Consider the following 57,671-nt stretch of genomic DNA (forward strand, 5'->3'; position numbering starts at 1 on the left):
TGAAGGCCGCAGGTTCAAATCCTGCCCCCGCAACCAATCTTCCAATATCTGATCAAAGCCCGCCGCACAGCGGGCTTTTTGCGTTCTTGAACGCTGAATCGGCCTTTGGATCAGGACGTAGTCTTGAGCGGGTTCAACACCTCAATCCAATCCATTCCGGGCGAGGAATTCCGTCACCTTGATGGTATCCAGGGCGCTCGCTGTCTCCCTGAAGTAAGGCAGGGCCTCCCAAAGGCTGCGGTCGCCGACGACATAAAAGCGGCGCTCGGCGCGCGTCAGCGCAACGTTCAGCAGGTTCGGCTTCGAAGCGGCCCAGCTGGCCGCTCCCCGGTGGTCGGCGTCGGCGCCGAGCACCATGAAGACGATGTCTTCTTCCTTGCCCTGGAAGGTATGCACCGTGCCTATGCGCTCCTGCAGCCACTTCGACAGTTTCGATGGCGAGCGGTTGTTGCCGTCCGGATCGATCCACGCCGCACGGGCCAGGGCCTGCTTCAGGCCGTTTTTGATCTCCTTGAACGGCGAGATGATATAGAGATCCGGAAGCGCGCCGTCGCGGCGATAGGTGGCCGTGAGGACATCGACGATGAGGTCCGTCTGTTCCTGAACGTTTTGTTTGCCTGATACCCTGCCCTTGACGTCGATCCAGGCGCTGTCGCCGTAAAATGGCGATGTATCGCCGGCCGGCCGGCGCTCTTTGAGCGCGAAGACCATTTTGTTCTGATAGGCGATCCGATTGGCAAGGCTGAACATCGGATCGATGCAGCGCCGATGCACCCTGAGAGGGCTGCCGATCCAGAGCCCGTCCGCTTCTTCGCCAGGAATGATCGTTCCATAGCGGTTGGCGGCATCGGCCAGCATCTGCACCGACGCCCTGTTCGGCGAATACTCCCCCGCCGCCGTATGGGGTGAAAGCGCCGCGGCGGTGGAGATGAGCGCGCTCGGAAGCGTGAAGACCGGTTCGATCTGCTGGGGATCGCCGATCACCACGGCGCGGCGTGCCCGCGACAAGGCCCCGACCGCTGCCTGCGGCACCGCCTGACCGGCTTCGTCGATGAAGACCCAGCCGATCGAAGCAGCGCCGAGACCGCGGAACTGCCGGGCAAAGGATGCGAAGGTGGTCGAGACGATCGGAACGATCATGAAGAGGCTCTGCCAGATCGGCGCAATATGCTCGCCATCCGCAGGGCTGTTGTTGGACAGCAGCTTGCTGATGGCGACGATGTTTCCGCCAAAACCGCCACCCTTCCTGCCGACCTCCGCAAGCCATGCCTCATGCAGCGCCAGGGCCGCTTCGAACAATGCCGAACGCAGGTCGGCCAGCTTGTCCTGATGCCACAGGCCGTCGATCTGAAAACGGTCGGTCTCGAGATCGGCGAGACGCCGCGGCAAGGCGGGATGGCCGAGAGCTTCTCCCAGGCGATCGAGCTCTTCTCTTTTCCTGGACCAGATCTCGCGTTGCGATCGCAGCGTCTGCTCGGCCTGTTCTTGCTTCCGCAACGCCTTTTCCAACGCAAGCCGATGATGTCCGGCAAACTGACTTTCGCATGCGGCAAGGGCCTTGCGCAGTTCCAACTGCGCGCGGGCATTGGCGACAACGTTCTGCCGATGCAGCCGGGCAGGTCCGGTCGACAGCAATCTCTCCCACCACGCCGGGACACTGCGGTCGAGCAGCTGTTCCTCCTCCTTCAGCTGGGACAATCCTTCCCTGAGCTTGCGCATTTCGGCTGCGAGCGCATCGCATCGCTTCTGTGCCGGTCGAATTTCGGCTGCGGCGGCTTCGACCGCCATACGCGCCTCGCGGCAGAATGCATCCTGCGAAACGAATGCGATTTCACCATAAAGAGCGGCGTAGCGTTCGAATTGGCCGATCTTGTCGCGCACTGCAGTATCAGCGGTACGAAACGCCGCCGATGCCTCGGTGAATGCCGGTCCGTCATAGCTCTTCAGCCATTCCCAGATGGTTTGCGGCTTCTCGGCGCCGGACCAGCCGGGCCTTGGCCCGTCGGCGATTTCCATGAAGGCGAAACGTTCCTTGAAAGCCCTGCGATTCCGCGAGTTGCCGAGCGCGCAGGCGATCAGCCCCCATGGGCGGTCATCCTCGGAAAGTTTGAGGGCGGAGCCATTGTCCTTCTGGCAGGCGATTTTGTGCGCGACCGTCTGCAGGTATCGGAACGAAGAACTCCTCGCGATCGAGCTTCGCTTGGGAAGATCGCGCGAGATATTTTCGACGGCGGCGTTGTTGGACGAGGCGACGACCATTTCGAATCCCGCAAGGGCCGGGATCGGCATCGATATTGAAGCGGTACTCCGGTCTGTGAAGATGACGCGGCGCGGCGGTCCGTCGAAGGCGTTGCGCGCCGTCTTCAAGGAGGCGAGGACACGGGCGCGCCGAACGATATTATCCGCAAACACATCACGCAGCAGCGTCGTCTTCCCGGTGCCCGGCGGACCGTTGACCGAGAAGAGGCCGGTTTCCGATAGCTCGCCGATCGCCGAATTGATCGCGAACTGCTGCATCAGGCTCATCGCATGATGAGGCTCGCTCAGCCATCTTCCGCGGTTGAGATTGCCGGGATGCAGGGCGCGGAGAATGGCGCGGCGCCCGTCCTCCGAATAGAGGTCGATCCGCTTCTCCTGCGCAAGCGCCGTGAGATAACGCCGGAGCGGTTCGGGGATATCGCCCTGTTTGACGCTCGCCATCGCTTGCTCGATGTCCTCGATGAAGAAGCTGTTCAGGATACCGATTTCTTCTTCAGCGCTTGCAATCTCCTCCTCCTCGGCATCCAGCGCATTGCTGTCCTGCGGCGCCGGCAAGGCGATGACTTCGGGTTTTTCCCGCTTGTCCCGGTAGCGTATTTCGACGGCGGCGATGGGCTTTTCCTGCCGCGAGGCAAAGCCGGCCCAGTCGCAGAGCATCTGATGGAGCGTCAGGATCTCGTTGGCCTCGATCGGTTGATCGGCCATATCCTCGGAAGAAGAACGCAGCTGGCGCTGCGCCCGAAAGTTTTGAAGCAGCTCCAGGAGCTGCCGCTTGCCGTCGGCAAAGGCTTCGGAGCTGAGCGAGGAAAGCCCGGATTTTCGGATCCGTCCCAAAGCCCAGGGAAGCGTGGAAATGCAGAATGTTTCGAAAATCGGCTGGCCGGCCGGGTTGAGCTGCAGGCTGGCGAAGCAGGTGTCCCCATCGAGATCGCTGCGTTCGGCGTCCTCATATTCGCTGATATCGTCTGCAACGCCGTCGAAGTATCTGCGCGCTTCGGCAATCTCGGATTTGCTGAAAACGCCGAGGAACAGGGTAAAGCCCGCAATCTGCTTTTCCTCTGGGATCACGGGACGCCTGAGCGCTACGCCGTCATCCTCGAGCGTCGCGGCATGCAGCCAGAAAACACTCTTGCCTTCGCCGGAGACGATGCGACTGGAGAGATCGTAGGGAATGAAGAACTCGATCTTGTGCCAGAAATCGAGAATGGCCAGAAGCCGTTCCTTTTCGGCGCCATCAGTATTCACCGGCATCGCTTCTCGCTGAGCAGTTGCAAAAATAGGCTCACGCCTCTTTTAACAACGATCGCAGCGCAAAATCAAAGACCATGCAAACTGCGTCCGGAACTGCCCGAGCGCAGTGCGCAACAGGCGAAACTTCGTCAATGCAGGCGCGGCCGGCGCTTTTCGCTGAAATGGCGGCCCCGGTTCCAGCGCCCGATGGTCTGCGGCAGGATATCGGTGTTGTGCGGAGCCGGCTCGGCGGCCGCGCGGATGCGTTCGAGTGCAGCGCTCGCCTTGGCGGCATAGTCGAGGGCGGTCGGGTCGTCCGAATGCACCTCGCAGATCGCAGCCAAGACCGTTTTCGCTTCCTCCAGCCGCTTGCTGGCTGCCAGGGCGATTCCGCGCTTGTAATGCGCCTCGACGAGATGCGGTCCCGTCTCGACGATCTGACGGAATGTCTCTGCGGCCTGGTCGTATTGATGCAGGGCAAGCTGCGTGTCGCCAAGCCGCATCCGGATCGGCGTCGGATCGGACGCCTGCTCGACGAGCGCCTTATAGGCGCTCAGCGCCTCCGTCAGCCTGCCCCGGTCGAACAGCAGGTTGGCGATCCCGAATTCCGCCCCGGCATGGCCGGGAGAGGATTGCAGCACCTGGTGGAAGGCGATCTCCGCCTTGCCTCGAGCCCCGTTGCGATACATGTCGAGCGCCTGCCCGTAGACGAACCGGATGCTGCGCGGGTTGAGCACGCCGTGCAGGTTCAGGCCGCTGCGGGTGCGGAACAGGGTGCAGCTGATCCGCCTTTCCTCCGCGCCGAACATGTACTTATAAGGTTCGTTTCCGCGCAGGAAATCATAGGTCTTGAAGCCGCCTTCGATCGCCCGCCGGATGCAGTAGCCATGCAGGATGAGACCGGGGGACGGCGTCTTCCAGTTTTCGTCGCGTCCGGTGATGTAAAACAGGATGGCCTTCTTCTGTCGGTCGACGATGTTTGCCAGCGCGCCGAGCGGCTGGTCGCCATACCAGAGGACCGGCACGTCGAGATTGCCGCTGTTGAAGCAGTCCATCAGCATTTCGCGCGTGGTGATGATCAGCCGCTCGGTCCGCTCGGCGCCTTTGCGGGCGCTCCATTTGATCCGCCAGAGATTGAAGAGGATGTCGAGGTCGCGGTCGATGGTTTCGGCGGTCGCCATCGTGATCCGATAGACATCGTCTCCTTCGACCTTGCGCAGGAACCGCCGCAGCTTCTGGCGCGTCTGGCTGCTCATGCGCTGCTCTAGATAGTCGTCGAAGCTTGCCGGCAGGAAAACGACGGGGCAGATCGTATTGTCGATATTCTCGCTGTTCTTGGGCGAGCTGTCTCGGAACGTCACGTCCGGCCCCTGCAGCGCCTGGATCATCTTCTCGCACCGGCCGGCAGGACCGCTGAAATATTCAAGTTTCAGCTCGGTCCAGTTCTGATGTTTGAGGAACGAGGCAAAGCCGGCAATGGCATGATGCTCGTAGTCGGGCCGGGTGATGAAGCCGGTATAATCGGCCGTAAAATTCCCGGCCATCATGATCTCGTCGTAGAAGAGCCCCGTCTTCTCGTTCAGATGCGTGATGAGCCGTAGCGGAAAGAAAGCGACATAGGGTGCATCAGGCTCGCGCTCGCGGAGCGCAAGGATGAACCAGCGCCGCCGGCGCGAGAGATAATTCTTGAGCCAGGTCCAGGAAAGGAAATGCTGCGCATCGGGATCTTCCATGAAGACCTGATCCCAATTGTCGCGGATCGCATCGAACTCGGCGATGGTGTCGATGATATCTATGCGCATGCGGCCCCCTCCCAATACCCCATACGACACTCGGGAAGGTTTCATTCTAGTGGGAAACACCGATCTTCAAATAAACCCTCCGGGTGATTTGCATCGCTCAAATAGGGTTATTTCTTAGCCGGCGCATAAACCGGGAAGCCGCGAATCCTGTCGAGGAAGATCGCGTGCGGATTCAATGCGATAGCGCAGCGCGGACAACGCCTTCAAAGCTCTCCCGATAACCGCGTGCTCGCATGAATGAAGGCCCAGAGCGTCCGGCTGATGGCGACGATTTCGGCGATCGATTTTTCCAGAAGTTCGATCTCCCGCTCGTCCATCTGCTCGACCTTGCCATAGCGGATCTCATTGTCATCCTCGACGAGCCGCATTAGCTGCGTGCTCGATATTTCTCCCCGCTCGTCGAAGGAATAGATGCAGTGATTGTATTTGTTGCGCGTCTTGGATTCCTTCTTCAGCCGCGCCATGGCCGAAAGGATCGCTTTTCGGTCGGCAGGGGGGGTCGAAGCGAGCTTGGCAAGCCGCTCGACCAGATCTATCCGGGCGCGCGTCGTGTTGAGCGTCAGGAACACGACGATGGCGGCATCCTTCTCGACCTTGAGAAGATGGGCGATGATATAGATCAGCAGACTTTCGGTGTTCGTCCAGACATAGTTCAGGCGGCCGACCCGCAACAGGACATCGGACATCGCCGCCATGCTCGACCTTTCTCCCCGAAGGGGACGACCCATCCCTACGGGATGCTGCCGCCATTATATCAGAACCGCCGATGATCCGTGAGATTTACGGATCGCTCGGATGAGGCACGATCAGCGCTCCTTGAAGGCCCGGGACATGCTGTCGGTGATTGGCTTGCTCAGATATTCGAAGAAGGTGCGTTCCGAGGTCTGGATCAGCACTTCGGCCGGCATGCCGGGAACGGGATGGAAATTATGCACCCGCGCGATCTCGGAATCCGGTATTTCGACGCGCACGATATAGACGTCTTTGACCGACATTCCCGCATTCTCCTCGATCGAATCGGCCGAGACGTAGAAGACCTTGCCCTCCAGAACCGGCGTTGTGCGCCGGTTGAGCGCCGTCAGGCGGATCGAGGCGGTTTCGCCTTCGCGCAGCTGATCGATGGAAGTGCGCAGCACCTGTGCTTCCAGGATCAGCGGCACATGCGCCGGCAGGATTTCCATGATCGGCTTGCCTGTGGTGATGACGCCGCCGGCGGTGTGGAAATAGGAGCGCACCACCGTGCCGGATACCGGCGAGCGGATGACGGTGCGCTCGAGCACGCCGGCGGCCTCGCGCATCTGCTCGCGCACGCTGTCCAGATCGGATTCGGCGGTTTCGAGCGCATCGAGTGCGGCCTGCTTGTTGGAGTTGACGGCGATGACGGCTTCCTGGCGGAATTTGGCGATCTCAGCCTCGCTCTCGTTGATCTCGCCGTTCAGGCGCGAAATGTCGCCCATCGCATCGGCGATCGCCCGCTCGATCGCCAAAAGATCCGTCTTGCGCATATAGCCGACCTTGACCAGCCGGGCCTTGGCATCGCGTTCCTCGGTCAGCAGCGCCAGCTGCCTTTCGAAGGATTCCCGCTGGCCCTTATAGCCGTCGAAGCGATATTCCAGCGACTTGATGTTCTTCTCGATCAGGTTGAGCTGCTCTTCGAGCTTGATCTGCTTGCTGTGAAAGACGACGTTCTGGCTCTGGATGATCGCGTAGATATCGGGATCGCTCGCTTCCTTCATGACGATGTCGGGAACGTGGAATTGCTTGAGACCCTGCGCTTCGGCGCGCAGGCGCGCGACGACAGCCTCGAGGCGCAGGCGGCGAAGCTGCAGCATACGCTCGTTCGAGCGTGATGCGGTCGGATCGAGGGTCAGCAGGATATCGCCCTCCTTGACCGTGTCGCCTTCGCTGACGCGCATCTCCTTGATGATGCCGCCCTCCAGATGCTGGACGATCTTGTTGTTACCCGTCGCGACGAAGCTTCCCTGCGCGATGATCGCCGAGGCAAGCGGCGCGGTCGCCGCCCAGAAGCCGAAACCGCCGAACGAGGTGAAGAGAACCGTCAGGCCGACGATGCTGTGCAGGCGGATCGAGCGTGGCACGTCGCTATACCATTCGAGCTGCGACGAACCTGCCGTCTCCTGTTTTTTCCGTCCCATGTCGTTCATCCCTCGATGCGCGGCGCCGGCTGGCCGTTATTGCTGTTGTTCTTGGAAAGCGCCTGCAGCACCTCGATCCGTTCGCCGAACATGGCGACCGTCCCCTCCTTGAGCACGAGGATCTTGTCGACGCATTGGAGAAGAGCAGGGCGTTGAGTGATCGTCACGCTGGTGATGCCCTGTCTCTTGGCGTGGAGCAGCGCCTTGGCAAGCGCTGCCTCGCCCTGGGTATCGAGGTTCGAATTCGGCTCGTCGAGAACGACGAATTTCGGGTTGCCGAAAAAAGCCCGCGCCAGCGCGATGCGCTGCTTCTGGCCGCCGGAAAGCGGAGCACCGTCGGCCGCGACCACTGTCTCGTAGCCCTGCGGGAAGCTGGCGATAAGCTCGTGCACGTCGGCAAGCACGGCGGCCTCGTAGATCTGGTGGTCTTCGACGTCGTCGCGCATGCGGCAGATATTCGCCTTGATCGTTCCGGGGAAGAGCTGCACGTCCTGCGGCAGGTAGCCGATGCTTTCGCCGAACTGGCGCTGGTCCCAGTTGCGCAGATCCATCAGGTCCAGGCGCACATTCCCCGATGTCGGGACGATGGAGCCGACGAGCATCTTGCCGAGCGTCGTCTTGCCCGAGCCGGAATTGCCGATGATTGCCAGCGATTCCCCCTTCTTGAGCGAGAAGGAGATGCCGTTGAGAATGACCTTCTTCTGCGGCGGCGGCACGAAGAGAATGCGTTCGACATCGAGCCGGCCTTCGGGATTGGGAAGCCGCAGGCGCGGGAAGTTCAACGGCGAGTTCAGCAGCAAGCCTTTGATTCTGCCATAGGCGGCCGCCGATTTGTTGAACTGGTGCCAGCCTTCGATTGCGCCTTCGATCGGCGCCAGCGCCCGTCCCGAGATGATCGAGGCCGCGATGACCATGCCGCCGGTCAGTTCGCCGGAGAGCGACAGATGCGCACCCCAGCCCAGCAGCGTCACCTGCGTCACCATGCGGCAGGCCTTCGAAATGCCGGAAAAGATGATGTTGCGATCCTGCGCTTCGACCTGCGATTTCAGCGATCCCGCCGTCTCCCGGCCCCACATCTTCACCGCCTCGGGGATCATCGCCATGGCATTGATGATCTGTGAGTTGCGCGACATGGAATCGAGATGGAAATTCGCGCGGCTGAGATAGCCGTTGGATTCGGCGAATTGCCGGGCGGTGAACTTCTGGTTCAGATAGGCGATGAGGAAAAGCACCGCGCAGCAGGTCAAGATGATGATGCCGAGATGCGGGTGGACGAAATAGACGACGATCACGAAGAACGGCATCAGCGGCGCGTCGAGAAAGGCGATCAGCGTGCCCGAGGTCAGGAAACCGCGCAGCAGCTGCAGATCCTGCAGCGTCTGGTAGTCCTTGCCGCTGCCATGGAGCGATGCCCTTGCCGCGGCGCTGAGGATCGGTGCGCCGAGCTGCACTTCGAGCTCCACCGCGGTGCGCATCAGGATGAAGCGCCGCACGGAATCCATGAAGGCCTGCAGCAGCACGGCGCCGAGCACGGCGACCGAGAGCATGACGAGAGTATCGATGGATCGGCTGGTCAGTACCCGGTCGGATATCTGGAACAGATAGAGCGGAATTGCCAGAAGAAGCACGTTGATTGCGATCGTGAACGTCATCACGATCACCATGTTCTTTCGCACTGCCGCGATGCCGCGCGCGAGGCTGGCGGCGAAATTCACAGGCTCGCTGCGCTTGTGAAATCCGCCGCCACTGCCTCCTCCCCCGCCGCCGCCGCCGAGATCGGTATCCTTGCCGCTGCCGCCGCCCCCCGCCCGGACGCGCCGGTCGTTTTTGCCGACAGGGCCGCTCTCGCCTTCGATGGTCTTGCCGAATGGCATCGCCGGGCTCGATTTGAGCTCGGTCTTCTCTCTCGGCAGTTCGGGTACCGCTCTCGCTTCATTCTGTGGCTGGGCGCGTGCTTCCAGCGTTTCAGCCGCCTGCCTCTCTGCTGCCGGGGCGGGGCGCGCCGTTTCCGCATCCGATGCTGCCGGCGCTGCCGTCTTTTGCGGGATCTGCGCCTGTATCGTGCCTGCCTGTTCGCTATCGGCAGTCTCGCCTGCCGCAATTTCTGCCGTCTCTTTGCGGCGATGGGCGGGCGGAGAGCCGGCGCCGCTCAGCCTGCGGAGATTCTCGACAGCCTCGTTGATCGCGGAGAGACACAGATCGCTCGTCGCCTCGTCCGATCGGGCAGCCGAGGGAATATTGCCGGACCTCAGATCCAACGCGCTGCCTGTCGCAAAGACTTGTTTCGAAATCTGATTCATCATCATTCCTTCGCAATACTCTTAAGGTCAGGCGACCATGGCCTGCATGACGTCGGCCGGGTGCGCCGCCGACCATGAGAGGTCATTCCCTGCATTGATCACTGCATCGTCGGAACTCGACGGATCGTTGTCGTCGAGGAAGGCGATGACTTCGTTGGCGAGCCTGTCGCCGATCGATTGCGGCTGTGTCGTGTCATGCTCCACCAGCCCGCCTTGAATGAGGATGGCGTCCGAATAGAGCTGCCCTGCCAGGTAGGTCGTCTGGCCGAAACTGTCGTAGTCGACGATCTCGGCGATGTTGACGATCGCATTGCTGCCGGTGTCGATCGTAATCGTTGCATCGGGATTGTTGTGGAGAAGTGTCGACGCCGCCTGAGTGACGTCGTCGGAATCGCCGAGGATGCTGACCTGCTTAACAATCGTCATGTCATAGAGATTGCCGGTGATGTAGAGCACGTTGAGCCCGGCATATCCCTGGAAGTTGGCATCGAACGGCAACCCTTCCGGCATATTGGGATCGCGGTCCTCCATCGCCTTCTGCGTCTCGTACATGTAGTCGGGCATGACCTCGAACGGCTCTCCCGTCCCGACATTGTGGATCGAGGCGAAATTCCAGATGAGGTTGTTGCCCGTCTGTATGTCGGCGCCGGGATCGAGGTCGTCCTCCGCCCGCACCCAGTCATTGTCGTAAAGCAGCGAGATCTGCGTGATGCTGTTGATGTCGAGCACATTGCCGCCGATGATCACCAGATCATATTGCAGGCCCATCTGGAAAAAGGAGGAGAAGTTGATCGCGGTATTGCCGCCGGTCAGAACCGTGGCTTCCGACCCGGAGGTGGTGACTGTCATCGTATCGTTGTCGGTGACGAACTGATATTGCTCGATCCACTGCACGAAGGAGACGTCGCCCTCGATGACGCTGACGCGCCAGCTGTTCGGGAAGGTCGGATCGGCAGGATCGGGCACGGCATGGATCGACGGTTCGAAGGTACTCTGTTCGAAGACGGCGATATTCTTGGCGATCGTTCCCGCTTCGTCGGCCGAATGGCCGGATGAGCGCAGCGCCGCGTCGATCTCGTCGTTGTCGGTGTAGACGAAGGCCTGGGAGACCGCGTCGATCTGGTGATAGTTGCCCATCACCGCAGATACTGAAGCAATGACGCCGGTATTGATGACCGAGGCGATGTTGACGACGACGTTCGCGCCGGCCGTCACCTCAAGGCTGTTGCCGGCAGGATCGTTCTGCTCGACGGACGAATTGCTGTCGTCGGGCTCCTCCTCGGGCTTGGCGAGACCGCGGTCGGGCAAGAAATCTTCGAGGACGGGTATTTCGGTCTCGATCTTGCCGTTGATGTAGACGGCGCCGTTGACCTCGGGATCGACGGTGACGAAATCATGCGTCGCGTCCGTATCGAGCGAGGTCACGTCGCTGTTCTTGGCATTCTGAATATAAGTTTGGAGATCCTCGGCGATCTTCAGAGCGCCCTCATAGGTATCGGTCCGGTGAAGACTCGCAAAAGGCGTGAAGATTTCGGCCTCGCTGCTGAAATCCGCAAGCCGCTCGATGACGAAACTGGTGTCTCGCGCAGCATGGACGCCGTCGGTCATGTCGAGATAGTCGTCATCGTAAAGCACGTTGACCTGCAGGACATGGCTGATCGACGAGCCAGGCCCGGCATGGACGGTCAGCTCCGGCTCTTCGGACAGCTCGATATCGTCGGGCGAGCCGAAATGCGGTAAGGGAATATCCTTCGCGGCAATCGCCGCCAGCTTCTCGAGGCTCTCTTCGAAGACGCGGCCCCCATGGCGCGAGGGGCTAAAATCGACATCGTAGCTGCCGCTCTTATAGGCGATGCCGGGATCGTAATCCTTGAGCTGAAAAACCGAAGAGAAGGCAGTCGTAAAAGCTTCCTGATCCGGCAGAGCCGGCCCATCCACGTCGGGACCCTGTCCCTCGGCATGTTTGATACGCGCCCTCATCTCATCGGTGGTCATCTCGAAGAGACCGATGAAATGCGCAATGATCTCCGAAATCTTCTCGATATGCATGGTTCGGCCCTCCCATTCGCGATGACGATCGGCCTTGGGGCGCCTCCTCGCGGGAGCCGCGGTGTGGTCGTCAAAACGTTCTCAAGCAGTCAAGCTGCACCGGCTGGAGCCGGTGCAGCTGGTCTTGGTCTTTGGAGGTCAATGTCAGGTGCCGGTATCTTCGCCGACGTCGGAGACATGAGAATTGCCGCCGATGACGCTGGAGTCGACCGTATTGCTGAGCAGGTTCGCACCCTGAACGAACTCGAGGTGGAAGCCGGAATTGGCAAGGATTGCCGAAGCATCGGCTGCGCTCGAGCCGCTGGCGTCGTCGCCGGCCTTGAGATCCCAGCCCCTGCCGTCCATCTCCATGCCTTCTGCGCTGTCGGCGGTGCCGCCATTGGAATTCAGATTGTTATTGGCTCCGGCGTTGTCCATCCTGACATTCCAGGCGTCGTCCTGGTCGGCCAGATGGTTGGCCTGTACGGCGCTGAAGCCGCTGTCGTTGCCTGCACCGCCGAGCGAGTTGTTGAGGATGCTGTCGACGTCCAGGGTGAAGGAGAAATCGTCGCCGAGGTTGAAGGTAAGATCGCCTCCGGCAATGCCGAGATTGTCGAAGTCCTTGACGTCTTCGAGAACGGCAAAGTCCGTGTCCGTCTTGTTGAAGCTGTCGGATGTGTTGTAGCTGTCGGTGACCGTCTTGGTGTCCGTATCCGTGATGGTCTTGGTATCGGTATCCGTGATTGTCTTGGTGTCGGTATCCGTTATCGTCTTGGTATCGGTGTCCGTGATCGTCTTCGTGTCGGTGTCCGTGATGGTCTTCGTGTCTGTGTCGGTGATCGTCTTGGTGTCGTCGTCGCTGTCGTAGCTCCAGTCGTAGTCGTTGTCGCGGTTGTCACCGTTGTTGGCGGAAATTTCGGCTTTCACATCGACGTCGACGCTGTTGTCCTGGCTGTTGTCCTGATTGTCGCGGTTGTCGCCATTGGCAACGCCGACATAGCCGGTCGCTCCGTCGTCGACTTCCGTGGAATTGACGGCGCTGTTGGCAAAGCCGTCGGCGAGCGCGCCGATCTTGTCATGCTTGTACACGTCAGACATTGCAGTTCTCCAGAAAAACCGGAGCAGCTTTTCGAAATCCCTCTCATCTCAAATGGGATTTTGCTCGCGCTCGCTCCGATACGGTTAAAATCGGCAGATGGAGTCGATACTAATCATCTGCGGTTTTCATCGCGGTTTGTTGATTAAATCGGCATTAGGAACATACGTACTCAGTACAATGCCGCACATATCCAGTCCCACATCCAAGAGCGGATATGGAATTTTCATGCTTACTTTTTGTTGACTTCCCTCAGAGAAGGCCGGGTACGAAAAAACACATGACGATACCTGGCTCTTCCATGTCGCCACTTGGAGACGGTCACAGATTGCTGGAAAAACTACGGTTTCGATAGATATCAATTCGGGCTAAGGCGGCCCTATAGTGCCTGATGATCCAGTCGTCCTTCAGCCGCCCGGAGGCCGTTCCTTGATGAGCCGGGAGTACTTTGAACCGAGAAGAACCCGGAGTTGTAGCGGTCGTGGCCCGGACGAAGAACGATCTCGAGCGCTTCTGTCTTGATTTGAATCTCGTCCGATATGACGGAATCATGACGAAATGTACTGAAATATTACATCCTGCCGATTACTCTTTAAGAGGGTTGTATGTAACCATAAAGTATTCGTTCTAGTAGAAATGCAACCGATGCATTGTATTTCGTCGTTTTCACTCCCAAAAACTAATTATTTTGGGCCATTTCCTTCCTTCTCAATCCGTATTAACATAATTAAGAAATGTCTAAAAAATAAGGCGGTGACGTCCGGGTCTGACATTTCATAATATTGAGTACCCGCCATCGCTGCACGTCTGAGTAAAGTGTAACGCTAGGGGAGGCGTATATGTTCATGACAGGCTCAGGAATCGAGAATGCGGACCAGGGGAGGAAGTTGGGTCCCTCAGGAGATACTATCGCAGTGGTCGCCAAAGCAGATCTGTTTTCAGAATGCATGGTAGAAGCACTGGCAAAGAAATTTCCGAACTGTGAAGTGGCAAGCATATCGAGTACAAAACCGGTGCTGGAAAAAGATACCAGTGATATGAAGCTGGTTTTATTCTACCATATACCCGGTCCCGAGCTGCACGAAGCGCTGCAGGCCGTCCGCGAAAACCACCCGGAAACCTCGATCGGTCTCGTCGTCGAAGCAATCGATATGCTCGAACCCTATGTCAGCCGGCTGGTTGAAGCAAGGATCATCGACGGCGTGCTGCCGCTCAATCTGCGGCTCGATGTCTTCATGGCCGCAGTGGATCTCTTGATGAAGGGCGGCGAGCATTTTCCGTCAGCGCTTCTCAATCGCCTGACCAACAAGAATGCTCAGCTGGAGCCTTCTCTGTATCAGACGAAATCGGTCGATGCGGCGCGCAGCAATGCGCTCAAGCTGCGGCGCGACAGCATCTCCGCTTTGACGACCCGGGAAGTTCAGATCCTGGATCTCATATGCAAGGGAACCCAGAACAAGATCATCGCCGACAAGCTGCACCTTTCGGAAAACACCGTGAAGGTTCACGTCCGCAACATCTATAAGAAGATGAACGTTCGCAACCGCACGGAGGCAGCTTCCCGCTTCTTCAACGAGCATCCCGTCGGCGAAGACGACATGTCGGCCCGCTGGCGCAATTGATGCAACGCCTGGCAGCGCCGCATGCTTTCCGGCGGCGCAAGAGATGCTGAGGCATCTCCAGCCGTTGCATGGACCGGTCCTTGGATCGAATCCGCTTTAAGGACCCTGCGGCAGGCTCAGATCGAAGGACGCGCAAAGCAGCGCGACTTCTGTCCGAAGCCGCTTGGAGAACAGATATAGGGCGCGGAGCCGTGATAGGTGACGGCCGTAGCCGGGCGTGCGGCCCGGTTGGCGGGATAGGCATAGGCCTTCGTCACGCGCGGCGCTTCGGCCACCACGATCGCCTTTTTCGCGACCACGGCGACATCGTCGTTGACGGCCGAGCATGACATCGGTCCGATCGCAAGAAGGGCCGTTCCCCACACGCACACCGCCAAGCGGAGGCGCCGGCTTTTCAGTCGCGCTTCATCCTGATTTTTCAACATGGCAAATCCCCTCGCACATGGCGCTTCCGGATGCAAGACCGGCCGCCCCCTCACGCTCCTTCGTATCTTAGCTTCATTGAGTGAAGCTGGAGATGAGGCTGGAAGACCTTATAGCAGAAGATGGTTCGGAATGATTAATCATTTGTTACTTTTAAGAATAGTTGCGTAATTATTTTGGATACTTGTAATTTTTAAAGTTGACCGCGGCGGCAAACGTCTTATCATTTTAATAGTAAATCAGTTATCCGAAGAATAACTCAAAAGTTATTCATTTTTGGATAGTCAGTAAAATGAATATCCAGGGCGGATAAGGGAGATATGAGTGCATAACAAATCAAAAGACTAAATACATGGGAAGGAGTTTGTAATGCGTAGTTTCGTTCCCAGCGAAGGCTATTCTGAAATATCGAAGGTATCGGCGCTGCAGGGGGTGCGTACGGTGCTTGTAAATGGCGGGGCCGGCTTCCTCGGTTCACACCTCTGCGAGAGACTTCTGCACCGCGGCCACCGCGTCATATGCCTCGACAATTTTTCCACCGGCCGTCGTTCGAACGTCGCTCATCTTCTGTCGAACGCCCGCTTCCACATCGTCGATCACGACGTTCGCCAGCCCTTCGATATCGAAGCGTCGCTCATCTTCAACTTCGCTTCTCCTGCCTCCCCGCCCGATTATCAGCGGGATCCGGTCGGCACGCTGCTCACCAATGTGCTCGGTGCCGTCAACACCCTGGATTGCGCGCGCAAGGCCGGCGCGACGGTCGTTCAATCGTCGACCTCCGAGGTCTATGGCGACCCGAACCAAAGCCCCCAGCGCGAATCCTATTGCGGCAACGTCAATCCGATCGGGCCGCGCGGCTGCTACGATGAAGGCAAGCGCAGCGCCGAAACCCTGTTTTTCGATTATCACAGGACCTACGGCGTCGACATCAAGGTCGGCCGCATCTTCAACACCTATGGGCCGCGCATGCGTCTGGATGACGGCCGGGTGGTCTCCAACTTCATCGTCCAGGCCCTGCGCAATGACGACCTGACGATCTATGGCGATGGCGAGCAGACCCGCTCCTTCTGCTATGTCGACGATCTCGTCGAAGGTTTCCTTCGGTTTTCGGCCGCCGGCAGCGCATGCATCGGCCCGATCAATCTCGGCAATCCGCTCGAGATCACCGTTCGCCGGCTGGCGGAAATCATCCTGGAGCTGACGAATTCGCGCTCGAGGATCGTTCACCTGCCGAGGGTCACCGACGATCCGCGCCAGCGGCGGCCGGATATTTCCAAGGCCATGACCGAACTGGACTGGCAGCCCCTGGTCGGTCTCGAAACCGGCCTGGCGCGCACCGTCGATTATTTCGACGGCGTGCTTGCCGGCGAGGAAAAGGCGGAGGCGATATGAGATGCCCCGCTACATTCTGGTTACCGGCGGCGCCGGTTTCATAGGCAGTCATATCTGCAAAGCATTGTCGCGCGCCGGCATGGTGCCGGTTACCTACGACAATCTCTCGACGGGGCATGCCGACAGCGTCCGCTGGGGCCCGCTCATTCGGGGTGAACTCGCCGATGCCGCCGCGCTGCGGCGGACGATGACGGAATTTTCCCCGGACTGCGTCATTCATTGCGGTGCCAATGCCTATGTCGGCGAATCCGTCGACATGCCGAGGAAATATTACCGCAACAATGTCGTCGGCAGCCTCACGCTGCTCGAGGCCTGCCTCGATCAGGATATCGACCGGATCGTCTTTTCGAGCAGCTGCGCCACCTACGGCGTTCCCGAGACGCTGCCGATATGCGAGGAAAGCCTTCAGCATCCGGTCAATCCCTATGGGCGCACCAAGCTGATCTTCGAGATGGCGCTCGAGGACTTCGCCGCCGCCTATGGCATCCGCTTTGCGGCGCTGCGTTATTTCAATGCGGCCGGAGCCGATCCCGACGGCGAGCTCGCCGAGCGTCATTTCCCGGAGACCCATCTCATTCCTCGCGCCCTTCTCGCTGCCGCCGGCAAGCTCGAAAGACTCGATATCTTCGGCACCGACTATGCGACCGAGGACGGAACCTGTGTCCGCGACTATGTCCATGTCAGCGATCTCGCGCAGGCGCATCTTGCCGCTGTCAATCATCTGATGGCGGGCGGCGGCTCGCTCAGCCTCAATCTCGGCTCCGGCCGCGGCACCTCGGTCCGTGAAATTCTCGAAGCGATCCACCGCACGACCGGCCGGGAAGTTCCCGTCCGTTATCGCTCGCGCCGCATCGGCGATCCGCCGATCCTCTTTGCCAATACCGCAAGGGCACAGATGGAACTCGGCTTCACCCCGGCCCTTTCGGATATCGATACGATCATCCGCACCGCCGGCCCCACCTTCGGACTGGAGGTGACGGCATGAGCGATGCGCTGCACACGGGCCATGGCATCAGGACGGCCAGGGCCGCTGCCGCCACGGATATGTTCGATCCTGTTTTTGCAGGTTGGAAACGCGCCGTTTATGGCTTCGGCATTGTCTGCTGGCTGGTCTCGCTCGGGTTTTTCTGGATCTGGTGGTGCCAGTCCGCCCATATCATTTCCTGGGCGGTCTTCGTGCTCATCACCGCCGTTCTGGCCTGGATCACGCTGGTGCCGGCCTATTTCATCCTGATCTTCCTCGACGCGAGGACCGTCAGTCCGCTGGCGCGGCTGCCGCAGGGGCGGGTGGCGATGGTCGTCACCAAGGCGCCGTCCGAGCCCTTCGCCGTCGTTCGAGCGACACTTCAGGCGATGCTCAATCAGGTCGGCGTCGATTTCGACGTCTGGCTGGCCGACGAGGACCCTTCGGAAGAAACCAGGCGCTGGTGCGCCGAGCACGGCGTGCGGATCTCCACCCGGAAAGGGGTGGCGGACTATCACCGCACGACCTGGCCGCGCCGGACGCGCTGCAAGGAAGGCAACCTTGCCTATTTCTACGATCATTTCGGCTATGAGGGCTACGATTTCGTCGCCCAGTTCGACGCCGATCACGTGCCGACGCCGACCTATCTGCGGGAAATCCTGCGGCCCTTCGCCGATCCCGGGATCGGCTATGTCTCGGCGCCCAGCATCTGCGACGCCAACGCCAGCGCAAGCTGGGCGGCGCGCGGCAGACTCTATGCCGAGGCCAGCCTGCACGGTTCGCTGCAGACCGGCTACAACAATGGCTGGGCGCCTCTCTGCATCGGCTCGCATTATGCGGTTCGCACCGCCGCCCTCCGTCAGATCGGCGGCCTCGGCCCCGAGCTTGCCGAAGATCATTCGACGACACTGATGATGAATGCCGGCGGCTGGCGCGGTGTGCATGCCGTCGATGCGATCGCCCATGGCGACGGCCCGGCGAATTTCGCCGATCTGGTCGTCCAGGAATTCCAATGGTCGCGCAGCCTCGTCACCATCCTGCTGCAATATTCCCGCCGCTACGTCGCTCCTCTGCCCTGGCGGCTGAAATTCCAGTTCGTCTTCTCGCAGCTCTGGTATCCGCTCTTCTCCGCCTTCATGGCCGTGATGTTCCTGCTGCCGGTGGCCGCCTTGCTGACGGGCCATATCTTCGTCGATGTGACCTATCCGGATTTCCTGCTCCATTTCGCGCCGATGTCGATCGTGCTGCTGCTGTTTGCCTTCTTCTGGCGCGCGACGGGAACCTTCAGGCCGTACAATGCGAAACTCTTCGGTTGGGAGGGGCTGGCCTTCATCTTCCTGCGCTGGCCCTGGTCACTTGCCGGCAGCCTCGCCGCCGTTCGCGATCATATCTCCGGCTCCTTCGTCGATTTCCGCATCACGCCGAAGGGAAAGCAGCAGCAGCACTCTTTGCCGCTGCGCGTCATCGCTCCCTATATCGGGCTCGCCGGCCTTTGCGCCACCGCCATGGTGCTCGCCACCGAGGCCGCTGCCGCTCAGGGTTTTTACATCTTTGCCGCGATGAACCTCTCGATCTACCTGGCGCTGACGGTGCTGATCGTCGTGCGCCACGCGATCGAAAACGATCTGTCGATGCTGCCGCAATCGCGCGGGCTGTGGTTCGCCACCGCCATGGGACTTGCGATCTGCGTCACCGGCGGCATGCAGGCCGGCAATCATGGCCTGCGCAGCCTCGAGGCCCTTTCCCATGGCCAGACGATCGTCAGCTTCAGCCAATCGCAATTTACCGTGGCCGGCGCCGGGCTTGGCGGCGGCAAGACCAGGATCGTGAAGTTCCGCTTCAGATGGAATGGGTTCGGAAACACGGGACGTGCCGAACAGGGTGTGTGAGCCGGCGGAACCGGCGAGTGTCGAGAAGGAGAATGTAATGAGTATCGGATCGAGACTATACGGAGCTGCTCTTGCGCTCGGCCTGTGCCTGCCGCTGGCGGCACAAGGCGCCGAGACAGCCGAAAAGAAGATTGCGCCGACGCCGCTCAGCGCCTTCGAGCTCTATCGGATCTATGGCGACAAGACCTGGGTCTGGAATACCGGCGGCGGCCGTTTCTTCGACAACGGCCGGCGTTTCGTCGCTTGGACCAACGACAAGGGCAAGCAGTCCTTCGCCGAAGGCAGATGGGTGGTCGATGATCTCGGCCAGCTCTGCATGCGCGCCACCTGGACCAATGCCGAAGGTGCGGCCCGCGCCAGCACCTGTTTCGGCCACCGCAAGATCGGCAACACGATCTATCAGCGGCGCCAGCCGGACGGCAACTGGTACATCTTCCGCCATGCATCGGTGCTGGAGGGCGATGAGTTCCGCAAGCTCGTTTCCACCGACACGGTCAGCGCGAAAGCGCGTGACCTGAAGCAGGACCTGCTGAACCAGGAAGTAGCCCGAAAAGGAGGGTGAGCCATGAAGAAGCTGATGAAAAAAAACCTCTCGACCGTTGCGATGGCGCTGCTGTTGCTGTCGGTCGCGGATCTGCCCGGCCGAAGCGAGGTGCAATATGCGGGCATTGCCCCGAATCCGGCGGCGAGCGTGCGCACGATCCTCGATAAGCGCCCCGTCCTTCATGCCGAGGGCATCAAGTTCGGCGCCTACGACCCGCACGGAGACTTCAGCGCACAGGCGAACGTCTCGACCGAAGCCCTGTTCCTGCCGTGGGAAGACGTCGACCTGGAGACGCTGCGCGTTGCCGATGCCTATGCGCTGGCGAGAGGCCGCAACCTGCTGATAACGGTGGAGCCTTGGTCCTGGGACGTGGATTGGCGGCTGACCTCCGCCCAGCTTCGCGCCAAGGTCCTGCGCGGCGACTACGATGTCAACATGCGGGCGATCGCGCAGATGATAACCCAGCTGAAAAGCCCGGTGATCGTCCGCTGGGGACAGGAGATGGAAGACAAGTCGGGCCGGTTTTCCTGGGCCGGCTGGAACCCGCAGGACTATATCACGGCCTATAGGCGGATGATGGACATCGTTCGCGAGGAAGCGCCCGGCACCGGGATCATGTGGTCGCCGAAGGGCGAGCCGGGCTTGCAGGACTACTACCCCGGCGACGATTATGTCGATCTCGTCGGGCTCTCGGTCTTCGGGCTGGAGCGCTATGACGAGCTTGCCCACAACGGGCACCGGACATTCTCCGAGGCGCTGAAGCAGGGCTACGATCTCGTCGCCGGCTACGGAAAGCCCATCTGGGTAGCCGAGCTCGGCTATGAGGGGAGCGACGGCTACATGAAGCCCTGGATGGAAATCGTCACGCTGAAGCAGAGCGCCTTCCCGAAGCTGGAGGAAGTGGTCTATTTCAACGATCGGGATGTGAATCCCTGGCCGTTCGATCTCGGCCGGCCGGATTGGCGCGTGGTCCAGAACGCCAGCAATTAGAGCAGTTCCGGCAAAGCGGCTCAGCAGACGGAAATGCTCCAACCAAAATAAGAGAGAGGCCCGCCGGGGTTTTGCGGGCCTCTCCTCTCATGTCAGGCAAGCGATCATCCCTTGATCGTTGCCTTACCCTCTTCGATGAGCCGGGTTGCCGCATCGGCGGGCGATGTCCGTTCGAAGGCGAGTTCGTCGCAGATCGGGCGCAGCACGCGCTGGTCGAACTGGGTTGCGCCCATCGGCACCGGCGGCGGATATTCACCGACCTGATCCTTGAGGAAATTGACGTATTTGACCGTTTCCTGCTCCGTCGGGTTGAGCTGGGGCAGGATGGCCTCACGCACGGTCGGCGACATCGGCACGCCGCGCTCGACGCCGAGGATCTTGCCGGCTTCGATGTCGTTGACGAAGAAGTCGATGAATTTCGCGGCCGCTTCGCCGTTCTTCGTCGTGGCGCCGACACTCCAGATCAGCGCGGGACGGTAATAGTGGCCCGAAGGCCCGCCCTTCTTTTCCCGCGGCAGCATGGTGATGCCGAGCTTGTTCTTGATGATCAGCTGATAGCCGACCATCTGATTGGAATAGGCCATGCCGATCACCGACTTGCCGATACCAAGCGCATTGGTGTCGATGGTGTTCTGATCGAGCGTCTGGACGTCGGCGGCAACGGTGCCGCCCGCCTTGCGCAGCTTCTCCCAATAGTCAAACCATTCTCTGGCATCGTCGGCCGTGAAGCCGAGCCCGACACTTTCCTTGGCAAAGAGGCTCTTGCCGCGCTGGCGCAGCCAGGCGTCGAACACATAGGCGTAGCGTGCCGCATAGGGGCCGCCGGCCTTGCCGGAGGCCTTGGTGAGTTCCACGGCGAGCTTGGCATACTCGTCCCAGGTAAGATCGGCCGTCGGCAGCGGGATGCCCGCCTTTTCGAATTCGACCGTGTCGAAGAACATGGAGAAAGAGTTGAGGCCGAGGCCGACGCCATAGAGCTTGCCGTCGATGGTGGTCAGTTTCAGCATGTCGGCGCCGAAGGACTGGACCTTCAGCGTCGAGGGGACGAATTCGTCGAGCGGCATGCAGGCGCCGCGCTTGGAATAGTCGGAGATCGTCCCCGGTTCGAGCTGGAAGATATCGGCGATCGAACGGCCGGCCATCTGCGTGGCGAGCTTCGTCCAGTAGCCGTCGCCCGAAAGCGATTCTCCGACGATCGTGACGCCTGATGTCTTCGACTGGTAGAGCTTGGCGACGTCGAGCGTCCGCTTGGCGCGGTCGTTGGATCCCCACCACATGGCGCGCAGCGACGCGTCCTCGGCAAAGGCCGGAATGGCGCTTCCCGCGCCGAAGGCGAGACCGGCGGCAGCACCCGCTGACCCCATCAGGAATGAACGGCGATTGACCTGCATGATATCCTCCTTGTTCCCAATATGCCCTCTGCCATCCTCCAACGGCGTGCCGGGGCATTTCGGCGGATAGAGTACGCAAAAATATTTCTATTGCAAGAAATAATGATTACCTTGCAAATTTGCATTATTTGCATAATGTTTGCCATATGAACGAGCAGAAAACCAGACGGCCGCGTCAGGCCGACATCGCCACGCTGGCCGGCGTCTCCGTCTCCACGGTGTCGCGCGTCCTTGCCAATGAACCCGGCATCAGCGAGACCGTCCGCCGCCATATCCTCAAGGTGGCGGCCGAGCACGGCTATCCCGTCAAATCGGCCGCCGAGGCCGTTGCCGGCGGGCTGGCGCTGATTGCCAGCGACGGCGTCACGGGCGGGCTCAGCGTCTTCTACGAGTCGATCGTCGAGGGCCTGCGCGCCGGCGCCGCCGAAGCGGGCATGCCTTTCGAGGTCCGGCTGGTCCGCGAGGATCGAGCCGTGCCGGATGCCGTGCGCGATTATATGCAGACGGCCGGCGCCGAAGGTCTCTTTCTCGTCGGCATCGATCCGAACGAGGTGCTGCGGGATTGGCTGGAAAAGAGCATGACGCCGACCGTTCTCGTCAACGGCACCGATCCCCGAATGCACTTCGATGGTGTTTCTCCGGCTAATTTCTTCGGCGCCTATGAGGCGACCAGCCGGCTGACCAAGGCCGGCCATCGCCGCATCCTGCATCTGACAGCCTCGCACCGCCACACGATCCGCGAGCGCATACGCGGTTTCGAAGCGGCGATCGCCGCCGTGCCAGGCGCCGAGGGCCGTCTCGTGCCCTTGGTCCTCCAGGGAAGCCCCAGCCGTGAGTCGCATGAGCGCACAGCCGCGATCCTTGCCGAGGACCCCGGCTTTACCGCCGCTTTCTGCATGAACGACTTCATCGCCGTCGGCGTGCTCGAGGCCGTCACCGAGGCTGGCCTGCGTGTGCCGGAGGACTTCGCGATCGTCGGCTTCGACGATCTGCCCTGCGCCCTGATGACCAATCCGCGGCTTTCCACCATGCGCGTCGACCGCGCCGCTCTCGGGCGCGAGGCCGTCTCGCTGATGCTGTCCCGGTTCCGCAACAGAAAGGGTGCGGCGCGCCACATCTGCCAGGCGGTCGTCCCCGTTGCCGGAGGAACCGTTCCGAATGCCGAACCCGTGAGAGATGCCGATGACCTATGATCCCGCCAGCGCCAACCCGCTTGCCGGCAATCCGCTGGAAACCCGCGCCGATATGGGCCGCGGGCTGCTTGATCTCTTCGACCCGCTGCTTGCCTGTTTCTCCAGGGGCAATGCCCGCGTCAGGCTGAGCGGCGCTGCCGCCCACTTCGATCGGGCAGCCGCCGATCTCGAAGGTTTCGCCCGGCCGCTCTGGGGATTGGCGCCGCTCGGCGCCGGCGGGGGCGACTTTGCCCATTGGCATCGTTTTGCCGAAGGCCTCGCAAACGGCACCGACCCCGCCCATCCCGAATATTGGGGGACGGTCAATGGCCGCGACCAGCGCATGGTCGAGCTCGCTGCCCTCGGTTTTGCCCTGGCGTTGGTGCCGGAAAAGATCTGGGAGCCGCTCGATGCGCGCGCCCGCGGCAATGTCGTCGCCTATCTCAAACATGCCCGGCAGTTCGACTATGCCGACAACAACTGGAAATTCTTCCGGATTTTCGTCGATATCGCGCTCGATCGCCTCGGCGCGGATTTCGACCGCAGCCTGACACGGCGGTATCTGGAGGAACTCGAAGGCTTCTATATCGGTGACGGCTGGTATCGCGACGGAAACGTGCGCCGTATCGACCACTACATCCCCTTCGCCATGCATTTTTACGGGCTGATCTATTCGAAGCTCGTCGACGACGATTACGCGAAACGCTACCGCGAGCGCGCCATCCTCTTCGCCCGGGATTTCCGCCACTGGTTTGCCGCCGACGGCGCGACGATCCCCTTCGGCCGCAGCCTGACCTACCGTTTTGCCTGCGCCGGCTTCTGGTCGGCGCTCGCCTTTGCCGATGTCGAGGCGCTGCCGTGGGGCGAGGTCAAGCATCTCTGCCTGCAGCATCTGCGCTGGTGGAAGGACAAGCCGATCGCCGACCGCGACGGCGTGCTGTCGATCGGTTTCGGCTATCCGAACCTCTTGATGTCGGAGAGCTATAATTCCGCCGGCTCGCCCTATTGGGCGCTCAAGGCCTTCCTGCCGCTGGCGATCGCCGAGGATCATCCCTTCTGGACCGCTGAGGAAAAGGCGCCGGAGCAGACGGCAGCAGTCGTCCCGCAACGCCATCCCGGCATGGTGATCATGCGGGCGGGCGGCGATGTCGTCGCACTGTCATCAGGTCAGGAAAACCTGCAGATGCGTTTCGGCACGGAAAAATACGCGAAATTCGCCTATTCCACCCGTTATGGCTTCAGCGTCGAATCCGACGAACGCGGCTTTGCGCTCGCCGTCTTCGATTCGATGCTGGCTTTCAGCGAAGACGGCCTGCATTACCGCGTGCGCGAGACGAATGAGGAAGCCAGGCTCGCGGGCGATGTGCTTTATGCGAAATGGTCACCTTTCCCCGATGTCAGCGTCGAAAGCTGGCTGGCGCCCGCGGCCCCCTGGCATATCCGCCTCCACCGGATCAGGGCGGCCCGGCCGCTGAGGGTCGCCGAAGGCGGCTTTGCCATCGCCCGCCGGGATTTCGAGCTGGACAAACTGTCGGCTTCGGATGGCGCCGCCTATGCGATCGGCGAAGGTGATTTCACCGGCATTCTCGACCTGGGATCGTCGATCAGACGTGCCGGGCTCGCGCAGAAGGCCCAGCCCAATACCAATGTGATCGTCGCCAAGACCATCGTGCCGCAGCTGCGCGGTCAGATACCGGCCGGCGAGACCATCCTGATGACGGCGGTGCTGGCGCTCGACGATCCCGCTGCCGTCGCATCAGCCTGGACGCAGCCGCCAAAAGCGCCCGATATTGCGGCGCTGGAGGCGCTGGTGCGGGAAAAGGGCGTGACCGTCAGCGCCATCGAAGCACCGGGTCAGATGCCATGAACCGCCCGGCCATCGTCCTTGCCATGGAGCCGTCGCGCACGGAACATGTCCTGCCCGATGAGATCCTGCGCCGGCTCGATACGATCGGCCGCCTGCTGGATTCCGAGCCGCTGCAGCACTTCGAGGACGAACGCGCCAAGCGCCTGCTGGCCGAAGCCGAAATCCTGATCACCGGCTGGGGCGCACCCTATGTCGGGCCCGAGATTCCCGCTGCCGCGCCGCGTCTTCGCCTCATCGTCCATGCGGCGGGCACGGTGAAGGGCATCATCGACGAGGCCATCTTCGAAGCCGGCATAGCGGTCAGCCACGCGGCCGAGGCCAATGCCGTGCCGGTTGCCGAATTCACACTTGCCGCGATCCTCTTCGCCGGCAAGCGCGCCTTCCGGTTCCGCGATCTCTATGTCGCCGACCGCCACCGCGATCGAACCTACCCGCTGCAGCGCGAAGCGATCGGCAACTATGGCCGCACCCTCGGCATCATCGGCGCCTCGCGCATCGGCCGGCGGGTAATCGAGCTGTTGAAACCCTTTAACTACAGGCTGCTGCTGTTCGATCCCATGGTCGATGCCGCCGGGGCAGCCGGACTGGGGGCGGAGAAGGTCGATCTCGACGAGTTGATGCGGCGCGCGGATATCGTTTCCCTGCACGCGCCGTCGCTGCCCTCGACGCAGCATATGATCGATGCGCGAAGACTATCGCTGATGAAGGACGGGGCGACGCTCATCAACACCGCGCGCGGCATTCTTATCGATGAGGTGGCCCTGCTTTCGGAGCTGAAGACCGGCCGCATCGATGCCGTCATCGATGTCACCGATCCGGAAATTCCGGAGACGGGTTCGGCCTTTTACGACCTGCCGAACGTTTTCCTGACCCCGCACATTGCCGGCGCCATCGGCCTGGAACGGGCGCGTCTCGGCGAGATGGCGGCGGATGAGATCGAGCGTTTTACGACCGGCCGGCCGCTGTTCTACCAGATCCGCCGGCAGGACCTCGAAAACATCGCCTGACGCAACCAGTGGCGTGCGTCAGCGCGGTTTCCTCAACGAATTGGGCGAGCCGTCATTGGCAAGCTCGGGCATCAGATCGGCGATATCGACCACCTTGCCGGTGCGCGAACTCGTCAGCGCGGCAATGCCGCAGAGAACGGACATGGCGCCCGCCCGCGTGCCGGCGCGCTGGCCGAGCCTGTCTTCCATGCCGGGCTTGAAGATCATGTTGCGCATCCGGTCGTCGCCGCCGTAATGGCCGCCGGTGAAATGCGGGACGACGATCCGCTCCACGGCTTCCCTGCCGTGCGGGAAATTGCGGATAAGCAGGATCGTATCCTCCTTCGGCTCTTCCCAGGGCTGCGCCTCATACTGGCGGATTTCGATACGGCCCTTGGTGCCGTTGAAAGCCAGGTGATGGCCTTCGATCGGCTGGAAGGTGTTCAGCGAGTAGGAGACATGGACGTTGTTGCGGTAGCGGATGGAAACCACCATCGTGTCGGGAATGTCTATGTCTTCGCGGAAGACGCAGCCGTCGCGGAAATAGCCGTCGATCTTCGAAGGATCCTCGTAGAGCTGATCGAGGAAGGGATCCTTTTCGAGATCGAGATAGTAGTCGCATTCATGCGCGTGCGGACAGAGCTTGCAGCGGGGTCCGCGGAACGGGCCCTTGCGGCCGTAGTTCTGCAGATCGGCGAAGGAGGTGACGGCCTCGGGATCGCTGTCGAGATACCAGTTCAGAAGATCGAAATGGTGGGTGGCCTTGTGAACGAACAGGCTGCCGGAATTTTCCGTATAGGCATGCCAGCGGCGGAAGTAGTCGGCGCCGTGCTTGGTGTTGAGATACCAGTGGAAATCGACGGAGGTCACCCGGCCGATCTCGCCGGCATTGAGCAGTTCCTTGATCCTGGCGGCCGTCGGCGCATAGCGATAGTTGAAGGAGACGTCGACGCGGCGGCCGGTGCGCTTCTCGGCATCGAGAATCCGGCGAATCTTCTCGATCGAGGTGGTCATCGGCTTTTCGGTGATCACGTCGATGCCGGATTCCAGCGCCCGCACGATGATATCGTCATGCGTATGGTCGGGCGTGCAGACGATGGCCAGATCCGGCTTCTGCTCGGCGAGCATGGAATCGATGTTCTCATAGAGCGGTGCGTTGCTGCCGATCATGTTGCGGGCGCGCTCGCCGCGCAGCGAGTTCTTCTCGACGATAGCTGTGAGGTCGACATGTTCGCGCCAGCCGGTAAGCAGGTCCTTGCCCCACATGGTGGTGCCGCGGTTTCCGGTGCCGATCAGGGCAAAACGGCGTTTCTCCATCGAATGATTCTCCTGCACGCGTGATGAAACGAATATTGAAAATTAGATCTGGCAGCAGCTTCGGAAGCGCTCGACGCAGGTGGCGATCACCTCGTCGGCCGGGCGTTTCCACCAGGTCTCGGCCGAAAAGATCTCCACTTCCTGCGCGCCGAAGAAACCGGCCGCCTCGATCATCCGTCTTATGCCTTTGAGGTCGATCACGCCATCGCCCATCATGCCGCGGTCGAGCAGCATATCCTTCGTCGGCACCAGCCAGTCGCAGATGTGATGGGCGAAGATGCGTTTCATGCGTCCGGCGCGGGCGATCTGGTTGGCGAGGTCGGGATCCCACCAGACATGGTAGACGTCGATGGCGACGCCGACATCCTCGCCGAGCGGTTCGCACATGTCGAGCGCCTGAGCGAGCGTGTTCACGCAGGAGCGGTCGGCGGCATACATCGGATGCAGCGGCTCGATGGCGAGTTTCACGCCTGATGCCTGCGCATGCGGCAGCACGGCGGCGATGCCATCGAACACCATCTGTCGGGCCGCGACGATATCCCTCGACGCGCCCGGCAACCCGCCGACGACGAGCACGAGGCAATCAGCGGAAAAGGCAGCCGCCTCGTCGATGGCGCGCCTGTTGTCGTCGAGGTTCTTCTGCCAGTCGGCCTCGGTTGCCGCGGGAAAGAAGCCGCCGCGGCAAAGACCGGTCAGCTTGATGCCGTTGGATTTGACGATCCTGACCGCCTCGTCGAGACCGGCCTTGGCGACCTGGTCGCGCCACGGCGCGATCGAGGTGATGCCGTGCTTCAGGCAGATGTCGACGGCTTCGGCAAAGCCGCATTGCTCGCGGATCGTCGCCAGATTGATCGAAAGTCCCTCGACCTGCATCTCATTCTCCTCCCATTGCCATGCTGGCGCTCAGTGAACGCCGTGAACGGCAAGCACTTGTTTCATGCGCGCCGTCGCGAGTTCCGGATCGGCCAGCACCCGCGCCTTGTCGGCCAGGCGGAAGAGTTCGGCCAGATGCGTGAGCGAGCGCGTGCTCTGCTGGCCGCCGACCATGACAAAATGGTCCTGCAGGCCGTTGAGATAGGCGAGGAAGACGACGCCGGTCTTGTAGAAGCGGGTCGGCGCCTTGAAGATGTGGCGCGACAGCGGCACCGTCGGCTCGAGCAGATCGAAGAATTCGTGATTGCTCTTGCGGTCGAGAGCGTCGAGCGCGGCCGACGCTGCCGGCGCGATCGCATCGAAAATGCCGAGCAGTGCGTCGGAATGGCCCTCTTCGTCGCCGGCGATCAGTTCAGCATAGTTGAAATCGTCGCCGGTATACATGCGCACGCCCTTCGGCAGGCGGCGGCGCATGGTCACTTCCTTCTCCTTGGAAAGGAGCGAGATCTTGATGCCGTCGACCTTGGCGGCATTGGCTTCGATCACCTCAAGGCAGGTTTCCATGGCCTTCAGGTGGTCGCCATTGCCCCAATATCCCTCGAGTGCCGGGTCGAACATCTCTCCCAGCCAATGGATGATGACGGGTTCCTTGACCTGGCGGAGGATGCGGTCATAGACCTTGATATAATCGTCCGGCCCCTTGGCGGCGACGGCAAGCGCCCGGCTCGCCATCAGGATGATGCGCCCGCCGGCCGCCTCCACCGTTTCGATCTGCTCTTCATAGGCCTTGATGATCGTGTCGATGGTCACATCAGGACCGGGCGACAGATGGTCGGTGCCGGCGCCGCAGGCGATCAGCGCATCCTTGCGCCCGGCCGCCTCGCCGAGCGCCCGGCGGATGAGATCGCGCGCCTCCGGCCAGCCGAGGCCCATGCCGCGCTGCGCCGTATCCATCGCTTCGGCAACGCCGAGGCCGAGATCCCAGAGCCGGTGGCGGAAGGCGAGCGTCCGCTCCCAATCGATTGCCGGCGTCAGCCAGGGATCGTTGTCGGCAAGCGGATCGGCGACGACATGCGCCGCCGCAAAGGCGATGCGCGGAAAACTCTTGGCGTCGCGCTTTTTCAGTTCGATCGGTGTGCCGGTGAGCGTGTAGGGGACGATCTTGCCGTCCAAGGGAAGATTGATCGTCGTCACGGCTCAGAACTCCAGTGTGGGAACGTCGAGCCAGCGGCGTTCGGCCCAGGATTTCAGCCCGAGCTCGGCCAGCTGCACGCCCTTGGCGCCGGCTTCGAGCCCGTAGGGCCACGGCGCATCTTCGACGACGTGGCGGATGAACATTTCCCACTGCGCCTTGAAGCCGTTGTCGAAGGCCTGCGTGTCCGGAACTTCGTCCCAGGTCTTGTAGAAATCGATAGTCTGCGGCTGGTCGGGGTTCCAGACCGGCTTCGGCGTGTTGACGCGATGCTGGCTCCAGCATTTCGTCAGGCCGGCGACGGCCGAACCATGCGTGCCGTCGACCTGGAAGGTGACGAGATCGTCGCGGCGCACGCGCACCGCCCAGGAGGAGTTGACCTGCGCGATCACGCCGCCTTCGAGTTCGAAGGTCGCATAAGCCGCGTCATCGGTGTCGCAGTCATAAGGCTTGCCCTGCTCGTCGATGCGCTGCGGAATATGGGTGGCGCCGAGGCAGGAGACGGCCTTGACCTCGCCGAACAGGTTGTCGAGCACGTAGCGCCAGTGGCAGAGCATGTCGAGAATGATGCCGCCGCCGTCGCCCTTGCGGTAGTTCCAGGAGGGGCGCTGGGCCGGCACGCCCCAATCGCCCTCGAAGACCCAGTAGCCGAATTCGCCGCGCACCGAGAGGATCTTGCCGAAGAAGCCGGAATCCCTGAGCAGCGCCAGCTTGCGCAGGCCGGGCAGGAAGAGCTTGTCCTGCACGACGCCGTGTTTGAGCCCGGAACGGCGCGCCTTGCGGGCGAGATCGATCGCCACCTGCAGATCGTCGGAAATCGGCTTTTCGCAATAGACGTGCTTGCCGGCGTCGAGCGCCTTGGACAGAAGCTCGGCGCGCATCAGCGTCGTGCCGGCGTCGAAGAAGACGGTGTCGTCGGGATTGGCGAGCGCAGCATCGAGATCGGTCGACCAGCGCTTGATGTTATGCTTCTTCGCCAGCTCTTCCATCTTGGCGCCGTTGCGGCCGACGATGATCGGATCGATCTCGAGTTTCTCGCCCGATTTCAGCGTGATGCCGCCCTGGTCGCGGAAGGCCAGGATCGAGCGCACCAAGTGCTGGTTGTAACCCATGCGGCCGGTGACGCCGTGCAAGATGATACCCAAGCGTGCCATTTTTTCCTCCCTGCAATCTTTTGCGGCGGGAGCGGGCGTCCTGGCCCGGCCCTCCCAAGTCGGTAACTAAACGGTTACTTGATGGCAGAAGAGCGGCGAGCCTGTCAATAGTCAAATCCTGCTTTCGCTATTCAGCGCTTGATCGAGGCGAGCGTGACGTGGACGATATGGCTTTCCCAGGCGTTGAGATTGGCCGGCTCGATCAGGTCGCGGCCGAAGATCGTCGAGAGCGTGTACTGGTTGGAAAGGTAGAAATAGCCGAGCGAGGCGATCGTCAGGTAGACATGCAGCGGATCGGCGGTCTCGATGAAGACGCCCTGCTTCTTTCCCCGCTCGAGCACTTGGGAAAGCTCGCCGATCAGATGCGAATGCAGCTCCTTGAGCCGGATGGACTGGCGCAGCCACCGGGCACGATGCAGGTTTTCCGTGCCGAGCAGACTCAGAAATTCCGGATGCTGGAGGAAGTAGCGCCAGGTGAAGAGCGCAAGCTCGCTGATGCCTTCCTCCGGGCTGCGGTCGCCGATATGGAGCGCCCGCTCGGCGGTACGGATGCCGACATAGGCTTCCTCGAGCACCTTGAGGTAGAGCTGCTCCTTGTCGCCGAAATAATGATAGAGCATGCGCTTGTTGGTGCCGGCCCGTTCGGCGATGGCGTCGACGCGGGCGCCGCCCATGCCGTTTTCGGCGAATTCCCGGGTCGCCGCTTCAAGGATCGCCGCGCGCGTCCGCTCCGGATCGCGCTGGGCCGTCCGTTCCGTGGATGGCCGCCGCGCCTGTTTCTTTCCGCTATTTCCCCCGCCGTCGTTCATCGTTCCATCCCTGTCTTCACATGTTGCGCTCATAAGCCTTCGGTGCGAAATTGTAAAAACCGAATTTGGAAGGGCTGCCCGCTGGAACAGAATGCTTGGAGCATGATGTCGCCCGAACCCGCTGACGCATTTCGCCACCATGCTCTGACCGACACCGCTTGACAGGCTTGCCGCTTTGCTCGTAGCTTGTAACCAATTAGTTATTTGCGCAAGCAAAACTAGTTTGGAAGCGTGTGGAGGCGCTTCCCTTTGGAGGAGGAAAAAATGACTCTGCGTGTAAACAGACGTAATTTCGTGGCCGGAGGCGCAGCCCTTCTGTCGCTTTCGGCGCTTGGAACCAGCGCCTTGGCACAGGAAACGCGCCTGCGTCTCCTGTGGTGGGGCTCGCAGCCGCGCGCCGACCGCACCAACAAGGTGTCGCAGCTCTATCAGACGAAGAATCCCGGCACGTCGATCACCGGCGAATTCCTCGGCTGGGGCGATTACTGGCCGCGCCTTGCGACCCAGGTCGCCGGCCGCAATGCGCCGGACGTCATCCAGATGGACTACCGCTACATCGTGCAATATGCGCGGCGCGGCGCGCTTGCTCCGCTCGAATCCTACATGCCGGCCAAGCTCAACCTCGACGATTTCGACAAGGCCCAGATCGAGGGCGGCAGCGTCGACGGCCATCTCTATGGCGTCAGCCTTGGTGCGAATTCCGCCGCCACGGTGCTGAACACCACCGCCTTCAAGGAAGCCGGCGTCGATCTGCCGACGCAGGCGACCACCTGGGATGAATTCGCCCGCATGGGTGCGGAAATCACCAAGGCCGGCAAGCGCAAGGGCATGTTCGGCCTCGCCGACGGCAGCGGCGGCGAACCGTTGTTCGAAAACTGGCTGCGCCAGCGCGGCAAGGCGCTCTATACCGCCGACGGCAAGATCGGCTTCGCCGTGGACGACGCATCGGAATGGTACGACATGTGGGCGAAGTTCCGTGAGGCCGGCGCCTGCGTTCCAGCCGATATCCAGGCTCTCGACAAGAACGATATCGAAACGAACACAGTGTCGCTCGGCAAATCTGCGGCCGGTTTTGCCCATTCCAATCAGTTCGTTGCCTATCAGGCGATGAACAAGGACAAGCTGGCGCTCACCAACTACATGCGCATCAAGGCGGATTCGAAGGGCGGCCACTATCGCAAGCCTTCGATGTTCTTCTCTGTTTCGGCCCAGTCGAAAGCGATCGACTTGGCCGTGGACTACATCAACTTCTTCGTCAAGAATCCCGAGGCAGTGCTGCTCTTGGATGTCGAACGCGGCATTCCGGAATCGGCGGCCATGCGCGAGGTCGTCGCGGCGAAGCTCGATGAGAACGGCAAGGTTGCATTGGCCTATGTCAGCGGTCTCGGCGATCTCGCCGGCAAATTGCCGCCGCCGCCGCCGGTCGGCGCCGGTGAAGGCGAGCTGATGCTGCGAAACATCGCCGAACAGGTCGGTTTCGGACAACTGTCTCCCGCCGACGGCGGCAAACAGCTGGTCACCGAAATCACGCAGATTCTCGCACGAGGCTGATCCCGTATGAGCAATGCGATGCGCACGCCCGCAGGGGCCATAAATGTGGAAAGATATCAGGGGGCCATGGCCGAGGGACGCTTCCGGCGTCTCTGGAATGCCAATGCCCCCGGCTATCTTTTCCTCCTGCCATGGCTTGTCGGCTTTTTCGGGCTGACGCTCGGGCCGGCCCTGATTTCGCTCTACCTCTCCTTCACCGACTTCGACATGCTGCAGTCGCCGCGGTGGGTGGGAATGGCGAATTACGTGCGCATCGCCACGGCGGATCCGAAATTCTCGGCCGCCATGCACGTCACCCTGACTTATGTTGTCTTCTCGGTGCCGTTCAAACTGACCTTCGCCTTGCTGGTCGCTATGGCGCTGAACCGCGGCCTGCGCGGCCTGACCTTCTATCGCGCCGTCTTCTACCTCCCTTCCTTGTTGGGCGGCAGCGTGGCGATCGCCGTGCTCTGGCGCCAGCTTTTCGCTAGCGATGGTCTCGTCAATGCCGCACTCTCGCAGTTCGGCATCGAAGGTCCGAGCTGGATTTCGCATCCGAACTATTCGATCTACACGCTGGTGGCGCTGTCGGTCTGGCAGTTCGGCTCGCCGATGATTATTTTCCTCGCCGGCCTGCGCCAGATTCCCCAGGATATGTATGAGGCCGCAAGCCTCGACGGCGCCTCGAAATTCCGCCAATTCTACAAGATCACCCTGCCGCTTCTGACGCCGGTGATCTTCTTCAACGCCGTCGTCCAGACCATTGATGCCTTCAAGGCTTTCACGCCCGCCTTCATCATCTCAGGCGGCACCGGTGGTCCGATCAATTCGACGCTGTTCTACACGCTCTACCTCTATCAGGAAGCCTTCGGCAATTTCCGCATGGGCTATGCCTCGGCGCTCGCCTGGATCCTGGTGCTGATCATCGCCGTTTTCACCGCTTTCTCTTTCCTGACCTCGCGTTATTGGGTGCACTACGATGACTGAGATGACCGCTTCCGTCACCGCGGCCAGGCCGCCATCGGATATCACCAAACGCAGCCTGCCGGCGTCGCTCATCATCCACGCCCTGCTGATCGCCGCATCGCTTCTGATGGTCTATCCGCTGTTGTGGATGGTTTCGGCATCGGTCAGGCCGGAAACCGAGATATTCTCGTCGACCTCGCTCATTCCGTCGTCGATCGATTTCTCCTCCTATGCGCGCGGCTGGGTCGGCCTCGATGTCAGCTTCGGCCGGTTCTTCTGGAATTCGCTCGTCATTTCGCTGCTGGTGGTGACCGGCAATGTCATCGCCTGTTCGCTGACGGCCTACGCCTTCGCGCGGCTGCGTTTCGCTGGCCGGAACTTCTGGTTCGCGATCATGCTCGGCACGCTGATGATCCCCTATCACGTGACGCTGATCCCGCAATATGTGCTCTTTCTCAACCTCGGCTGGGTCAACACCATCCTGCCGCTCGTCGTGCCGAAGTTCCTGGCAAGTGACGCCTTCTTCATCTTCCTGATGGTGCAGTTCTTCCGCGGCATCCCGCGCGAACTCGACGAGGCGGCGATGATGGACGGCTGCAGCGCCTGGCGCATCTATTGGAAGATCATGCTGCCGCTCTCGCTGCCGGTGCTGGCGACCGCCGCCATCTTCTCCTTCATCTGGACCTGGGACGATTTCTTCGGTCCGCTGATCTACCTGAACGACATGAACACCTACACGATCCAGCTCGGCCTGCGCACCTTTGTGGATTCCACCAGCGCATCGGATTGGGGCGGACTCTTCGCCATGTCGACGTTGACCCTCGTGCCGGTGTTCTTCTTCTTCCTGTTCTTCCAGCGCCTGCTGATCGAAGGCATCGCCACGACGGGCATGAAACGCTGATGGCGGCAATGGGAAAGAGTGACATGAGCATCAAGACGGTCGCGATCGTCGGCTGCGGCATCGGCCGCTCCCACATCGTCGAAGGTTACCTGCCGCATGCCGACAAGTTCAAGGTCGTGGCAATCTGCGATCTGAACGTTGAGCGGTTGGCTGCGGTCGGCGATGAGTTCGGCATCGAGCGCCGCACCACCTCCTTTGCGGAGCTGCTGGCCGACGATACGATCGACATCATCGATATCTGCACCCCTCCCGGCGCGCATCTGGAGCAGGTGGTCGCAGCACTTTCTGCCGGCAAGCATGTCGTTTGCGAAAAGCCGCTGACCGGCTCGCTCGCCGGCGTCGATACGATCATGGAAGCGGAAAAGAACGCCAAGGGCGTGCTGATGCCGATCTTCCAATATCGCTATGGCGACGGCATCCAGAAGGCCAAGCGGATCATCGATGCCGGCATTGCCGGCAAGCCCTATACGGCTTCCGTCGAAACCTTCTGGCTGCGCAAACCGGAATATTACGCCGTGCCCTGGCGCGGAAAATGGGCGACCGAGCTCGGCGGCGTGCTCGTCACCCATGCGCTGCATCTGCACGACATGCTGATGCATCTGATGGGCCCGGCGGCAAGGGTTTTCGGCCGCGTCGCCACCCGCGTCAACGATATCGAGGTCGAGGACTGCGCCTCCGCCAGCCTGCTGATGGAAAACGGTGCCTTCGTCTCGCTGTCCTGCACGCTTGGATCGCAGGAACAGTTGAGCCGGCTGAGGCTGCACTTCGAGAACGTCACCTTCGAAAGCACGCACGAGCCCTACACGCCGGGCAAGGACCCCTGGAAGATCATCGCGGCCAATGATGACGTCAGGGAAAAGATCGACCGTGTGGTCGGCGATTGGCAGCCGGTCGCGCCGCGGTTCACCACCCAGATGGCCCAGTTCCACGCCTTCCTCAGCGGCAATGGACCGCTGCCGGTGACAACGCAGGATGCGCGCCGCGCACTCGAGCTTGTCACCGCTATCTACCAATCCTCCGACAGTGGTGCCGAAGTGCCGCTGCCGGTCGGTCCCGACAGTCCGAAATACGCCGATTGGCGCGCAAGAACCAGGTAAACGGCCAAGTAACCGGCCAAAGTAACCGGCAACAGAGGGTTTTGAGACGATGGCAACCAGTGTCGTTCTTCAGAAGGTCGAGAAGCGCTACGGCGCCTTCGATGTGATCCATGGCATCGACCTGACGATCGATCCCGGCGAATTCGTCGTTTTCGTCGGTCCCTCGGGCTGCGGCAAGTCGACCCTTCTGCGGATGATCGCCGGCCTCGAGGAGATTTCGGCCGGGGCGCTGCTGCTCGACAGCGAACGCATGAACGAGGTGGCGCCTGCCAAGCGCGGCATCGCCATGGTCTTCCAGTCCTATGCGCTCTATCCCCACATGTCGGTCTACAAGAACCTCGCCTTCGGCCTGGAGACAGCAGGCTACAAGAAGGCTGAAATCCAGCCGAAGGTCAAACGCGCCGCCGAGATCCTGCAGATCGAGAAGCTCCTGGAGCGCAAGCCGAAGGCGCTCTCCGGCGGTCAACGCCAGCGCGTGGCGATCGGGCGGGCCATCGTGCGCGAGCCGCGCATCTTCCTGTTCGACGAACCGCTGTCGAACCTCGATGCCGAGCTGCGCGTGCAGATGCGCGTCGAGATCTCCCGCCTGCACCGCCAGCTCGGCAACACGATGATCTACGTCACCCACGACCAGGTCGAGGCCATGACGATGGCCGACAAGATCGTGGTGCTGAATTCCGGCCGCATCGAGCAGGTCGGCGCACCGCTCGATCTCTATAACAACCCCGCCAACCGCTTCGTCGCCGGCTTCATCGGCAGCCCGAAGATGAACTTCCTGAAGGCCCGCATCGAGCAGCTGGGCGAAGCCGAAACCAGCATCAATGTCTGCGGCAATTCCGTGCACCTGCCGCGCCGCCTGAAAGGCGAGGCCGGCCAGGACGTCACCTTCGGCATCCGCCCCGAGCATCTTTCCCTTTCCGGCGGCGCCATTTCGCTCTCCACCGTCAATGTCGACCTCGTCGAAAATCTCGGCGGCGCCACCATGCTCTACGCCACGACCCCGGACGGCCAGCTGCTGACCATTGCGCTTGACGGCCAGCAGAAGGTCGAGCGCGGCACCAATGTGACGACCTTTTTCGATCCGGCCCGCTGCCACGTCTTCGATGCTTCGGGCAAGACGATCTGACCCGGTGGCGCTGCGCGTGTGCGGAAGCGCGCGCCGCTTGACAGCCGATCCTCCTCTGTCCCATCATTTCGAGATGGGCGAGGGGGATGAGCATGACGCCTGAAGATCGGATTCATGCGCTTGGCATCTGGCAGGGTCCGATCGAAATCTCGCCGATCTCAGGCGGCATCACCAACAGGAATTATCTGGTCAGCGATGCCGTCGCGCGTTGCGTGGTGAGGCTCGGCACCGATATCCCGATCCATCACATCATCAGGCAGAACGAGCTTGCCGCAAGCCGTGCGGCTCATGCCGCCGGCATATCGCCTGCCGTGATCCATCATTCGCCGGGCGTGCTGGTTCTCGACTATATCGAAGCGCGGGCGCTTTCGCCGGAGGATGTCAGGGCGCCTGACATGCTGGCGCGGATCGTGCCGCTGGTGCGGGCCTGCCATCGCGACATTGCCCGGCATTTCCGCGGCCCGGCGATGATATTCTGGGTCTTCCATGTCATCCGCGATTATGCCGCCAGCCTGAAGGAGTCCGGAAGTGCCCATCTTCCGCTGCTGCCGAAGCTGCTCGCTAGCGCCGAGACCCTGGAACAAGCGGCGGGGCCTTTCGAAATCGCCTTCGGCCATAACGACCTGCTGGCCGCGAATTTTCTCGACGACGGCCAGCGGCTCTGGCTCATCGACTGGGACTATGCCGGCTTCAACACGCCGCTGTTCGATCTCGGAGGGCTGGCCTCCAACAACGAGTTCTCACAGGCGGCCGAGCAAACGATGCTGGAGAGCTATTTCGACCGGCCGCTCACCGACGAGCTCAGCCGCCGCTACGGCGCGATGAAATGCGCCTCGCTGCTGCGCGAGACGCTCTGGAGCATGATTTCGGAAATCCATTCCACCATCGATTTCGACTACGCCGCCTATACGGCGGAAAATCTCGCGCGCTTCGAGCGCGCCTATCAAGCCTTTGAACAGGATCGATAAATGACGAGACAATTACCGAAGACGGCAAAGGCCGTGGTCATCGGCGGCGGCATCATCGGCTGCTCGACGGCCTATCATCTCGGCAAGCTTGGCTGGACCGATACGGTGCTGCTTGAGCGCAAGAAACTGACCTCGGGCACCACCTTTCATGCCGCCGGCCTCGTCGGCCAGCTGCGCACCAGCGCCAATATCACCCAGCTGCTCGGCTATTCCGTCGATCTCTACAAGCGTCTGGAAGAAGAAACCGGCCTCGGCACCGGCTGGAAGATGAATGGCGGCCTGCGTCTTGCCTGCAACGAAGAGCGCTGGACCGAAGTCAGACGCCAGGCGACCACCGCCCAATCCTTCGGCCTCGAAATGCAACTGCTGACGCCGCAGGAGGCCTTCGACCTCTGGCCGCTGATGACAACAGACGATCTCGTCGGCGCCGCCTTTCTTCCGACCGACGGCCAGGCCAATCCCTCCGACATCACCCAGGCGCTGGCGAAAGGCGCCCGCATGTCGGGCGTCTCGATTTTCGAGGATACCGAGGTTCTCGATCTGGAAATCGACAAGGGTAAGATCCATGCCGTCGTCACGGCTGAGGGCCGTATCGAATGCGAGCGCGTCGTCGTCTGCGCCGGCCAATGGACGCGGGCCTTTGCCGCCCGCTTCGGCGTCAACGTGCCGCTGGTCTCCGTCGAGCACCAATACATCATCACCGAATCTTTCGGTGTGCCCTCCAACCTGCCGACGTTGCGTGATCCGGATCGGCTGACCTACTACAAGGAGGAGGTCGGCGGCATCGTCATGGGCGGCTATGAACCGAACCCCATTGCCTGGGCGGAGAAAGGCATACCCGAAGGTTTCCACTACACGCTGCTGGACAGCAATTTCGACCATTTCGAACAGATCATGGAACAGGCGCTCGGCCGCGTTCCGGCGCTTGAGAATGTCGGCGTCAAGCAGCTCTTGAACGGCCCGGAAAGCTTCACGCCGGACGGCAATTTCATTCTGGGCGAGGCGCCGGAGCTCAAAAATTTCTTCGTCGGCGCCGGTTTCAACGCCTTCGGCATCGCCTCGGCCGGCGGCGCCGGCATGGCGCTCGCCGAATGGGTGACGAAGGGCGAGCCGCCCTACGATCTCTGGCCGGTCGACATCCGCCGTTTCGGCCGTCCGCATTTCGATACCGACTGGGTGCGCACCCGCACGCTCGAAGCCTATGGCAAGCACTACACCATGGCCTGGCCCTTCGAGGAGCATTCGAGCGGGCGCCCCTGCCGCAAGTCGCCGCTCTACGACCGGCTGAAGGCGCAAGGCGCCTGTTTCGGCGAAAAGCTCGGCTGGGAGCGGCCGAACTGGTTCGCCGATCTCTTCGCCAACGAGGAGCCGAAGGATATCTACAGCTACGGCAGGCAGAACTGGTTCGACGCTGTCGGCCGCGAGCACAAGGCAGTGCGCGAGGCGGCCGTCATCTTCGACCAGACCTCCTTCGCCAAATTCGTGCTGAAGGGCAGGGATGCTGAGCATGCCCTCTCCTGGATTGCCGCCAACGACGTCGCGAGGCCCGTGGGATCGCTCATCTACACGCAAATGCTGAACGACAAGGGCGGCATCGAATGCGACCTGACGGTCGCCCGCATCGCCGAGGACGAATATTACATCGTCACCGGCACCGGTTTCGCCACCCACGACTTCAACTGGATCGCCCGCAATATTCCGGCCGACATGCATGCCGAGCTGGTCGACGTCACCTCGGCCTATTCCGTGCTGTCGCTGATGGGACCGAATGCACGCGCGGTGCTGGAAAAGGTGACCGGCAGCGACGTCTCGAACGCGGCCTTCCCCTTCGGCCAGGTCAGGACCATCGGCATATCGGGCTACCCGGTGCGGGCGTTGCGCATCACCTATGTCGGGGAGCTCGGCTATGAACTGCATGTCCCAGTCGAATATGCGACGACGGTCTATGACGCGCTGATGGCATCAGGCGGCGAGTTCGGTCTCGTCAATGCCGGCTACCGCGCCATCGAGAGCTGCCGTCTGGAAAAGGGCTATCGCGCCTGGGGCTCCGATATCGGCCCCGACCATACGCCCATCGAGGCCGGCCTCGGCTGGGCGGTGAAGATCAGGAAGAACATTCCCTTCCGCGGCCGCGAGGCGATCGAGCGCCAGCTTAAGGAGGGGGTGAAGAAACGCCTCGCCTGCTTCGTTCCCGAGGATCCCGATACCGTGCTGCTCGGCCGCGAAACGATCTATCGCGACGGCAAGCGCGTCGGCTGGCTGTCGAGCGGCGGCTTCGGCTACACGTTGGGCAAGCCGATCGGCTACGGCTATATCCGCAATGCCGATGGCGTCACCGAGGATTTCGTCCTCTCCGGCAGTTACGAACTCGATATCGCCAGGGAACGCATCCCCTGCAAGGTGTCGCTGGCGCCGCTCTACGATCCGGATATGGTGCGGGTGAAGGCTTGACCATGTGGTGCGGAATTGCGCCTCTGCGTCGAAGCGGGACAGCCGCCGCTTGGCTCCCTCTTCTCCCCAGCGGGGAGAAGGTGGCCCGAAGGGTCGGATGAGGGGGCCACACGGCACACGGTTCATTGCCCTTCTTTTGCGCTCAGCGCATTCGCGGCTTCGCTGCTCACCCCCTCATCCGCCTGCCGGCACCTTCTCCCCGCTGGGGAGAAGAGACGTCTAGCACGCGCCTTGCTATCCCTCCCTCAGTCAGAGCAAGGAGAGTCGGAGGAAAGAGAAAAAACATCAAAACAGCGGCAGCCTGTCGTCCTGGATCAGGATCTCCAGCTTGTCCGACACATCCTGCGTCCACGCCCTATGTTCCGTCAAAGCCTTCGGGAAAAGTCCGGGGAGGGTGAAAAGCGCCGCCGAAATCGCCAGGCCCGTGCGGGGAACATCGGCGATCAGCGCGGCGATTTCTGCCGCTCTGGGATCGCGCAGCTCGTAGCGTTCGCCGTTGCCATGCTCGCCGATCGCATAACGCATCCAGGCCGCGACGGCGATTGCATAGGTCTCCGCCCGGTCGCCATGCGCCAGCGCTTCGCATGCCGGTTCCAGCAGCCGCTGCGGCAGTTTCTGCGTGCCGTCCATGGCGATCTGATAGGTGCGGTGGGCGATCGCCTTGTTTGCAAAGCGTGCTATCAATTCGTTGGCATATTCATCGAGATCAATTCCCGGCACCGCATCGAGCGTTCGCGCCGCCGCATGCATGTGGCGGTAGGCAAGTGCCGCCAGGCCGGCATCGTCCATGACGTCGCGAATGAATTCATAGCCGCCGATATAACCGAGATAGGCGAGCAGCGAATGGGCTCCGTTGAGCATCCGGAGCTTCATCTTTTCGTAGGCAGAGACCTCCTCGACCATCAGCGCGCCGTGCACCTTTTCCCAGGCCGGCCGGCCATTGGCGAAATGGTCTTCGATGACCCATTGCGTAAAGGGCTCGGTCTCGATCGCCGCCATATCGCTGCGGCCGGTCAGCCGCTCGGCATCGGCATAGGTCGCCTCGGTGCTTGCGGGCGTGATCCGGTCGACCATCGTCGAGGGGAAGGGCACATTCGTCTCGATCCAGCGATGCAGATCGGCGTCGATGCGGGAGGTGAATTCCAGCACGAGGCGCTTCAGCACCGCGCCGTTGCTCGGCAGGTTGTCGCAGCTGAGCGGCGTAAACGGGGTGATGCCCTTCTGCCGGCGGCGCGCAAGACCTTCAACGAGATAGCCGATGACGCCGCGTGGCGCATGCCGGTTGGCAAGATCGGCGACGATATCCGGATGTTTGAGATCGAGGCCGCCCGTGGCCGGATCGAAGCCATAAGCCTTTTCCGTCACCGTCATGCTGACGATGCGGATATCGGGGTCTTCGAGCCGCGCCAGCAGGCCGGCGGGATCGCGCGGCGCCACATGCGCCTTCAGGATCGAGCCGATCACATGCGCCGTCGTGCCTGACGTATCGCGGATCAGGACCGTATAGAGCCCGTTCTGGGCGGTGAGATTGTCCGCGACATCAGGCGTGCGCAGGCTCGCCACTTCGATGCCCCAGTCGCCGCCCGCGGCTGCGAGCGCGCCATCCGTGAAGGGCGCGAAATGGGCGCGGAAGAAGGCGCCCGGGCCGAGATGCAGGATACCGGCCTTCAGGGCATTCCTGTCATAGGCAGGAAGCTTCGCCGTCGGCGCAAGGCCGGTCACGTTCTGCAGTCTATCGCTCACAGCTTATAGGCCTTCTTCGCGTTGTCATAGGAGAGCTCGCGTGCGACGATCTCGGCTTCCTTCCTCGAAAGCCGGTGCTCTGCGGCGAGCCCGGCGAGGAAGCGGCAGACTTCGCGGCGCCAGACGTCGTGCCGCGCCGGGATCGACAGCAGCGCGCGCGTATCGTCGTTGAAACCCGCCATATTGGCGAAGCCGGCCGTCTCCACCACCTGGTCGAGATAGCGGCGGATGCCGAGCGGGCTGTCATGGAACCACCATGGCGGGCCGATCATCAGGCAGGGCCAATGGCCTGCCATCGGGGCGAGTTCCCGGGCATAGGTCGTCTCGTCGAGCGTGAAGAGCAGCACGCGCAGGCCGGGCGCGTGGCCGTATTTCGAAAGCAGCGCATTCAGGCCGCCGACCCAGTCGGTGCGCGTCGGAATATCGGCGCCCATATTGGGGCCGCGGGTCGCAAAGAGCCCGCTGTCGGTATTGCGCCGCGAGCCGGCATGGATCTGCATCACCATGCCGTCTTCCGCCGAAAGCCCGGCCATCTCGGTCATCATCTGGCCGCGGAAAAGCTCCGCGTCGGCAGGCGAGAGCGGTCCCTTCAGCGCCTTGTCGAGCAGCGCCTGTTTTCCCGCAAGCGGAAGGTCGGCGGTGAAGGCGCTCGGCACGCCGTGATCGGTGGCGGTGGCGCCGAACTGGCGGAAATAGGCGCGCCGGCGCCGATGCGCCTCGATCAGCCCGTCCCAGCGCGTCACGTCGGCGCCGGTGATCTCTCCGAATTTTATGAGGTTGTCGCGGAAGCCGACGGCATCGGGATCGGTAACGCTGTCCGGCCGGTAGGTGGTGCGGACCTTGCCGATCCAGCCGTCCGCCGCCATTTTCTGATGGTGCGCGAGCGGGTCGAGCGCGCCTTCCGTCGTCGCAATCGTTTCGATCCCGAATCGCTGGTGCAGCGCCCGCGGGCGGAATTCCGGACGGGCGAGCTGCGCGTTGATGTGATCGTAGAGCGCATCGGCATTATCAGCCGTCAGCGGCTCAGTGCAGCCGAGCACGGCCGACATCGCGTGATCGACCCAGAGGCTCGACGGCGTTCCGCGGAAGAGATGGTAGTGCTTGGCAAAGGTCCGCCAGATCGCGCGGCCCTCGGCCACCGGCTTGCCGTCGAGGCGCGGCACGCCGAGTTCGTCCAATGCGACGCCGACGCTATGCAGCATGCGGAAGAGATAGTGATCGGGAATGACCAGCAGTGAAGCCGCATCTTCGAACGGCTTGTCGTCGGCAAACCAGGACGGTTCGGTGTGCCCGTGCGGGCTGACGATCGGAAGACCGCGCACCGTCTCATAGAGGTCGCGCGCAATGGTCCGTGTTGCCGGGTCGGCCGGAAAGAGCCGGTCCGGATGAAGAAAGCCGTTTCCTGCATCCATCAGTATTCCTCCCTGATGGATAAAGGGCCTACCCCACAACATCAGACACGGCAAGGTCTTTTAGTAACCAAACGGTTCCGTTTTGCGCGCGGCTGTATTGGCCGTCGAAAACATTGACGAAGCGACCTATTTCCGCTTTGGGGAGAACCATCTGTTCTGCCGGTTTCGGCAAAGGAGGATCGATGTCCGACGAGACGAACCGCATCACCCGGCTGGAAGAAATGCTGGCCCACCAGGCAAAGACAATCGAGGAACTGTCCGATCAGCTCGCCGAGCAGTGGAAGATCGTGGAGCAGATGCGCACCAAGCTCGACCGGCTGACCGAACGCTTCCTGTCGCTCGAGGAACAGTCGCTGGAAGCGCCCGCGATTACCCGCCCGCCGCATTATTGACGGCACGCGGCCAAAGCCGTGGCTCACCGCAGGGAAAGCGGTTTCGCAATGAGCGCCTTTGCGCTATAGCGCTACCGCATAATTATCTCTGATCGGACGCGGTTTAGGGATTGAATTATGCAGCGATTCAAAGTGCTACAGCGTCCTTCACGCGTCTGAAAAGACACCGGCGCCGTAGGGGAAGCATTCGAACGAAAGACAGTCCCATGGTGGCCACCATACGTTATCACGAAGGCGATATTTCCGCGGCCGATGCCGCCCGCTATACCGGCGCGGTCGCGATCGATACCGAAACGCTTGGTCTGGTGCCGCGGCGCGACCGGCTTTGCGTCGTTCAGCTGTCACCGGGTGACGGTACTGCCGACGTCATCCGCATCGCCGCCGGCCAGAAAGAGGCCCCCAATCTCGTCGCCTTGCTCGAAGATCCCACCCACCAGAAGATCTTCCATTACGGCCGCTTCGATATTGCCGTGCTCTTCCATACCTTCGGCGTCACCACCGCACCTGTTTTCTGCACCAAGATCGCTTCGCGGCTCTGCCGGACCTATACCGATCGCCACGGGCTGAAGGACAATCTCAAGGAGATGCTCGAGGTCGATATTTCCAAGGCGCAGCAATCCTCCGATTGGGCGGCCGAGACGCTGTCGCCGGCGCAGCTCGAATATGCCGCCTCCGACGTGCTTTATCTGCATGCCCTGCGCGACAAGCTGACCGAACGGTTGATCCGCGACGGCCGTTTCGACCATGCCACGGCCTGCTTCGCATTCCTGCCGACCCGCGCCAAGCTCGATCTGCTCGGCTGGGAAGAGGCCGATATCTTCGCTCACAGCTGAACGAATGGCTATCCGCGGCCGTTAGGGTTTCATTAAGGTCTCTTTATTAAAATTCACCTTAATTTTTATGCATTCGATGACGCCGGAATTGCGTCATGCGGACGGGAGGATCTGCTGGAATGCAAGGGGCCGGATGAGCGCGGTCCTTTTATAGAGCCTGCTTTCATCGTCACTTTACGAAAGGGCATTCCATGTTGTCTCCCGTTCGTGCAGCGTCCAATGCAAGCTTTTCGTCCCAAAGTCAGACTGCGGCGATCGTCGCGGGCGGTCTCGGCCGGTCGGTGATCGCGCCTGCGCCCGTCAACGCCGTTGAAGCCACGGACCTCAATTCCGCCATCGCCGGCAAGCTCAATATCCTGCTTCTCGCCGCGCGCGAGCGCATGGTCGAAGCCCTGTTCGATGTCATCGATGCGGCAGGCCGCTCGATTTCGCTGGATCGCAGCGAGGATGAGACCAATCTTGCCTTTGCTTCCCGGCTTGCCGATGCCATACGGCGGCTGCCGGCGGCCAGGATCGAGGAGGTCGAGCGCCAGCTGAGCGCGCAGGGCCACAGCCTGCCGCTCCGATTGATCGCCGAAGCGCTGAAGAACCCGACAGGGCCGGAAGCTGCCCGGATCATCGCCTATCTCGAAATCGTCCGCTACAAGGATCGCGATCTCGCCGCCCGCGCTGTTCTGCGCTCCTACGGTCAGAACGACGCTTCGCCGATGCGCGCCGAAGCGCGTCCCGAAATACAACTGCATGAGAATAGTTTGCCGGCCGCCATGCGCCAGCCGGCAGAGAAGGCGCCGGTGCCGGCCGATCGGCCGACCGAGACCGAACCACGCGCGACTGCCGAAGAAGCGGTCATCGCCGAAACCGTGGAAGCTGCCGATCCGGAAACGCCGCAGCTGGAAAGCCGGGCTCAGCCCGCTCCGGCGGCGGTAAGGGAGGCTGCTCCGGAAAGATCCAAAGCGCGGGAGATCGAAGCAAGCCAACCCTTGCCAGCAGAGACTGCTGCGGCCGATGACACGCCGGAAACGGCGGAAGCGCTTCCCGCCCAACCGCGCGCGGCGTCGGAAAAGCTCGATCCGGTTATTCCCAGGAACTGGGCGGGTATCGTCGCTTCTATGACCGAAGAGGTCGCCGAGATGATCGCCACCATCATCCGCGAGCAGGATATCGACGCGGTGCTGGAGGATGGCCCGGTCGAGGCGGCGGTGGAGATCGACGCGATTCTCGATGAAGCGGTCATCAGCGACGCCACCGAGACCTTGACGAGGCAGCCGGCCGAATTCACCGCGCCCGATGCCCGTCAGTCCGCGGTACTGCGCCCACCACAGATGGATATGGAGATAGCGGCCGCGGCCGCCCGCCAGCCGAAAGACATCGCCGCGCAGCCGGAACTGCTGCCGATGCCCGCGCCGCCCGAAGCTTCCTATCTGCCGCTGCAGGCCAGAATGCCGGATGGCCTTCCCTATGCCCAGCTGCCCTATCAATTCGCCAAGGATACGCCGGAAAACGAGACGGCGGGCGAAACGCACCACCAGCATCAGCACCACGGCGGCGATGCTCCCGAGGATGAGCAGCAGGCGCAGGCGGGCGGCGCGGATGCCGAGTCCGATGCCGACGAAGAGGTCGAGGCTCAGCCGGCGCGTAGAACGCCGAGGATGATCGATTCCGATCCGACGCCGCATTCCGCCGGCGCGGCCGCCGATCCCGTCTACGCGCTCTATCAGCGCATGGTCGGTTGGGAATAGCAGGTTTCATCGCCCGAAAACAAAAACCCGCCGGATCGCTCCGGCGGGTTCTTCAATTCAAAGGCAGATGCGAGGCTTATTCGCCGCCGCGGTTCTTCAGAGCCGCGCCGAGAATGTCGCCGAGCGAAGCGCCGGAGTCGGACGAACCGAACTGAGCGACGGCTTCCTTCTCTTCCGCAATCTCCAGAGCCTTGATGGACAGCATGATCTTGCGGTCCTTCTTGGAGAAGTTGGTGACGCGGGCATCGACGACCTGGCCGATCGAGAAGCGCTCAGGACGCTGCTCGTCGCGGTCGCGGGCGAGGTCGGCGCGACGGATGAAGGAAGTGATGTCCTCGTGGTTGACGAGCTTCACTTCGATGCCGCCGTCGTTGATCGCGATGACTTCGCACGAAACGACTGCATTCTTGCGCAGGTCGCCGGAAGCAGCAGCTTCACCGACAGAGTCCTTGCCGAGCTGCTTGATGCCGAGCGAGATACGCTCTTTCTCGACGTCGACGTCGAGAACGACAGCCTTGACGACGTCGCCCTTGTTGTACTCCTCGATGACCTGTTCGCCCGGACGGTTCCAGTCGAGGTCGGAGAGGTGAACCATGCCGTCGACATCGCCGTCGAGGCCGATGAACAGGCCGAATTCGGTCTTGTTCTTGACTTCGCCTTCGACTTCAGTGCCGGCCGGATGGCTGCGGGCGAATGCTGCCCACGGGTTTTCCAGCGTCTGCTTGAGGCCGAGCGAAATACGGCGCTTGGACGGATCGACTTCGAGAACGACGACTTCGACTTCCTGGCTCGTGGACAGGATCTTGCCGGGGTGTACGTTCTTCTTGGTCCAGGACATTTCCGAGATGTGGATCAGGCCTTCGATGCCCGGCTCCAGCTCGACGAACGCACCGTAGTCGGTGATGTTCGTGACGGTACCGGAGATCTTCTTGCCTTCCGGATACTTGGCCTGGATGCCATCCCACGGATCGGACTCGAGCTGCTTCATGCCGAGCGAGATGCGGTGGGTTTCCTGGTTGATGCGGATGATCTGAACCTTGACCTGCTGGCCGATGTTCAGGATTTCCGACGGATGGTTCACGCGGCGCCATGCCATGTCGGTGACGTGCAGCAGGCCGTCGATGCCGCCGAGGTCGACGAACGCACCGTAGTCGGTGATGTTCTTGACGACACCGTCGACAACCTGGCCTTCTTCGAGGTTCTGAACGATTTCAGAACGCTGCTCGGCACGGGATTCTTCGAGAACCGTACGGCGCGAAACCACGATGTTGCCGCGGCGCTTGTCCATCTTGAGGATTTCGAAGGGCTGCGGGTTGTGCATCAGCGGGGTAACGTCGCGGATCGGGCGGATATCGACCTGCGAACGCGGCAGGAAGGCGATCGCACCGTCGAGGTCGACCGTGAAGCCGCCCTTGACCTGGTTGAAGATCACGCCTTCGACGCGCTCGCCGGCTTCGAACTTGGCTTCGAGCTTGATCCAGCTTTCTTCGCGGCGAGCCTTCTCGCGCGACAGAACTGCTTCGCCAAGCGCGTTTTCGATGCGCTCGACATAAACTTCGACTTCGTCGCCGACCTTCAGCGAACCGTCCTTGGCGCGTGCGCCGAATTCCTTCAGCGCGATGCGGCCTTCAACCTTGAGGCCGACGTCGACAACGGCGACGTCCTTCTCGATGCCGGTGACGATGCCCTTGGTGACATAGCCTTCGGCCAGGTCGTTCTTGGCAAAGGACTCTTCGAGAAGAGCCGCGAAATCCTCGCGGGAGGGGGTAGCTACTGACATAAAATCTCCTGCGTGTCCTGAACTGGAGCGGACACGTATGCGCCGGTTGGTTTGCGTTGAACGGGCCTGAACCCAGTCCGCCCTCTCTCACGAAGGCAATCCGGCGCTTGGACGGAATTTCAGGCTGCTGTCTTAAAAGCGACGCGTGGCTCTTGGCACGCAAAATCGCTTGAATTTAGGCATTTCGGCTCAAGACCGCATCGATGATCGATTGAGCGGCTTGAAACGCGGCCTCTATACTCATTTCCGACGTATCAAGCAAGTGCGCATCGACCGCTGGTTTCAAAGGGCTGTCGGCCCGTCCCATGTCGCGTTCGTCGCGTCGCCTGACGTCTTCGAAGATCGCATCGAAATCCGCCGTCGCCCCCTTGCCGAGAATCTCGTCGTAGCGGCGTTTCGCGCGCACCTCCGGCGATGCCGTCACATAGAGTTTCACCGGCGCATCCGGGCACACCACCGTGCCGATATCGCGCCCGTCGAGCACCGTTCCCGGCGTCCTTGCCGCAAAACGGCGCTGCGCTTCGACCAGCGCCCGCCGCACCGCCGGCATGACGGCGATCTTCGAGGCGGCTTCGCCGATCTCGTGCTTGGAAAGCATATCGCGATCCAGGCCGGCCAATTCAACCTCCCGCGCGATCTTTTCCGCCACCGCCTCGTCGTCAAGCGGCAGGCCGGCATCGAGCAGCGCCTTGGCCGTGGCGCGATAGGTCAGGCCGGTATCGAGATGATGGAAGCCGTATTGCTCGGCGATGCGGCGCGACAGCGTTCCCTTGCCGGCCGCCGCCGGTCCGTCGATGGCGATAGTGAAAGTCTTGGGCGTCATGCGATCCATCCTGGGGAAGCGGGCCGTTTCGGCGGCCGATCTCGGTTTCGAGCATATGCGGACCGATTTTCGCCGGCAATGCATATGCTGCCCCGCAAGAGGGCGAATTTACAGGCGGCGGCGGGCCTCGGCGCGGAGATGTGCTTGGCGTAATCCTCTGTAAACGCGTAGCATTCCCTTCGCTGCCTCGTTCTTTTCGGCGATAATCTTCGCCCGCTTCCGCGGCCGCCGCGGCTGGTTACCATAGACGTTGCGGCCGGTCATCCGCCGATGCGATAAAAGCCTGCGACGCCGATGATAAAGTTTGGCTTTGACATGGGAAGCCGCAGCGATTAAGGGGACCGGCTTATAAATTCCGATGGAAAGCCGGCTTGAACGGCATTTGCCGAATCTTGCATTCGGCCATTCTCACGAGGCTTATAGTGGCGAAAGCGGAACTTGGAACCAAGCGTACCGATCCGGAAACCGGCAAGAAATTCTACGATCTGAACCGGGATCCGATCGTCTCCCCTTATACCGGCAAGTCCTATCCTCTCTCCTTCTTCGAGGAAACCTCGGCAGCCGCCGACGTTGCCGAGGAAGACGAGGTGGCGGAAGTCGATACCGAAAACACCGAAGTCGAACTGGTTTCGCTGGAAGATGCCGATGACGGCGCGGGCGGCGACGATATTCCCGATATGGGCGACGACGATGTCGAAATCGAAGGCGATGACGACGACACCTTCCTCGAAGCCGACGAAGATGACGATGACGACGACATGAGCGACATCATCGGCGTGACCGGTGACGAAGACGAAGTCTGACGACCGCTTTTCGGCCCGGACGATAAAAAATCTCCCGGGCCGATTTTTTAGGCTTGCCATCTGCGAAAACCGCAAGTAATAAGCCGCCACTCCAGAGGAAACGCCCTCCGGAGTATCCCAGGACCGGCCCAAAACCGGACCACCATTGATGGGGCTATAGCTCAGCTGGGAGAGCGCTTGCATGGCATGCAAGAGGTCAGCGGTTCGATCCCGCTTAGCTCCACCAATTTCCCTTTTATCATGGATTTAGTTTTAGAAACAAGGTGTTGCCGAGGCGCGGGCGCTGGCTAAGTACCCAAGAAGGTACCCAGCTGCAGCACCCAAATGTTCCCCCTTGCCCGAGATCAAACTTCCAGCGTCACGCCTGCATAACGACTGGGTCTGCTTCGGCACGAATCTTAGCACTATCGGGAGAGCGGCATTCCAACGGCTGGAACCTGGCGTGAGAGGGGGACTCAATGTGAGCTTAATGCAGCCCAGCCCCGCCTGTGGACAGAGAAGCATTTAGGTTGAAACCATCAGCCTATACACCCTAAGCTACGGCCTCATTGTGGGGGCTCGGGATGCCAGGTTGGAAGGGGATTTTCGCGGACTTCACAAGTTGGGAAGGGTGGGCTCACTTTAAGCTCGAATACCCTGCTGCTGCCACCCCAAACAACATTTTTGGGCTAGCGGAATATTTAGCTGCGCTCGCGATGTTCCTAGTGATTCTCACCACATCAGACTACCGTTATCGGTACCGCTTGTCCTTAACTCGGATAAATCTCCAACGAGCGGGCTTCTGGGTAACCGCACTTATCGGCGCGTCTTTGCTTCTGGTGGACATCTGGTTTGCTAATGGCCTGCCTGTCCCCAAGCTGTTTTCGAACCAAGCGGACTTAAAGGCGGCTCTGGGAGCGGCTTTTATGGCGTTGCTTCTTAGAGTGTTTCATGTCGCACTCATTTCCCCACCCGTGTTCAACAGGTGGAACGCTAAACGTTTCTTTTCCGTTCACTATAGCCTCATCCACGAGGGAAATGCAGAAAAGCTAATTATCGTCGCGGAGGAATTGCGCAGGTCAGCGGGCCGATTAGTCAGCTCGGCATCCAAGATCGGCAAGACGCCGGATAGCAAGGTTTCCGATGACTCAAAATTTGCTTACAATTTTCTTTTGCTGATAGGCGATATGCGCTTTTGCCGCTTAGTGGTCGACAAGGTCCCAAGCCTCCCCCTTGTGCTGTTCGATGAATTCCAAAAGCATCCCAGGGCAGATCTTCCGGTATTCCAATTCGCAAGAAATATTGGCCAGCAATTTATCCTCAACCTCTCTTCATCTTACTATCAAGAGGACAGCGGCTACTACAGCGGACTTCTCGGTTATGACCAGCCCGTTACTCGGGCCGTGTTCGGAAACTACAGGTTCATCGAGCAGTGCGCTGAGAGCGGCGCGTCGCCGCTAGAGGTTGATCTACACGGTGAATTGACTGGAGAGCAGACTCAGGGGGCCTGCAGGGCCGGCCTGGCGTTCTTGAAGGGGTATCTTGAGGCAACCAAAGGCCGCCGACACAGTCACTCCTATGCGCTTCATAGGCTGCTAGCGGCACTTGGCCATACTGCGGGCGGGGTGCATGTGCTTGATGGTAAGACCGATTATTATGAGCATCCCTCTTATCATCGCCTCAAGGCGGTGACTGACTTTGTACACAAGGCAATAAGCCTTATCGATGAACACGCAGACCCACCGGAAAGCATAAAGCCACACGAGCGATGGCATGATGTGTATGACGGCATCGCAGATCTCATCATCGAAGTTGTGATGGCCGTGTCATCGGTTAAGTCTCCAGATGGGACGGCTTGGGCAATCCAGCATAATGCTGTCTGGGGACAAATATTTGGGTTCAGCGACAGTCGAGCGAGCCGAGTTATTCGCAAGAAAGTCAGCCGTCTCCTGTACAATGAGATCCGGAGAATGGACGAGTGGCCGAATTTCAAGGGCGCACGTGCTCTCGGTTTCTGTCTGTTGGTTTTGGGGCTCTCGCCCATCAATCGGCGTCGAGGTTACCGAAAAGAAGATTCTCCACTTCAAGCACTTGCTGCTCGGTGGGCGTCCAAGAACTATGTGCGCCTCCTCAGGGACCATCCAGAGGTGGCCGCCGCGTGCCTAATGGGCTGCGTGGCGTATGACAATGTGGGGCACCGTTTCGTGAAAACCTTTGCCGACCACACACGCAAAGAACCTCAAAAGGAATATCTGAAAGTAGCTCAGCCTCCAAGGAAATCTCCCAAAGCTGCTCGTCGCGCCCAGCCCCGGCAGATCGGATGAACTACGCCCTATTGCTTGGCACCAATTCCGGCTGCGGGTGGTCTAAGCATCACCGATGATCTACGTCGGTACTGCACCAATCATTCTTGTGGCGCGGCCTCCAGGTACGAGCAAAGCCCTCGCTGAGGAGCACTGCGCCGACCTCTCGCCCATCGCTCCGATAAATATTCACGAGGGGACGGTGCATAGGCGTGTTGTCATACCCCTTAATTTCGATCTGCAAGCCGCGCTCCGCCAGCAGCTCCCGAAGCCGCCCTTTGGCTATCAGGGCTAGCTTTCGCTCTTTAAGACACTTCGCATGACTGCCAATCTCGGGAGTGTCTATCCCCCAAACGTAAGGAATGCCGCCACCAAGGAGCCGCATGAGCTGTCCGTCGCACCGCACAGTGTCACCATCCACTGCGGTCAACGATGTGCACATCACTACTGCTGCAATCATTCGGGCCGTTCCCTTTTGTCGCGAGCTGTGGGGTAGTGCTCGCAGACACACTGCTGGGTCGGCAGGTTGCGAACCTTTCAATTAGCGTCTGTCCCAGCCGACCAACCGTTTGCCACCCGGCGCCATACGGCTTTCTGCCGCCAGCCCGGCGCCCGCCAATCGCGATATTGTCAATAAGGCGGACGCGAGCGGCCCTCGTGCATCGCTCGGGCTCCTTAATCGTAAAACGGTCGCCTAGCGCGCGGATTTTTCCTCGTTGTCGCCGTCCGAGCTAGCATGCCAACGCAGTGCGAAGATGCCGGCCACGGCAAGATCGATCACAAACCAACTCGCGCGATCGAGATACACTGGGATGAGTGGATTAAACAGTAGGGCCACCATCGAGAGAGTAAGCGACCAGCCGTTGAAGGCGTTCTTCTTCCTGTAGTCCTGCCACGCCAGGTAGGCGGCACTCGCGGTGATTGCTAATCGTAAAAAGGAATAGTAGCCGTATGGCAAGGGGAACACTGCAACGATCAACAAAGCGATCGGCATTAAAATCAGATTGTTTCGCATCGAGTCTCCGCTCATCGTTGGCGTGCTAATCTTCGTGTCCAGAGCAGATGGCGCAAGCCCGACTGAAAAGGGTAGAGAAGCGTCCATATAGGGCGCCTACTTGTCGTGCTCAGGGCCGGCTTGAGGAACCCCTATTGAGTTAGGGGTCGTGCACCTCAGAGGCCATCTGCGTGCCAGTGACTCGTGCCACCCGGCCATCTCGGCGGGACCGAATGCGGTATGTTTAAGCTAATCGTTGATGGTGAGTGGACACAGGTCGATAGCTCGAACCGTGATAGCCTTAGTTGAGCCCATGCAGTCATAATAACAGATCTTGTTCATCCCGCTGGACTGCTCCCCCGACTTCATGCACATCATGGCGGTCTGAACTTGGGGCGGTGTTGAGAGCGTCGAAGACTGTTGAGGAAATACCGTAAACAGCGCTAAAGCTGAAATCAGGCCCGAAAGCATTTTGAGTCCCCGTTGTTGCTACCCGACGTTAAGGTAATTCGGTCGGCCGGACAACTAAGCCGCTTAGCGCTGACAATCTCTCCCGGACTAAATTTGGGGTCACGTACATCAGAGGTCACCTACGTGCCGGTGACCGTGCGATTCCCCCCCCGAGTACCCCTGGATGGGACCAGGTAACCTTCTTTTTCGAGCCGCGCGGCGTGGCTAAGGAACGACGGCGCTCTGCTCCGACTGAATGATTCCTTCGACAGAAAGGATTGCTGAAAGATGCCGCAGCGCGAACGTAGGAAGTGGAACCATTGGGGTTTCCATCGAGCCTGAGACGAGCTGCACGAGACCAGTGCGCAGCAGCGCGTTGGCATAGGCGTCAGACACGTGTGGTTCTATACCATAGTCAGCATTCAGGATAGTTTTGCATTCCCTCCAAGACAAAAAGGCGGGATTTTCAGCGTGATCAGGATTGGGAGGCTGATCGTTGAGGCGTTGCATCACGCCAAGCACAATGACTTCCTCACGTCTCAAGCCAGCAAGAACGTCCGCCCACCGCAGGAAGTCGTCAGCATATAGCCCTGGCCCCTCTGCGCTCCCTACAATCACCCTCGCAAGAAGCCGCAGGTTGGTCCTTGCTGTTCCTTCCTCGGCGGCACGCATGTATCTGTAGGTAATCGCAGCCGCCTCGTCGGCATTCTCGAACGTGATGGGGCGGTTTCCGAGCCGGATTTCTTCGAGGAGTATATCCCTAGCCTTTTGGGCACGCTTTCGAATAAGTGCTCGCAACACAATGACCCCGGCAGCAGAGACCGTTGAGTCCATGGGAAGGTCGCGGCTGGACATGTAATCGCTGATCAGCGCACCAAATAACTCAAGCATCCGTCCTCATTCTTTCCGTTGCACTGTTCACGGATAGCGCCCTCCTTCGATATTCTCAATGAAATTTAGAGTCACACACCCGAGAGGTCACCTACGTGGCAGTGACCGCGAGTTTCCCCCCGGGGTGGGGTGAGCGAGGCGGTTTGCGGCTAAATAAGCGGGTGACACTACTCCATCATTTTCGATGGGGCTCGCTACTTCCTGTAGCTCTCAGTGGCGACCGCCTTCGCATTGTAAAAGACGTTTATTTCCTTGGCGCTAGTCCGCGCAAAGATCTCAATGCAAATCTGCTGCTTTGAGTTTTCTCGAACCCACCATCCGATGTTATACTTTGATGATGGGTCGCCGACTTCGGGAGGACGTCCCGGAAGTGGTTTGCCGTCATAAAGGAAATCACCGCTGGCATTAACCTCGGTGACATTGCCGCTACCTAGCACCAGCGACCCTCCGTGTTGGGGCGTAAGGCACTCGGAAGAGCGGCTAGTATTGGTCGACATTTGGCCGCCCGAGGATGCTTTAAGCTCTTTAGAGCCGATGATCTTCGCCGTGACGTAATGCGGTTTTGGTTTCGTTTTTGCCTCAGCCGCCGGTAGCTGAAAAAGAAAAATTGCCAGTGCTCCCAAACCAAGTATACGTACAATCATTGCTGTCCTCCTTCTCTATTGCAGCTTGTGCAGCCTTATTATTTTCCCTCGCTGATGGCTTCGCAAGTATTAGATGAATCCATTTTGGGCTAATCAACTTAATATGGTTCCCGCGCTATTTGTCTCACAGGGGCAAGCCCTTGTGAGTCTGTCGCGAAGTCGCCTCAAGAGTCTCACATAAATACCATTGACATTTTGAGACTTTATGTATCTCATAGTCGTAAATTCATGTGAGACCATGAGGAAGACGCCATGGCAGCAGTGATGATTGGTTATGCTCGTACATCCACCATCGACCAGAAGGCAGGGCTAGAGGCCCAACTCCGGGACCTTCAATCGGCTGGATGCACCAAGATTTTCAAAGAGCAGCTCTCTTCCGTCGCCACCGAAAGGCTAGAGCTGGAGCGCGCCTTGGATTTCGTGCGTGAAGGTGACCTGCTGGTGGTCACCAAGCTGGACCGTCTTGCCCGCTCGGTGGCGGACCTCATGGCGATCACCGAGACGCTCAGGCGTAAGGGCGTCGAGCTGCGTATCCTAGCGCTCAATCTGGACACCTCCACGCCTACCGGAAAGCTGATGCTCAATCTCTTGGGGTCTATCGCAGAGTTTGAGCGCGAGCTGATGTTGGAGAGGCAACGCGAGGGCATCGCCAAGGCCAAAGCAGAAGGCAAGTATAAGGGACGAGCACCAACGGCACGAGACCAGGCCGCGCAAGTGTTGAGCTTAAAGGCCGCAGGAAAAACTGTGCGGGACATACAGGAGGCCTTGAGCATAAGCAGGGCGAGTGTGTTTAGAATATTGAAGGAGAGGCGTCAGGCCTGTGAACTAGGGAGGGACTGATGCCGGTTAATCCGAAGTGGACACGCGAGGAGACGCTTTTGGCCCTGGATCTCCTCTACCAGTACAACATTCGGCTTGGCCGCGAACATAAGGAGGTCATCGCTCTCTCGGAACTGTTACAGAAAGCGCCCATTCATCCTCCAGAAACGCGACGGAATAACTTTCGCGAGCCCCACGGCGTTGCCAAAAAGATAGATAATCTTCTGTTAGCCGTTGAGAGCAACCATGGCTATGGCGTATCGAACGCCGATAAAGCTGCTGTCTCTGACTATCCTAGATCGCGAAAGGAAGAGTTGGCCGCGCTCGCGAATTCGCTTCGAGCCTCATTCATCTTGCGTGATGGCGCGGAAGAGCTACCCGACGATGAGGTGTTCGTTGAGGGCAAATGGCTGACCGTTCGGCATCGGAAGAGGGACCAGCGCCTTCGCCAGCGGCTTTTAACCAAGCTGCGCGGCAAAGAATTGCAATGCGAGATGTGCAGTGTCTCACCGCCCCCAATTGACCGCGAGCTTCAGGAGAGCAGATACGAGGCTCACCACCGAATCCCCCTTGCCGAGGCGGAACACGAGAGCGAAACACGCGTGGCCGACATGGCGCTTTTGTGTGCCTGTTGTCACCGAACGCTTCACAAGATGATTTCCCGGTTTCGCCGTTGGGTGAGCGTTGCCGAAGGCCGCAGTCTGTTGGGTCTGGCTCCGCTATAGGCTAAAGTTTCTTGTTCTCGCGTTTACTGAGCCGCACTGGGGTCCGAAGCCAGCAAGAAATCTCTGCTGTTTTGGCTCCAAGGAAAGCATGTCAAAGGTTTCCCGATATTGCCGTGATCATAGTAGCAGGCGGACATCGCGCCAGTCGTAGTGTCCATTCGGACTATCGTGGTGTTCCTGAGAAGGACGGCCTGATAGCGGCCCAGAGAACCTAGCGGCGAACACTGCAACACAATCGCTCCACCAATGACGATGCCGAGCGCGCTTAACGCCACAATGGCAAGAGGTGAGAGTGAGGTGGGAATAGTGTGGCTGGCGGGGGGGCTGCCCCGGCTCTCGTGGTGGACACCAGGTCTTTGTTCAAGCGAATCAACACTCATCGGCTTCCCCTGAGGCCTTCGCCTACGGTTCGCCCCCGTAAGCTTGCCTCCGTGACCCCTGGATCGGGGAGTTGGAAAACCGACTCGGTCGGTCCCTGAGGCCTTTAGTTCGGTGAACCTGGACATACGCCACAGGCTCCCCGACCTAGAGAAGGTCAAGGATCGATCTCCCTTCCGGTGGGGATCATACCGCCGAGTTCAGGGTTTCCACGCCCCGGAGCGCCGCGTCTGCGCTCAATATCAATCATTATCCACCTTGCGACGAATCGGCAAGAATCTCCTTGAGGTGGGAGGCATCTGAAAGTTGAAATATATCTACCCGCTTGCTCACTGACTTGAAGATAGCCGTCTTCTGTCGTGTCCTCCCGGTAGGACATGACTTCAACCATTGAGTTTCGAAACTTCGGTCATGTCCTATCTAACGCATTGACGAGATTGCATTTTCTTTCGGAGCATCTCTTGAACG

45 protein-coding genes and 1 tRNA gene are annotated in these 57,671 nt (G+C 60.6%); 24 read left to right on the forward strand and 22 right to left on the reverse strand.

Features of this window, described 5'->3' with window-relative positions; genetic code table 11:
• Positions 1–141 precede the first annotated feature (141 nt).
• From CO670_RS23600 to CO670_RS23630, 7 genes are all read right to left on the reverse strand, one after another.
• Positions 142–3,510, reverse strand: a complete 3,369-nt coding sequence (locus CO670_RS23600; RefSeq protein WP_097592449.1) for an ATP-binding protein — start codon at positions 3,508–3,510, stop codon at positions 142–144.
• A gap of 128 nt (positions 3,511–3,638) precedes the next feature.
• A complete protein-coding gene (locus CO670_RS23605) occupies positions 3,639–5,291 on the reverse strand; it encodes a GNAT family N-acetyltransferase (RefSeq protein WP_097592450.1) in 1,653 nt (550 codons plus the stop codon).
• Between the two features lie 203 nt (positions 5,292–5,494).
• Complete coding sequence (locus CO670_RS23610) at positions 5,495–5,986, reverse strand: hypothetical protein (protein WP_097592451.1); 492 nt, start codon at positions 5,984–5,986, stop codon at positions 5,495–5,497.
• 111 nt (positions 5,987–6,097) lie between these two features.
• A complete protein-coding gene (locus CO670_RS23615; RefSeq protein WP_097592452.1) occupies positions 6,098–7,447 on the reverse strand; it encodes an HlyD family type I secretion periplasmic adaptor subunit in 1,350 nt (449 codons plus the stop codon).
• A 5-nt stretch (positions 7,448–7,452) separates the two neighbouring features.
• Positions 7,453–9,747 (reverse strand): type I secretion system permease/ATPase, encoded by a 2,295-nt coding sequence (locus CO670_RS23620; RefSeq protein ID WP_097592490.1) that lies wholly within the window; start codon positions 9,745–9,747, stop codon positions 7,453–7,455.
• 27 nt (positions 9,748–9,774) lie between these two features.
• The gene (locus CO670_RS23625) at positions 9,775–11,796 is read right to left on the reverse strand and encodes a hypothetical protein (RefSeq protein ID WP_097592453.1); all 2,022 of its coding nucleotides are present in this window, start codon (positions 11,794–11,796) and stop codon (positions 9,775–9,777) included.
• 144 nt (positions 11,797–11,940) lie between these two features.
• On the reverse strand, positions 11,941–12,873 hold the full coding sequence (locus tag CO670_RS23630; RefSeq protein ID WP_097592454.1) for a fibrinogen-binding protein: 933 nt from the start codon (positions 12,871–12,873) through the stop codon (positions 11,941–11,943).
• Positions 12,874–13,710: 837 nt separating this feature from the next.
• On the opposite strand from CO670_RS23630, the gene CO670_RS23635 reads away from it, so the two are divergent.
• The gene (locus CO670_RS23635; RefSeq protein WP_097592455.1) at positions 13,711–14,493 is read left to right on the forward strand and encodes a response regulator transcription factor; all 783 of its coding nucleotides are present in this window, start codon (positions 13,711–13,713) and stop codon (positions 14,491–14,493) included.
• 116 nt (positions 14,494–14,609) lie between these two features.
• On the opposite strand, the gene CO670_RS23640 is transcribed toward CO670_RS23635, so the two are convergent.
• Positions 14,610–14,918, reverse strand: a complete 309-nt coding sequence (locus tag CO670_RS23640) for a hypothetical protein (protein ID WP_097592456.1) — start codon at positions 14,916–14,918, stop codon at positions 14,610–14,612.
• A gap of 367 nt (positions 14,919–15,285) precedes the next feature.
• Between CO670_RS23640 and CO670_RS23645 the strand changes: the two genes are divergently transcribed.
• Genes CO670_RS23645 through CO670_RS23665 form a run of 5 tightly spaced genes read left to right on the forward strand, consistent with a single transcriptional unit; the run spans position 15,286 to position 20,695 of the window.
• The gene (locus CO670_RS23645; RefSeq protein ID WP_097592457.1) at positions 15,286–16,308 is read left to right on the forward strand and encodes a UDP-glucuronic acid decarboxylase family protein; all 1,023 of its coding nucleotides are present in this window, start codon (positions 15,286–15,288) and stop codon (positions 16,306–16,308) included.
• A gap of 1 nt (position 16,309) precedes the next feature.
• Entirely contained in the window at positions 16,310–17,293 is a 984-nt protein-coding gene (gene galE / locus CO670_RS23650) for a UDP-glucose 4-epimerase GalE (protein WP_097592458.1), read from the forward strand.
• The gene (locus CO670_RS23655) at positions 17,290–19,161 is read left to right on the forward strand and encodes a glycosyltransferase family 2 protein (protein ID WP_097592459.1); all 1,872 of its coding nucleotides are present in this window, start codon (positions 17,290–17,292) and stop codon (positions 19,159–19,161) included. The genes galE and CO670_RS23655 overlap by 4 nt, the downstream gene beginning before the upstream one ends.
• A 37-nt stretch (positions 19,162–19,198) precedes the next feature.
• On the forward strand, positions 19,199–19,723 hold the full coding sequence (locus tag CO670_RS23660; protein ID WP_097592460.1) for a DUF995 domain-containing protein: 525 nt from the start codon (positions 19,199–19,201) through the stop codon (positions 19,721–19,723).
• Positions 19,724–19,726: 3 nt separating this feature from the next.
• Positions 19,727–20,695 (forward strand): glycosyl hydrolase, encoded by a 969-nt coding sequence (locus CO670_RS23665; protein WP_097592461.1) that lies wholly within the window; start codon positions 19,727–19,729, stop codon positions 20,693–20,695.
• Positions 20,696–20,799: 104 nt separating this feature from the next.
• On the opposite strand, the gene CO670_RS23670 is transcribed toward CO670_RS23665, so the two are convergent.
• A complete protein-coding gene (locus CO670_RS23670; RefSeq protein ID WP_097592462.1) occupies positions 20,800–22,086 on the reverse strand; it encodes an ABC transporter substrate-binding protein in 1,287 nt (428 codons plus the stop codon).
• A 146-nt stretch (positions 22,087–22,232) separates the two neighbouring features.
• Between CO670_RS23670 and CO670_RS23675 the strand changes: the two genes are divergently transcribed.
• Genes CO670_RS23675 through CO670_RS23685 form a run of 3 tightly spaced genes read left to right on the forward strand, consistent with a single transcriptional unit; the run spans position 22,233 to position 26,132 of the window.
• Entirely contained in the window at positions 22,233–23,279 is a 1,047-nt protein-coding gene (locus CO670_RS23675) for a LacI family DNA-binding transcriptional regulator (protein ID WP_097592463.1), read from the forward strand.
• Positions 23,269–25,125 carry a DUF2264 domain-containing protein gene (locus CO670_RS23680; RefSeq protein WP_097592491.1) on the forward strand — a complete coding sequence of 619 codons (1,857 nt, stop codon included), beginning with the start codon at positions 23,269–23,271 and terminating at the stop codon, positions 25,123–25,125. Before CO670_RS23675 ends, CO670_RS23680 begins: the two co-directional genes overlap by 11 nt.
• The gene (locus CO670_RS23685) at positions 25,122–26,132 is read left to right on the forward strand and encodes a hydroxyacid dehydrogenase (RefSeq protein WP_097592464.1); all 1,011 of its coding nucleotides are present in this window, start codon (positions 25,122–25,124) and stop codon (positions 26,130–26,132) included. The genes CO670_RS23680 and CO670_RS23685 overlap by 4 nt, the downstream gene beginning before the upstream one ends.
• Positions 26,133–26,150: 18 nt before the next feature.
• On the opposite strand, the gene CO670_RS23690 is transcribed toward CO670_RS23685, so the two are convergent.
• From CO670_RS23690 to CO670_RS23710, 5 genes are all read right to left on the reverse strand, one after another.
• On the reverse strand, positions 26,151–27,428 hold the full coding sequence (locus CO670_RS23690) for a Gfo/Idh/MocA family oxidoreductase (RefSeq protein ID WP_097592465.1): 1,278 nt from the start codon (positions 27,426–27,428) through the stop codon (positions 26,151–26,153).
• A gap of 42 nt (positions 27,429–27,470) precedes the next feature.
• Positions 27,471–28,301: a sugar phosphate isomerase/epimerase family protein gene (locus CO670_RS23695; protein ID WP_097592466.1), complete on the reverse strand. Its 831-nt coding sequence runs from the start codon at positions 28,299–28,301 to the stop codon at positions 27,471–27,473.
• A 30-nt stretch (positions 28,302–28,331) separates the two neighbouring features.
• Positions 28,332–29,495, reverse strand: a complete 1,164-nt coding sequence (locus CO670_RS23700) for a dihydrodipicolinate synthase family protein (RefSeq protein ID WP_097592467.1) — start codon at positions 29,493–29,495, stop codon at positions 28,332–28,334.
• Between the two features lie 3 nt (positions 29,496–29,498).
• Positions 29,499–30,647, reverse strand: a complete 1,149-nt coding sequence (locus tag CO670_RS23705) for a Gfo/Idh/MocA family oxidoreductase (RefSeq protein ID WP_097592468.1) — start codon at positions 30,645–30,647, stop codon at positions 29,499–29,501.
• Positions 30,648–30,778: 131 nt separating this feature from the next.
• Positions 30,779–31,456, reverse strand: coding sequence for a TetR/AcrR family transcriptional regulator (locus tag CO670_RS23710; protein ID WP_088676356.1), 678 nt, complete (start codon positions 31,454–31,456; stop codon positions 30,779–30,781).
• Positions 31,457–31,720: 264 nt separating this feature from the next.
• Here CO670_RS23710 and CO670_RS23715 point away from each other — a divergent pair, with 264 nt between their 5' ends.
• The 7 genes from CO670_RS23715 (at position 31,721) to CO670_RS23745 (ending at position 40,495) form a co-directional block, all read left to right on the forward strand.
• Positions 31,721–33,007, forward strand: coding sequence for an ABC transporter substrate-binding protein (locus CO670_RS23715; protein ID WP_097592469.1), 1,287 nt, complete (start codon positions 31,721–31,723; stop codon positions 33,005–33,007).
• Positions 33,008–33,013: 6 nt separating this feature from the next.
• Positions 33,014–33,973, forward strand: a complete 960-nt coding sequence (locus CO670_RS23720) for a sugar ABC transporter permease (protein ID WP_097592470.1) — start codon at positions 33,014–33,016, stop codon at positions 33,971–33,973.
• Between the two features lies 1 nt (position 33,974).
• Positions 33,975–34,853 carry a carbohydrate ABC transporter permease gene (locus CO670_RS23725; protein WP_176539009.1) on the forward strand — a complete coding sequence of 293 codons (879 nt, stop codon included), beginning with the start codon at positions 33,975–33,977 and terminating at the stop codon, positions 34,851–34,853.
• Positions 34,853–35,950 (forward strand): Gfo/Idh/MocA family oxidoreductase, encoded by a 1,098-nt coding sequence (locus tag CO670_RS23730; protein WP_176539008.1) that lies wholly within the window; start codon positions 34,853–34,855, stop codon positions 35,948–35,950. Before CO670_RS23725 ends, CO670_RS23730 begins: the two co-directional genes overlap by 1 nt.
• A gap of 49 nt (positions 35,951–35,999) precedes the next feature.
• The gene (gene ugpC, locus CO670_RS23735) at positions 36,000–37,076 is read left to right on the forward strand and encodes a sn-glycerol-3-phosphate ABC transporter ATP-binding protein UgpC (RefSeq protein ID WP_097592472.1); all 1,077 of its coding nucleotides are present in this window, start codon (positions 36,000–36,002) and stop codon (positions 37,074–37,076) included.
• Positions 37,077–37,168: 92 nt separating this feature from the next.
• Complete coding sequence (locus CO670_RS23740; protein WP_097592492.1) at positions 37,169–38,044, forward strand: choline kinase family protein; 876 nt, start codon at positions 37,169–37,171, stop codon at positions 38,042–38,044.
• Positions 38,045–40,495, forward strand: a complete 2,451-nt coding sequence (locus tag CO670_RS23745; protein ID WP_097592473.1) for an FAD-dependent oxidoreductase — start codon at positions 38,045–38,047, stop codon at positions 40,493–40,495.
• Between the two features lie 285 nt (positions 40,496–40,780).
• Here the strand turns inward: CO670_RS23745 and CO670_RS23750 are convergent, their stop codons facing one another.
• Positions 40,781–42,238, reverse strand: coding sequence for a mannitol dehydrogenase family protein (locus CO670_RS23750; RefSeq protein ID WP_097592474.1), 1,458 nt, complete (start codon positions 42,236–42,238; stop codon positions 40,781–40,783).
• A complete protein-coding gene (uxaC, locus tag CO670_RS23755; protein ID WP_097592475.1) occupies positions 42,235–43,650 on the reverse strand; it encodes a glucuronate isomerase in 1,416 nt (471 codons plus the stop codon). The genes CO670_RS23750 and uxaC overlap by 4 nt, the downstream gene beginning before the upstream one ends.
• A gap of 182 nt (positions 43,651–43,832) precedes the next feature.
• Between uxaC and CO670_RS23760 the strand changes: the two genes are divergently transcribed.
• The 3 genes from CO670_RS23760 to CO670_RS23770 all read left to right on the forward strand — a co-directional run bounded on the left by CO670_RS23760 (position 43,833) and on the right by CO670_RS23770 (position 46,614).
• Positions 43,833–44,042, forward strand: a complete 210-nt coding sequence (locus CO670_RS23760) for a SlyX family protein (protein WP_064805813.1) — start codon at positions 43,833–43,835, stop codon at positions 44,040–44,042.
• A gap of 206 nt (positions 44,043–44,248) precedes the next feature.
• Positions 44,249–44,875, forward strand: coding sequence for a ribonuclease D (locus CO670_RS23765; protein WP_097592476.1), 627 nt, complete (start codon positions 44,249–44,251; stop codon positions 44,873–44,875).
• Between the two features lie 191 nt (positions 44,876–45,066).
• On the forward strand, positions 45,067–46,614 hold the full coding sequence (locus CO670_RS23770; RefSeq protein WP_097592477.1) for a hypothetical protein: 1,548 nt from the start codon (positions 45,067–45,069) through the stop codon (positions 46,612–46,614).
• A 76-nt stretch (positions 46,615–46,690) separates the two neighbouring features.
• On the opposite strand, the gene rpsA is transcribed toward CO670_RS23770, so the two are convergent.
• A complete protein-coding gene (rpsA, locus tag CO670_RS23775) occupies positions 46,691–48,394 on the reverse strand; it encodes a 30S ribosomal protein S1 (protein WP_097592478.1) in 1,704 nt (567 codons plus the stop codon).
• A 175-nt stretch (positions 48,395–48,569) separates the two neighbouring features.
• Entirely contained in the window at positions 48,570–49,217 is a 648-nt protein-coding gene (gene cmk / locus CO670_RS23780) for a (d)CMP kinase (protein ID WP_097592493.1), read from the reverse strand.
• Positions 49,218–49,639: 422 nt separating this feature from the next.
• On the opposite strand from cmk, the gene CO670_RS23785 reads away from it, so the two are divergent.
• From CO670_RS23785 to CO670_RS23795, 3 genes are all read left to right on the forward strand, one after another.
• Entirely contained in the window at positions 49,640–50,020 is a 381-nt protein-coding gene (locus tag CO670_RS23785; RefSeq protein WP_088676939.1) for a TIGR02300 family protein, read from the forward strand.
• Positions 50,021–50,170: 150 nt separating this feature from the next.
• Positions 50,171–50,246: transfer RNA gene (locus CO670_RS23790), tRNA-Ala, on the forward strand.
• 337 nt (positions 50,247–50,583) lie between these two features.
• Positions 50,584–52,323, forward strand: coding sequence for a hypothetical protein (locus CO670_RS23795; protein WP_141502364.1), 1,740 nt, complete (start codon positions 50,584–50,586; stop codon positions 52,321–52,323).
• 49 nt (positions 52,324–52,372) lie between these two features.
• Here CO670_RS23795 and CO670_RS33450 read toward each other — a convergent pair whose 3' ends face one another.
• The 4 genes from CO670_RS33450 to CO670_RS23815 all read right to left on the reverse strand — a co-directional run bounded on the left by CO670_RS33450 (position 52,373) and on the right by CO670_RS23815 (position 55,281).
• On the reverse strand, positions 52,373–52,762 hold the full coding sequence (locus CO670_RS33450; protein ID WP_097592480.1) for a nuclease: 390 nt from the start codon (positions 52,760–52,762) through the stop codon (positions 52,373–52,375).
• 234 nt (positions 52,763–52,996) lie between these two features.
• Complete coding sequence (locus tag CO670_RS23805) at positions 52,997–53,317, reverse strand: DUF6804 family protein (protein WP_097592481.1); 321 nt, start codon at positions 53,315–53,317, stop codon at positions 52,997–52,999.
• Between the two features lie 654 nt (positions 53,318–53,971).
• Positions 53,972–54,637: a hypothetical protein gene (locus CO670_RS23810; protein WP_097592482.1), complete on the reverse strand. Its 666-nt coding sequence runs from the start codon at positions 54,635–54,637 to the stop codon at positions 53,972–53,974.
• 194 nt (positions 54,638–54,831) lie between these two features.
• Complete coding sequence (locus tag CO670_RS23815; RefSeq protein WP_097592483.1) at positions 54,832–55,281, reverse strand: hypothetical protein; 450 nt, start codon at positions 55,279–55,281, stop codon at positions 54,832–54,834.
• Positions 55,282–55,533: 252 nt separating this feature from the next.
• Here CO670_RS23815 and CO670_RS23820 point away from each other — a divergent pair, with 252 nt between their 5' ends.
• Both CO670_RS23820 and CO670_RS23825 read left to right on the forward strand, forming a co-directional pair.
• Positions 55,534–56,121, forward strand: coding sequence for a recombinase family protein (locus CO670_RS23820; RefSeq protein ID WP_097592484.1), 588 nt, complete (start codon positions 55,534–55,536; stop codon positions 56,119–56,121).
• Entirely contained in the window at positions 56,121–56,825 is a 705-nt protein-coding gene (locus tag CO670_RS23825) for an HNH endonuclease (protein ID WP_097592485.1), read from the forward strand. The genes CO670_RS23820 and CO670_RS23825 overlap by 1 nt, the downstream gene beginning before the upstream one ends.
• Positions 56,826–57,671: the final 846 nt, after the last annotated feature.

Source organism: Rhizobium sp. J15 (genome assembly GCF_002531825.1).
Lineage (GTDB): Bacteria > Pseudomonadota > Alphaproteobacteria > Rhizobiales > Rhizobiaceae > Rhizobium.

Coding starts and splice junctions, on each gene's coding strand:
- CO670_RS23645 (WP_097592457.1), top strand. CDS start 15,286: ATGCGTAGTTTCGTTCCCAGCGAAGGCTATTCTGAAATATCGAAGGTA.
- CO670_RS23680 (WP_097592491.1), top strand. CDS start 23,269: ATGACCTATGATCCCGCCAGCGCCAACCCGCTTGCCGGCAATCCGCTG.
- CO670_RS23665 (WP_097592461.1), top strand. CDS start 19,727: ATGAAGAAGCTGATGAAAAAAAACCTCTCGACCGTTGCGATGGCGCTG.
- CO670_RS23620 (WP_097592490.1), bottom strand. CDS start 9,747: ATGAATCAGATTTCGAAACAAGTCTTTGCGACAGGCAGCGCGTTGGAT.
- CO670_RS23690 (WP_097592465.1), bottom strand. CDS start 27,428: ATGGAGAAACGCCGTTTTGCCCTGATCGGCACCGGAAACCGCGGCACC.
- CO670_RS23720 (WP_097592470.1), top strand. CDS start 33,014: ATGAGCAATGCGATGCGCACGCCCGCAGGGGCCATAAATGTGGAAAGA.
- CO670_RS23715 (WP_097592469.1), top strand. CDS start 31,721: ATGACTCTGCGTGTAAACAGACGTAATTTCGTGGCCGGAGGCGCAGCC.
- rpsA (WP_097592478.1), bottom strand. CDS start 48,394: ATGTCAGTAGCTACCCCCTCCCGCGAGGATTTCGCGGCTCTTCTCGAA.
- CO670_RS23740 (WP_097592492.1), top strand. CDS start 37,169: ATGACGCCTGAAGATCGGATTCATGCGCTTGGCATCTGGCAGGGTCCG.
- CO670_RS23695 (WP_097592466.1), bottom strand. CDS start 28,301: ATGCAGGTCGAGGGACTTTCGATCAATCTGGCGACGATCCGCGAGCAA.
- CO670_RS23810 (WP_097592482.1), bottom strand. CDS start 54,637: ATGCTTGAGTTATTTGGTGCGCTGATCAGCGATTACATGTCCAGCCGC.
- CO670_RS23685 (WP_097592464.1), top strand. CDS start 25,122: ATGAACCGCCCGGCCATCGTCCTTGCCATGGAGCCGTCGCGCACGGAA.
- CO670_RS23640 (WP_097592456.1), bottom strand. CDS start 14,918: ATGTTGAAAAATCAGGATGAAGCGCGACTGAAAAGCCGGCGCCTCCGC.
- cmk (WP_097592493.1), bottom strand. CDS start 49,217: ATGACGCCCAAGACTTTCACTATCGCCATCGACGGACCGGCGGCGGCC.
- CO670_RS23725 (WP_176539009.1), top strand. CDS start 33,975: ATGACCGCTTCCGTCACCGCGGCCAGGCCGCCATCGGATATCACCAAA.
- CO670_RS23815 (WP_097592483.1), bottom strand. CDS start 55,281: ATGATTGTACGTATACTTGGTTTGGGAGCACTGGCAATTTTTCTTTTT.
- CO670_RS23630 (WP_097592454.1), bottom strand. CDS start 12,873: ATGTCTGACGTGTACAAGCATGACAAGATCGGCGCGCTCGCCGACGGC.
- CO670_RS23770 (WP_097592477.1), top strand. CDS start 45,067: ATGTTGTCTCCCGTTCGTGCAGCGTCCAATGCAAGCTTTTCGTCCCAA.
- ugpC (WP_097592472.1), top strand. CDS start 36,000: ATGGCAACCAGTGTCGTTCTTCAGAAGGTCGAGAAGCGCTACGGCGCC.
- CO670_RS23655 (WP_097592459.1), top strand. CDS start 17,290: ATGAGCGATGCGCTGCACACGGGCCATGGCATCAGGACGGCCAGGGCC.
- CO670_RS23670 (WP_097592462.1), bottom strand. CDS start 22,086: ATGCAGGTCAATCGCCGTTCATTCCTGATGGGGTCAGCGGGTGCTGCC.
- CO670_RS23605 (WP_097592450.1), bottom strand. CDS start 5,291: ATGCGCATAGATATCATCGACACCATCGCCGAGTTCGATGCGATCCGC.
- CO670_RS23710 (WP_088676356.1), bottom strand. CDS start 31,456: ATGAACGACGGCGGGGGAAATAGCGGAAAGAAACAGGCGCGGCGGCCA.
- CO670_RS23600 (WP_097592449.1), bottom strand. CDS start 3,510: ATGCCGGTGAATACTGATGGCGCCGAAAAGGAACGGCTTCTGGCCATT.
- CO670_RS23795 (WP_141502364.1), top strand. CDS start 50,584: ATGCCAGGTTGGAAGGGGATTTTCGCGGACTTCACAAGTTGGGAAGGG.
- CO670_RS23820 (WP_097592484.1), top strand. CDS start 55,534: ATGGCAGCAGTGATGATTGGTTATGCTCGTACATCCACCATCGACCAG.
- CO670_RS23635 (WP_097592455.1), top strand. CDS start 13,711: ATGTTCATGACAGGCTCAGGAATCGAGAATGCGGACCAGGGGAGGAAG.
- CO670_RS23765 (WP_097592476.1), top strand. CDS start 44,249: ATGGTGGCCACCATACGTTATCACGAAGGCGATATTTCCGCGGCCGAT.
- CO670_RS33450 (WP_097592480.1), bottom strand. CDS start 52,762: ATGATTGCAGCAGTAGTGATGTGCACATCGTTGACCGCAGTGGATGGT.
- CO670_RS23805 (WP_097592481.1), bottom strand. CDS start 53,317: ATGCGAAACAATCTGATTTTAATGCCGATCGCTTTGTTGATCGTTGCA.
- CO670_RS23610 (WP_097592451.1), bottom strand. CDS start 5,986: ATGGCGGCGATGTCCGATGTCCTGTTGCGGGTCGGCCGCCTGAACTAT.
- CO670_RS23825 (WP_097592485.1), top strand. CDS start 56,121: ATGCCGGTTAATCCGAAGTGGACACGCGAGGAGACGCTTTTGGCCCTG.
- CO670_RS23660 (WP_097592460.1), top strand. CDS start 19,199: ATGAGTATCGGATCGAGACTATACGGAGCTGCTCTTGCGCTCGGCCTG.
- galE (WP_097592458.1), top strand. CDS start 16,310: ATGCCCCGCTACATTCTGGTTACCGGCGGCGCCGGTTTCATAGGCAGT.
- uxaC (WP_097592475.1), bottom strand. CDS start 43,650: ATGGATGCAGGAAACGGCTTTCTTCATCCGGACCGGCTCTTTCCGGCC.
- CO670_RS23615 (WP_097592452.1), bottom strand. CDS start 7,447: ATGGGACGGAAAAAACAGGAGACGGCAGGTTCGTCGCAGCTCGAATGG.
- CO670_RS23730 (WP_176539008.1), top strand. CDS start 34,853: ATGGCGGCAATGGGAAAGAGTGACATGAGCATCAAGACGGTCGCGATC.
- CO670_RS23745 (WP_097592473.1), top strand. CDS start 38,045: ATGACGAGACAATTACCGAAGACGGCAAAGGCCGTGGTCATCGGCGGC.
- CO670_RS23675 (WP_097592463.1), top strand. CDS start 22,233: ATGAACGAGCAGAAAACCAGACGGCCGCGTCAGGCCGACATCGCCACG.
- CO670_RS23705 (WP_097592468.1), bottom strand. CDS start 30,647: ATGGCACGCTTGGGTATCATCTTGCACGGCGTCACCGGCCGCATGGGT.
- CO670_RS23760 (WP_064805813.1), top strand. CDS start 43,833: ATGTCCGACGAGACGAACCGCATCACCCGGCTGGAAGAAATGCTGGCC.
- CO670_RS23625 (WP_097592453.1), bottom strand. CDS start 11,796: ATGCATATCGAGAAGATTTCGGAGATCATTGCGCATTTCATCGGTCTC.